Source organism: Vibrio cincinnatiensis, from assembly GCF_022113815.1.
Taxonomy (GTDB): domain Bacteria; phylum Pseudomonadota; class Gammaproteobacteria; order Enterobacterales; family Vibrionaceae; genus Vibrio; species Vibrio cincinnatiensis_A.
Genome location: NZ_SGOM01000004.1, coordinates 115,344 through 173,014, shown reverse-complemented (window position 1 = coordinate 173,014; position 57,671 = coordinate 115,344). Strand labels below are relative to the sequence as shown.

The following is a 57,671-nucleotide window of genomic DNA, read 5'->3' as shown; positions in this document are numbered from 1 at the left end:
CGCATTGAGGGGGTTGGTCGCGTGCAATCATTTGGTTCAGAGAAAGCCATGAGGATCTGGGTTGATCCTAGCAAATTAAATGCGCTAGGCTTCACGATGAATGACATAACCATGGCGATTACTCAGCAAAATGTTTCAATTGCTCCCGGAAGTGTCGGTGCTGCGCCCACGGTATCCGGTCAACGAGTGACCGTACCATTAACCGTACAGGGTCAGTTAACAAGCGCTGAACAATTTTCCAATATCATTCTTCGTGCCAACACTAACGGGGCAAAAGTGGTATTAGGGGATGTGGCACGAGTGGAGATCGGCTCTCAATCCTACGGTTTTTTAAATCGAGAAAATGGTAAAACAGCCACAGCGGCAGCAATACAACTCGCGCCAGGCGCGAATGCGATAAGAACCGCTGAAACGATACAAAAACGTTTGGGAGAATTGACTCAAAGCCTCCCCGAGGGAATGAGCTACTCGATCCCATTCAATACCGCTCCCTTTGTTAAAGTTTCAATCAGCAAAGTTATCCATACCTTAATTGAGGCCATGATACTCGTCTTTTTTGTCATGTTTCTCTTTCTGCAAAATATTCGCTATACACTCATCCCTGCCATCGTTGCGCCAATTGCGCTGCTGGGGACATTTACCATCATGTTGATCACGGGCTTTTCAATAAACGTATTAACCATGTTCGGCATGGTATTAGCGATTGGTATCATCGTTGATGATGCTATTGTGGTGGTAGAAAATGTCGAACGCTTGATGTCGGAAAAGGGCTTATCCCCAGAAGAAGCGACATCAAAAGCCATGAAAGAGATTACTGGTGCAATCATTGGTATTACTCTCGTACTCACAGCTGTGTTTATCCCGATGGCATTTTCTAGCGACTCAGTAGGTATTATCTATAAGCAATTTACCCTCTCTATGGCGGTATCCATTCTGTTCTCGGCCTTTTTGGCCTTAACATTAACGCCAGCGTTGTGTGCCACCTTGCTCAAGCCAGCTAAGGTTCTTCATCACGAAAAAAACGGATTCTTTAAATGGTTTAATCGATGTTTTACTCACATGAACAACCGATACGAAGTTCACGTGAATACGTTAGTGAAGCGTAAAGGGCGAATGATGCTGATCTTTGTTATTCTATGCGCAATATTGGTATTTGCATTTCAACAATTACCTTCCTCTTTTCTCCCTGAAGAGGATCAAGGATATTTTATGACAAATATCCAGCTCCCTGCCGATGCCACCACCGAGCGTACATTAGATGTAGTTCAAAAATTTGAACAGCACATACTCTCACGCCCTTCTATTGAATCAACAATGACGATCATAGGCTTTGGTTTTTCGGGTTCCGGCACAAACACAGCACAAAGCTTTACGACTTTGCGAAATGGGGAAACACGAAATGAAACCTCAACTCGCCAAGAGTTAGCGCTTGCTGAAAAGGCAATGGCGGATGTGCGTGAAGGAACGGTCATGCATATGTTGCCTCCCGCTATTGATGAGTTGGGAACCAGTTCGGACATAACTTTCTTCTTACAAGATCGTGGCAATCAAGGGTATAGCGCACTCAAAGCAGCCGAAGAAAAAATATTGATGTTGGCTGAAAAAAGTCCGCACTTTACCGATGTTTACTCTGATGGGCTTCCTTCAGGATCAAGTATTCATTTAGATATTGATCGTCAAAAAGCAGAAGCACTTGGCGTTTCATTTACAAGTATTAGCGAAACGCTCTCAACCGCCTTAGGGTCGTTATATGTCAACGATTTCCCCAATGCTGGCAGAATGCAACAAGTGATCATACAAGCAGATGCGCCAGCACGAATGCAACTTGATGATATTCTTCATCTTTACGTTCGTAATCTCAGCGGTGGTATGGTGCCTTTGTCTGAGTTTGTAACACCGACTTGGGACGAAACGCCTCCTCAATTCATTCGTTTTCAAGGCTACCCAGCCTTACGAATATCTGGCACGGTAGCCTCTGGGAGCTCCAGTGGAACAGCGATGCTAGACATTGAGCATATCGCTAACCAACTCCCCTCTGGGTTTACGATTGCTTGGACAGGGCAATCATTGCAAGAACGTCAATCTGCCGAACAAGCACCGATGCTGATGGCGCTATCAATGTTAGTGGTCTTTTTGGTTTTGGCTGCACTCTATGAGAGCTGGGCAATTCCTTTATCAGTAATGTTGGTGGTTCCGCTGGGTTTGCTTGGTGCGGTGGTAGCCGTAATGCTGCGTGACTTACCCAATGATGTCTTTTTCAAAGTAGGCATGATCACAGTCATAGGGCTCTCAGCCAAGAATGCAATTCTGATCGTAGAGTTCGCCAAACAATTGAGAGAGCAAGGTAACGGAATCGTTCAATCAGCCATCAATGCCGCAAAATTGCGATTACGACCCATATTAATGACATCACTTGCCTTTGGTTTGGGCGTCGTTCCTTTGATGCTCGCAAACGGTGCGAGTGCAGAAACACAACATGCCATTGGCACCGGTGTCTTTGGGGGAATGGTGAGTGCTACCGTACTTGCTATCTACTTTGTACCTATTTTTTTCGTATGTGTAACAAGCTTTCAAGAGCGTATCGCTACTTGGCGGTATTCAACGAAAAAATAACAAAAATGGCGGACAAAAGCTTAACGCTATCGATTTATTCATTGCTTATCGCCGTTTCTTTTTAATGTGCTATCGGATGTTGAAATAGCAAAATTTAGGAACAGATTGGTATAAATTTCACATCAGGCGATAAATATTATGTTTTCAAGATGGTAGAGAAACTGAACCTCATATATTCCACTTCGTACACACCATATTAGCCAAAGAGAACCTTAACGATGAAAAAATTAAATATAGCCCTCGCACAAGTTAAACAAGATGATTTAGCTGAATTCAAAATGAAATTGCAAGACACCTTTACGTCTGCTTTAGTGAAAGAATGGGGGCAATCTCATAGTAAACCCATCCCATCTGATGAAGATATCTGGAAGTCATTTAATGAACAAGGAGCCATTGTCAATCATATCTTATTGGATAACAAACAAGTCGGTGGTGTTGTACTCAATATTAATGATAAAACACAATGCAATCGTCTCGAATTGTTTTTTATTCTCCCAGAGAATCATAACCATGGTTTAGGACAAGCCACATGGAAAGCTATCGAAGCTGCATATCCAGAGACAAAAATATGGAGTACCGCTACCCCCTATTTTGAAAAAAGAAATATTCACTTCTATGTAAATAAGTGTGGCTTTCACATCGTCGAGTTTTATAACCAATATCACCCAGACACCAATACTCTAGAGCATCCAACAAACAGTGAAGTACCCATTTCAAGCGAAGAAAGTTTTTTCAGGTTTGAGAAAGTAATGACGCCATAAAAAAAGCCAGTCAGCAAAACTGACTGGCTTTTCATTTAAATATTTATTAATCGGAAAAACTATCGATTATTAAATTATTCCCACTCGAAGATCAATAAGATGAAAATATATCTACATAACAGCCAGTTAGAAAGCTAGCTTTTCTCGATACCATCATCTATACCATGCGCAGAATTTTTTTGATTTTTTGCGGCTCGTCGACGTTTTAGTTCGGCTTTGACCCAAGCAGAGGATTCTGCCATATCACGACGAAGATCTTGTTTCTCTTCAGCAGTGAGCACTCGCGGGCACGATGCAACTCTATCCATCCTATATCTCCAACTTGTCGCTGTACATTTTAGATAGCGTATCAAAACATGAGTTACCAGCAAAAAACCTTGGGGATATTTTTAGATTGTTTTTCATACACATCTTGAAAGCCATCAATACTGCCCAAAGATTATACAACGAGGAAGAACCTCATTAAATAAAAAGATCAAATCATGGGTTTGAAGCCAGGACCAAAACCAATAGCCAAGTCGACTGGTAAGCCAGATCAGCGTCGACGTGACAACAAGAAAACGCCAGGAAACACTCCAAGACTAAAGCCGAGTAAATCCTCGACCAAGTAACCCCCTACTAGTGCCGAGTCAGAGTATGTTGTACTTACACTTGTTGTAAACCTATCACATATTTTCCCCGAGGTGTGCCAGCGCCGATCTATAGCAACACACATTTGCCCCATTCGAAGTTATGCCTAGTTCAATTATTATTGGAACGTGTGGTGATTTGACATACTTTTAGTTATACCAAAAGTAGCTACTATACTCGTGGCGATTCGGTTTACGCAAAAATTCTCGAACTTGTATTCGTCTATAAGATTTATGCGCTTATCCCCAAAGGCAACTAAGTCTTGCATTTACACCCGATCAAATTGTTTTATGCCACCACAATACTCAGGGCCGGATTTTACTTGGTTAATTCTATTAACCAAAGAACAGCACTGACCTAAAATCATCGCTCCAGCCGGCCCGCTTTATCTTCAGCTTCTTACTCGATTTTGCCGGATGTTGCTGAGCCAGATTAAGTACGATGCGTCTGAACAACGCCATGCTCTCTGTTGCTTCCCGGTCACCAATCTGGTTCTGGTCTTCGCGGAATACCACATCCAACACCCAGTGTTGCTGATTCTCTGAGTACCAATACTGGCGTACGCTGCGGAAGGCGAAACGCCTAGCGAACTGATGTAAAAGTGCGTATCGATGGTTGTCTTGCTCTTGTTCCGTCTCTCTCTCGCTCGATAGCGATAAAACTCTTGGCTGACGGCTACTAATTGCCAATTCTTTAGATAGTTGCGCTGGTAGTTGAAATAAGGTGCGATGTTCCGAGCGCCTATGGCCCTTAGTTCTTTCATCGTGCTTAAGTAGATTTTCAGCCTCACCCCAGTGAGGCATGAAGGATGCTTCAATGGCCTCTCTCAGCTTGGGCTGGTTGCCTTTTACCTGGACAACATAGTCGCCCTTGCGCTGCTGAATTTGTTTCAGCGTTTCCTGGTTACAGTGCAGTGCATCGCTTTTTCTCTACCATTCTGGTTGACCGCGCCACGCAGCGTTTTACCGTCAATGGCGATCACGGGCTGGCTAGCCTGCTCCCGCAGAGTACTCACCCAACTGAACAGCGCCAGGCTTTCCACGTGCACCGTCTTAATAATGCGTGCGATGGAGTGCCGTGTTGGGATGCCATTTTAGAAATGTCGGTATTTGCGAAGCCAATTGATACGGGAACGGGTGTCTTCGATGATGCTTAGATGATCAAATAGGGACATGTAGTTTGTAGATTTAGTGTAGTGTATGGGATCAGATCGCTGTTAAATCAATAAGTTCCCTTCTTCTTAAACAAAGTATGATCCGGCCCTGCCACAATACCATGTGCAATCTAACACACAAAGAAGACCTACTATGTCCATTGATTGGTCATTTAGTTTCATTAAACTCTGCAAATAAACCTGATTTGTTGTGTGACCACTATCACCAATCAAAAATGATGCAACAAGATGATAAAAATCTGAAACGAGATGTTTTTGTTTTGCTGTTCAAAATAAATACCATGGAGGCATAAATACAAACAATGTGAAACTCAAAGGGTTTATATGAAGATGAAATATTTACATGCTGCCATCACTCTAGCATTTGCTGCAAATTCACAAGCTGCTATTAATTACAATCATGCAGATACTGACACCACTCTTAGTTTATCAGGGTTCTTAAATGGCGGATATCATTTAAATAAAGGGGATAATGTAGACTGGGATAATGTATCCGCACAACAGAAAGCGCAAAGAAATTTAGATTCCATACTAAATAGCCCATCAGCTTCAGAGGCTGATAAAGAAATTGCACGAGAAGAATTCAATAAAATTAAACAAAATAACCCATATTGGAAAGAGAAAGATACATCTGTAGATGACTCATATTTAAGACTAACAATCGCACTTAATCAAAAAATAAATGATGAACTACAGGCTTTTGCCATTTATGAAAGAGATTTTCACACAAGTGACAACGATGAAGATGATGTGCGTGATGCATATGTTGGTATAACAAGTAATTACGGAAGTATAAGAGTTGGTCGTGATGAAAACTCCCTAACTTATGTTAGAGATACTTTATATACACCTGAAGAAAAAACAGGTTATGAACGTCACTCATTCTTCGAACCTTTAACTATTTCTGGTCGTAATGACAATTCAATTATTTACGACTTTAATAATGAACGATTTGGTATAGAAGCTGGATATATCATTGGCCAAGAAGAAGACTATGAAAAACAGAGTGGCTACGCCTTGTCAGCTAAGGTAAATGTATCAAACTTTATTTTCAGTGCTGGATATGCATACGGAAAGAAAGAGCTAGACAAAAAAGGGGTATATAACCAACCTGATTTAACATCATATGGTTATTCTCCATTCAGTATATCCGAAGTTTTTTATGGATTTACAGATAACTTAAACTATAAACATGAAGAAAAACAATTTAACTTAGGCATAGCTTATAAAGCTGATTTTTTTGATGCCGCTTTTGTGTACACAAAATCTAAAAACGATTTAGATGCAAAAGGTGAAAATGTAGATGGATATAGTGGTAGTAATAACCTTTCCTATGATTTAGATGGATTTCAAACATACATCGCCAAGCAATTTGGTGATAAGTATAGAATATCATTAAACTATTCATACTTAGAGAATAAAAATGAGAAATATAATATTACTGATGCGGTAACAGTAGAAGGTAAATATTTCTTTATTAGAGATAGCTTTATTTATTTAAATGTTGGATTAGATAAATCAGATGCATCAGATATCTACTTGATTAACTCTGGAATTAGATTGTCATTCTAATAACTATAATGATTGGAGTTAACCTATGAAGGCAAAATTATCAATATGTGCAATCGCCATTGCAATGCTAGCAGCATGTAATGACTCAGGTGATACTATAGGCACAACCCAAGTCATCAATGATGACTATGATCTAGGTTTAATGAGATACCAAGAATTGTTTTTGGGACTAAAAGGGGAACGAGGAAACTCTATATATACTCCATTGTTCTCTAAAACTGTTCTTGAAGCAAATAAGTACAATAATAGTATTCATTTTGATAAAGAAGGTGAATTTTGGAGTGATTTGCCATTGCTTGGCGAGAACATGCATTCAACGCACTTCTCTATCAAAAGGCTAGGAGAAATGTCGCAGGCGTATGTTCTACCAGGTGATCTTCAATACAACAGGTCACTTTTGAATACTATCGAAACAGCTCTCAATATATTTACAGCTAAGTATTATAGAGAAGATGGCGTACCAAACGGAAACTGGTACGAGTGGCAAATAGGCATTCCACAAGAACTTATGAAGATTGTGTCCAATATAGGCACTGAATTAAACCCAGAAACGAAGGATCGTATATATGCATCAATCACAAACTACATGCCTTCTATCAATGCCCTTTATACAGGGAGAACAGGTAGTGGGTATGAAGATAAACAAACAAACGCCAATAGAGTCGATATGGCTTGGACGATGTTAGCTAAGGGGTTAATGTCAAAGAATGATGACGATATTGAGCAGTCTAAAAAAGCATTTATAACGTTTGAAAATGATAATTACAAAGATGTAACTAATGCATTGCCAATGACGGCTGGAGCATTTGAGTTATCAACATATGATGGTTTTCGTGAAGACGGAAGTTATGTTTTCCATGGTTCGGTCCCTTATTCCAATGGTTATGGCTTAGATCTAATCAACAGAGCACCAGAAATGCTTTTTGTATTAAATGGTACGGAATTTGATTTCACACAAGAAGAAAAAGACAAAATCTTAGATGATGCCTTCACCCGTTTATTTGATTCTTACTTACCATGGCTAAAAGACGGCTTAGGCTTAGATGCCACGGCAGGAAGAGCTGTCGACCGAGGCTTTGAACAAAACTATGGAAAGGGTCAATGGGCAGTACAAGGTCTTATCAAGTTTTATTCTTTAGCAGACTTAGGATCAGACACGACTGTAAATAGTGAGAGGAAAGCAAAGCTTGGTATTTTCATTAAATCTTTTTTAACAGATGAAGAAAACTATTATGGTAAATTTGGTTCATCTAGTGATTTATATAAAAATCACAAAATTGAAAACTACGCAAAACAAGCTTTAACGATAAAATATGCTGACATAATTAAAAGCTCACCATATGCCTATCGAAAAGAACCATTAATAGCTACTTATGTATTCAGTGAAATGGACAGAGTAGTTCATCGAAGAGAAGATTTTACATTCGCCATTTCTTCACATTCATATAGAACCGCGAATTTCGAAATCGTTGGATATGAAGGAGCAAAAGGATGTTACTCCGCAGATGGTATGACATACATTTATGATAACGATGTATCCCAGTACTCTGACTATTGGGTTTCATTCGATAATACCAGACCCGCTGGAGTAACTAATGACGGATTGCTACCAGATAATCCACAAGACTGTTCTTGGTCCGCTAACAACGCTTTTCAAAGAAAATCTGCTTTAACTTGGTCTGGTGGCGTTGCTGACCAAGATGACAATTTTGGCGTATTCGGTTTAGATTATAAAGATTGGCAATGGAATGGAAGCTCCCTTTTGATGGGATTTCTACAACTACGCAATCAAGAACCTAACGTTGAGGCTAAAAAATCGTGGTTTATGTTTGATGATTATGTATTGGCCTTGGGGAGCGATATCAAATGTAATCTAGATTGTTCTAACGTTGAAACCACTATAGATAATAAAAAACTGACTGGAGTTCCATCGGTTACTATAGACGGTAGTCAATGGGGAGGTTCTGAAAACATATCTACAGTCAATTACATGCACATTAAAAATAACACATCGAAAGGTTTAGGTGTAATTTTCCCTGATACTGAAAACATTAACCTTAAAAAAGAGCACAGAAGCGGTGATTGGCTATATATGTCCAATCGTGCTGCCAAATTAATGGATAGCACAAAAGTAGAACGAGAATATTTAAGAACATATATAAACCATGGGGACAATGGAAACAATAGTTATGCTTATATTCTAGCTCCTGAAGTCGATAAAAACTATTTGGACAACAATTATACGAATATCGTTGACATGTTTGATATAATTGAGAACAGCGAGAATACTCACGTAGTTGAATATCTACCTAAATCAATTTTTGCAATGAACATTTTTGATGAGCCAAGTAATGAGTTTATAACAGAATCTTCCTCTCTTATATTAAATGAGTTTGAAAGCAATAATAATGCAAATGTTCCATTATCCCAAGGTATTGCAGATCAAATACTGGCTGCCTCTGATTCTGAGTTATTCCATGGTAATTCAAATGGAATTAAAGCCACTGGTTCATCGTCTATCATGTACAAATTGGATGGTAAAGAACTCACTATTTGGGCTTCGCAACCGACACGTACAGTCATGTCAATGGTACTTGACATTTCTGCTATAGGGGTTGCCGACTCAGTTAGTTCTGGCTCTGACAATGTTAAACTTAGTGCAGATGGTAAGAAGGCTGTTGTAAAGTTTGACTTAACATACATTGGTACAGCAATGGTTGTCACTAGTCCTAAATGGCTAGCTAAAGGTAATACATATAAGTTTTCTCTAAATTTACAATAGTTTACGGGGGACCTACTTTTTTGTAAGTAGGGGGTATACCCTACCAAGCCTTGCTTGGTAGGGTTTATTCATTCTATAATAGAAAATATACAGTTTTTTTTCATGATATACACAATTAAACGGAATGATAATGATAAAGAAGTGTATATAATTTTCAATTTCATATTTGGTGATAATAAAATGTATTCGAAAAAACATATAAACTTTCTTATGCAAGAAATAGCATTTCTAGATGTTAATAATTCAGTTTTTTCAGAATTTAAATATACAGATAGTATTATTGAAAATGAAATAATTGGTACTAAACTATACAGAATATTACATAAATATGGCTATCAAAATAGATATGAAATATCAAGACTATTAGAGGTGTTTAATAAAAATGGTTTTCATAGAGCATTTTTAACAAATAGCAAAAACTTAGACGATTTACTATTAAAATTAAAACTAATTATAGAGTACAATTCAAAAGGTATTAAAATAGAAAAGAAAGAACGTAGCGAACGAGTTTTTGTATATTTTGAGTATTTAGATGATAGGAAACATTTCTACTCACCGCATGCATCACTATATATGTTATCTATCTTTATAGAAGATATTCTTAATAGTGTAAAAAACTTTGATTTTGAGTTCGGATTTTCAAAATCAGTATTAGATGAAGACAAATTCATTGAAAAAGGAATTATAAAAGAAAATGTAGGGAAAGATTACCTATCTTTTCCTAAAAAACTCTTACACTATACAAACAAAAATTACAACAATAACATTAATTCCTTCTTCGATGAACAAATTAGAATTAGATATCATAATGAAAGAAACATAAATGATCTAATGGACTACAACCCTAATGGAAACTTCGAATTAATTAATGATATAAAACAATTTGTGCTTGAATATTTTAATCTATCAGAACAATTTCCTACCATAGATTTCATTTCCGATAAGCTTAACATGAGTCGAGCTACTTTACATAGACATTTGGCTAAGAAAGAAACTAGCTATCAAATAATCCTTGATGAGATGAAAATGATAAAATCAGCACAGCTTATTAAATATTCCGACTTTAATATTTCAGATGTAAGTTATAAGCTTGGATATAGCAATACATCATCATTTATAAGAGCTTTCAAACGATGGTTTAATATGTCACCCAATCAATACAAAAGTATAAAATAAACATGAATGTAAAAGTAAAAATTGTTTTATTTACTTATTTAGCAAGTGGTTCCGCTATCGCTTGTTTGACACTACTTGTGTTCGGCTTGGCTCATTTCAATATAATGAGAATAACTGATAGCAATGATACACTAGAAAGTTTCGGTATGTCTTTATTTTTTGTTAGCATAAGTTCCATTGTATTGAATATCATTGGGGGATATTTATCCGATCAACTGAACAAAAAGTTTGGAACGAGATTTAAGTTCATATTACTTATGCAAATTATTGGCACTACATCTTTAGTGATTTTTTCTTTTTCTGAAAGCCTAATAACCTTCACTATAAGTTGGGTATTAATTAAGTGGTCATTTTCAAACATTCATTCATCTTATATTGCATTGTTACCAGTCAATTTCAATAAACTCGAAATTAATAAGATAAATAGCATATTAATGAGTTCCACACCATTATTTTTAATTATTTTTTCTTTGTTAATCTTTGGGGTGTTATCTAATGTTCATATTACATTAAAATTAATTTATCTTTGTTTAATACAATTATTTATAGGGATAATATCTATTATCTCCCTGTCAAAGCAGACAAATGTAATTCACCAACCCCGTATATTCGAGAGCAATAAATCGTTTGGTTTATCACAAACTCACATGAATAAACGAAGATTCAGAATTATTTTCTTAACAAGGCTTTTTTATCATTTGGCATGTTCTGGATTAATGATTATGCCTTTTTTATACATGAATAGATTTAACTTAAATGAAGCCAGTGTTTCTGAGATAAACGCTTACAGTACTTTAGGAGTGCTCTTGTTATGTTTTTTTGGCTATATATCTGGATTCTTAAAAAATAAAATATTACTGTCTAAAATATCGATCATTTCGATATCGTTCTATTTCCTATTAATATCCTATTCTAACGAATATTTATTTACTTTTTGGGCAACAATCATCTTCAACATTTTTAATGGAATTTTAATCGCTGTAATTAATGGATTCTCTATTAACTCCCTACCTGATGAGGAATTTTTAGCTAGAGATATATCCATAATCAATTTAACTTACCCAATCGCATCGTTAATAATGTCAGCTATCATTTCCAACTACAAAAGCATTCCGACATTTGGAAATCATGACGGCTATTTCACGTTGTTCTTCATTTGCTCCATATTGAGTATAGTTACACTTTTATTGATTTTTTCTTATGAAAATATTGTTAAGAAGTATAAAAATAACTATTCGCCCCCAAGTTAATATGTATTTTCATATCGAGTTAACAAGTCTTAATATTAGCAGGGTATTCAAAAGACTCTGTTCTAGATTAAAGCTTTTATCGTGTGCGATTTTTGTTTGTCGCTGGGAAATGTTACCTAAGGAAAGGAATAATTTTCGATACTTGAAGTAATCCGTGTTTTTCTAAATTAGCAAAATCAACTGACAAAGTTCTGGTCAGAAACGAGCTTCAAGTCTCCTTAATCAGTTTGATTTTTGTGGAAATGCGGGGCGGTGCACCATCACCGGCCCGTGTACTTTCTAACTACTTGCGTCGGCCAAACGGCCAGCGACTCATTTTGTCGATTTGATCGACCGACCCCGTCATATCCTTGTAAACACGCCCGGCCAACCTGTGTTGGAATACCTCCATTTTGTCGGCAATGGCTTTCAGCTTCGGGCCGTGTCCGGTGTTGTGTAGCCACTGCCCCAAAAAATAGAAGGCCAGCATCACAATGAACATCACTGCGAAGAAACCAAATATCTCCGCAAGGTTTTGAGGTGGAAAGCTAAACTCCATAATCAGTAATCCTTATCTAGTCAGGTAATGCGACCTTTTTTAACAAAACTGGCAACCTCTTCGTTGCGCTCCTGCTGGCGTTCCTGGGCATACGGCACATAGTCCTCAACGTCGAAGGTGTGCTTTTCCGGGTCGCGCTCTTGCCATTCTGCGTGTGCTTGGCGGGCTTCTTCCTGGTCCTCACTGGATAGTCCATCAAAGCCGCCTGTTTGATTCATCCAGCCAGTACCGCCACCGCCTAAGCTATCGTTGTCAAATGCAGGGGAAGCGTCGTCAGTCGCCCTCCTGGTCATCACTATCCCCGTAATCTTTCGTACTGTTTCTGATCGAGCTGGCTAAACGGCCTCCAGCAGTGCTGCTGATTCTATCCCCGGCCATATCACCCATTCCCTTCATCAAATTCGCACCGGTATCCGCAGCAATACGACCCGCTTTTACAGCGCTGCCTTTAAAACCGCCAGAGGATTCGCCACCGCTAGAAGATTGGCCGGAAGCTTGGGAGAAGGAGCCAGCCTCATCAGAATCGCCACTGCCACTGATTGCTCCGCCCAGGCTCGACATAACGTCAGTATTGTTCGCTACGTTCTCACCTGCTTTTGCAAATGCAGCCTGAATAGCAGACGCACCACCGGCGGTAGCCATTGCTACACCGGCAGCCATACCGCCAGTGGCAACAGCCGCTCCGGCCATCGCTCCGGCACTGATACTGCCAGCACCTGCCGCCGCGCCGCCTCCAGGAACTAGGCTGGCGACCACATTGGGAACCGAGTGAATGAGCATCACAAGAACCAGTGAAACGACAAAGATCACCAGCAGTTCACGCATAGGGGCATCATTGGATAGATCGGCATAGAAACCGTCCATGATCGACATGGCAATGCCAATGAGCAACGTCATTGTCATCAACTTCAAAGCAACGCCCAATACGCTTTTGAAGTAGTTGATTGCTATATCTGAAGTCCAACGCGAACCACCAAATCCCAGCACGAAAACACCGGCATAGATCAATATCCAAGCCGTCACCAAAGCCAACAACACATTGGCCGCCACTACCGCCATACATGCCAAAATTGCCAGCGTGATTAAGAAGATAGACAAGTTATCTATCGGGCTTGTGATGCTGTAGGACTTGCCAGCTTTCACAATAATGTCGAACGCAATACTAATAGGCTCTGACGGGGTTAGGTCTCTCGAAAGGCCACCGGCTTGAGCACCGATCGTTCTCAATGAATCGATAATTGACGTGGCAAAGTCTGGGCCGTTTCTGAGTAACCAAAGAAAGAAACCAAACGTCAAGATGAAGCGCACGAACTCGGCAAAGAACTCCCTTATATCCGCTTGTTTAAGGATTAATGTCCCGCCAGTCCAAACAAGGGATATAGTGCCCAGCGTCCAGAATAGCCAAGCGGCATAGTTTGTAATTACCGTGCCCCAAGTAGCACTGGCCGTCATGAAACGCACGGCCACTTCATCCAAGACACCATTAGGCTCAATAGCCGCTGATGCAGTTTGTGAAGTCAATAAAACAGCTAGGAGCATGAGAAGTCGAATGAATACCTTGCTCATGATTAGAACCCCTTGTTCTTGGAGCGATCAGTGGGGTCGCCCATATCCCAAAGACAGTTCCCTTCTCCCCTCTGTTCTTTCGTTAAGTTTGGGTTGTCACAGTTGATCGTTGCAGGCTTTGGCCCGTCATCTTCACCGCACCCCACCAGAACGAAAGAGGCCAACGCGCTAACGATAAAAACTCGGGTGATATTCTTCATGATTAAAACCCCCTGTTTTCTGAGCGGTCGGTTGGCTCGCCCATATCGAACAACCTTTCACGAGACGCTTGATATTGAGCTTCGCGGTCGGCATCCGCCTGCATCCGAGTACCAACAGCATTCTGCTGAGCAATCAGCAAACTGCGGATTTGCAGAAGCTGATTAGCTTGATTGCTAGCAAGCTGATTAGCGTAACCAATCGCAGCCAGTTGGCCGTCCGCGCTCTGAGCACCAGATTGCAGTCGGTTAAGTTGTCGGGCGTCGGCTTCAAGATTGTCTTGCTGCTGCTCCAGCCCCTTAAACAGCGCGTCGTTGGCCTTCTTCTGCGATTCAGACGCCAGGCGACGGTTCTCAGCCATCGCGGCTCGTTCTGCATCGCTGCACCCCGCAGCCGAGAAGCACGGAGAACTGCGGTAATAGGCTACGTCCTGGAACTTGCCTAGGTATGCATCGAGGCTTCCGAGCTGGTTTTGGTAATAGGCGAGCGTGTTGGTCGCCTGGTTCAGATCGTTGATGGTGCGCTGCGCCTGGTCCCAAATATAAGAAGCCGGGGCCATCGAGTTTTGCAGCATATTTTCGTACTGCTGCAACTGGGTTTGATACTGCTGAATTTGTTTAGCAGTCTGTGTAACAGCTTCCATTGCCGACATGATGTTCTGAACTAGATTCGTACCATCAGCAACCGGAATCCCCGCATATGCAGGATTAGAAAGGTTTAACGCCAAGGAGATGGCAAGCACGGGAATTTTAGCCGCTAAAATTTTTCGTTTTAGCATGGTTAATTACTCCTAGTTGTTATGACTAAAAGTTGCATTCACCAACCTGTAGAAACTTGATCTCTACTCCTGCCGTTACCAGCGGTGAATGTGGGCCTTTTCAGAGATAGCTCGCCACTTACTATCCCGGTGCCCGACCAGCGCGACACCGTTAAACGCGCGGTCAAATAGGGTTAAACATCGGTGTTATTACCAACCGAAGCGGTTAGGGCTTCCGTCGATTCCTTTGCCATCACATCAACGTGAGCGGCTCTTATGTTGTCGTTTCGCTTTTTTAGCTGCTTGCTCAGCTTGTAGCTTGGCTTTACGTTGCTCTAATGCTGGCATGACCACCGCTTTTTCAGTTACAGGGCCTGACTGTATAACTAAGACTTCTAACTGAGAGAGATTCTGCAAAGTGCCACGGCGTGAAGGTGGCACTTTGCCAATCGGTAACACGCCAGGCTTATCAGACCGCTTGGCCCTTTTATTCTGGGCCATTAATGCCTGACGGCGGCGTTCTAGTCCTTGATCGGCAAATTTGATAGGCAGATTGCCATCTACCGCCGCCTTGATTACTCGCGCCTTGAACTCAGGCGAACCATTCACGGTAATACGATTACCGTAACGCTCCATTGCTACTTTTAGCGCAGCTAAGACACTGGTTTGATTGGAAGCCGTCGACACTTGTAGACACTCACCATCATCACGCACAGCGCTGTTACCTACTCGATAAATAATGGTGCCTTTTTTCGTAATCGTATCGACCGTTGCTTTGGGCTCGGCCTGAACGGCATCTCCTTTGAGGGTATTGCCTTTAAGCTTTTGTGCAGCCTCTCGGCTACGTAGCGCTTTGAGGGCTTCGCCATCTCCCTGCAATGCCTGGCTCTTTAACCAATCCGCCCAGGCTTGGCGTTTATTGCTTTGATATATCGTTTGCCGTTGCTCTTGGTAACGCTTGTGAATGCGCTCAAGATCGCTTTTCAATGCATCGCTGGCCTGTTTGTACAAAAGCTTCTTAGTAAGCTTATTACTACCGGTTAACTTAATTGCTGCGCGACGGCCACGCCCTTTCCTCTTGGCGTTTTCAACTTGTCGATCTTTATCACGACGAGCCTGTTCAAGGGCTTGCGACTTACTCGCTGCGGCACGTTTCTGCTCTGCTTGATAACGGGCATATAGCTCGGTGGTATTCACCTTCAAGCGAACAGGTCGGTGTGTATATTGGCGGCTCGGCTTAACAGAATCCGATGCAGTCGCTTCAAAGGGACCAAGGCGCGCTTCGAGTTTGGGTTTAGAAAACTCACGTCCCAAGGTGCTCGCTTTGATAATCGCTTCACCGTCGGCAACGATCACTAGACCATTTCCTCTGGTTCTTAACTGCAAACCATTATCCTGCATAACCTGGTGCAACGCCTGCCAGCTATTGGCTGATTTAATCTCGTCCATGCATTCGCGCTTCACCCAACCCACTAAGCTTTCAATACCCGAATGCCGCTCCATATCCATCGCACGTGATTCGGCCCCGCGCTTGCGTGGTATGTGATTATCTGGTTGTAAACCAAAGTCTTGCTCGATGGCCTCGCACATTTCCGCTAGCTTCTTATGCGGGTAGTACGGTTCATGGATTGTGTTGCGAGTAGGGTGAATCTTGTTAATTGCGATATGGATATGTTGGTTGTCCGTATCGTTGTGCACAGCACTGACACGCTGATGTTCTCCATAACCCAAGCCTTGGGAAATGCGCTCTTCTATCGCGGCCAAAGTATGGGCTTCTAACTGTTCACCATTAGGGAAGCTCACTATGAGGTGGTAGGTTTTATCACTCTTCGCTCGGGTGTTCGTAAACTGAGTCGCCAACACCTCACTGATCGCATCGCGCACGGTTTCCGCTTCACAGTTATTTAAACGAACGTTACCAAGTCGATGCTCTTTGCTCTGGTGATCGGTGATGTAATTCACCAGGCCAGCAAAGTCAGATTTGCCCTGTGAACGCATCGGTACATGCTTGGCAATCATTGGTCCGCCCTCGGGCGAAGAATGGACTCCATCAGTGAACTCATTTGATCTTGCGTCGTCTCGATACGATTAAGCACTGCCAAGATGGTATTGGCCCCAACATGTGCCACCTTGGCATCATTGCTAAGCCATAACTTTAGCAACCCACCTAAACGCCCTAAGTCACCATTAACCCGCACTAACTCGCGTACATGCTCTGCATCAGTAATACCTTGAATACGATAACCTTGGCCGACTTCACGTAGATAAGTAGAAGTACTAAGACCTGATTGCGCGGACAGCGATTCGATCAACGCACGTTCCTCAGGCAGACAGTAAACCTTAATCGGTGGGCTGTTCTTTCTAGTGCTCTTGTTCGTATTGCTCGCCATGTTTGTCTCCTATTTCAGGCCCCGCAGGGCAGGATCAACGTTGAGTGCCGAAGGTGCGAATAAGTCATAAGTGAAGAGGCTTCGCCATGCTTGCATGGTGGGCCTACTTCACACATCCTGCCCACATTTCAACTTTGGTTTTATCGCGGAAAGTTATGCATGCCCGTGAGCATTTCTCTGCATTTAACTGTTTATTTCTGTGTAAACTATGTTTACTCGATAAATCCGACACTTATAGCGGTATGACAGCGCACTTATAGCGACTGAATAGCGCTAAAATAGCGGTCTTACAGCGATTTATGTGTGTGGGCTTTACTCAATATCACGACACCGAAAAACACAGCTTTCCTAACACTTTCCGCTCTAGGCTAAATTTAAAGCCTTCGTGTCAAACTGCCCCTCAAGTGTCAATAAACGTTTAGACGCCAAGGAAAAAATAATAAAAAGTATTTTATTTTCATTAAGTTAAAAAAACATAACTTCCAAAAAAACGATTTCATTGACAGTTTTAAGCAATTCATTTCTATCAATGTTATCCACAATATCTATTTGCTTAACTACAGGTTAATTTTTTTATATAGGTATACCTACAGGAAAGACTATAGGAGGATCTGCAACCACATGTTATTAAAAAGCTTTTTAGCCTTTCTAGAAACAGAACATGCGTACTCAGAAACAAAACATGCGCACCCGGAAACAGAATATGCGCAAAATCCCCCCTTTAAAGGGAAACAAAACATGCGTGGATAACTTTCTAAACACCCAGGCTTACTAACATCAAGAATGGTGCGTAGATACTGTTTCATCACACCTCAATATCCCATGAAACCTGTCGCTTTGTCTGACGAGGTACTTGAGGAGCACTAGGCTTCAAAAGCAACCCTTTTTCGGTTGGAGTAGCATCTAGCTCTGGCCATGCCTGCTGTACCTTTTTCAGTCCATCCTTAAATCGCTGCTTAAAGCTTTTTACATTGGCATAATTAGACCCCATTTGCTCCATCAAACCTGACCACGGAATAATTGTGGCTCGCTTTAAGTAACTCACCCGATAAGTCGCCCAACAATATATGTCTAAAGCCATAGGAGAACGCTTAATCAACCGCAACACTCTCATATCCAGAGGGACCGGTTTATCAGTAATCAGTTGAAAAAACTTAGGTGACAATTCCACCCAAGATTCCCATAATGAATCTTGATCTGGCTGCTTCGTACTCCACCAAATATGGGAAATATCAGCAACTCTGGCTCCGGTCTCATCTTCACAAATATATCCACTTTCATCATTTAGCTCTGTATAGCTAACACTGATCGTCGTTTTAAATAATCGCCGCATTTGTTCTCGAAAAGGACCAATAGTTCCATTTTCGCCTCCAGTTGAACCTAGCCCTAGCTCTTCCATAAAACGTCTTTGAGAATGTCCCAGATCAAGCTTTCGCGCTTCCTGTTCAGTAATATAACCATTGTCTAGTCTTGACTTATTTCTTACTGCTTGTGTACTGACCCAAACCAACAACAAACGTGCATAGCAACCGTAAGGCAAACCTACCGATGAGGGGGCCATCATGTGCATTGTGAAATGACCATTCTTGCGGCTCCACTCATTCGATTTGGGCTTACTATGCGGTATGGTTGCTTGAATCAGAAGCCGAGCGATAAAACCGAGTTCATTCGCTTCCTGAGCACTGCGCTCCTGGATTGCTATGATGTTGTCGATATATTTCGTGCTTAGCTCTCGCTTACCGCTGGTAACCGAGGCACATTTTTGCCGAGCAGTTACCTTAGCCTGAACATCCGTTACATATTTAATCGTCATGTGGACTCAGACTTACCAAATAAAACCAGGTCTTGCGGCTTTTAACGCAGACCTGCGCTTTTCTTCTATCCAGTTCTCCACTTCTGCCAAGTCCCAAGCAACACTTCGGCTGGTCAGAACAATACGACGAGGAAACTCACCCCGCTGTTCCAGGTTATAGATGGTTCGATCAGACAAAGGAATCATGCTGAGTAAGGTCTTGCGATTAATCAGCGTTTTGTTTGTCATTGATGGATTCATAACCCTCTCCTTTTCAACATTCTTGGGTTGATAATGCCAGGAGTTGCCTGTAGATTAGATTAATCATTGGACAAAAAAGTTGGATATGAAAATATTTGAAACTGAGGTAGATGCGTCAGAACGACTAGGTCAGTTTTATATCCCTGTATGGGAGAATTCTGACAAGTCTGTGGCAAATGCCATTCGCATTTTTAGGGAGAAATGGCATTCATACTCGGAAGAGTCTAAAAGCCACAACATCATAAACTTGATTAAACAGGTGATTGATCCCGTGGTATCGGAATACTTGAGTAGCCTTCCAAACCAGTATTTGTCCTTTTGCCCTATCTCAAGAGAAAAGTGTAACTATAGTGATCTCATCAAATTGAGAGGTTTTCGGTATACGGCCGACCAAATTCACTTTTATTTACGCAACTTTGTTGATAAGAGTTCCCACACAGAGCAAGACATACTATTCATATCGACTCAAGATATGCTCAAATCATTGTTTATGATTTGTGAAGGAAAGAAACCTAATAGATCAAAACTAGCGCCTGATATCAGTTTAAAAGCGGATAAAAAAACACGACTATGTGCCCTGTGTGGAAACCCAACAGAGTTTTCACAGTTCATGCATACATGGACGAAACACGGATATATTGAGAGAGAAAACAATGATCGTGACAATGATGAAAAAGAAGGAAAGAAAAAGAGACCGGATCTTAGTACGAATTACTGTCTAAACCATCGTCCCAAGCTTCATGATGGTTCTTGGAATTCTCTATATAAGCAAGCCAAACGCTCTGCAGAACAATTTGAGCAAGAAGTCTTGAGATTACGACGCCAAATCGCGCATCCAGACCGTCATAACGCTAAGTCCGGAGATAGATTAATTGATGAGTACTTTTATCATTTCATGCTGGACTCTTCACTGGATCCAACTAATGTGCCCGAACTACGCAACTTAGCCCGAAAGATGGTAGATTCTCGACTGACCGACAACAAAAAGCGCATGCTGGTTCTTCGTAAGCAAAACATGTCTAATAAACAGATAGGTATAGCGCTGGGTAAAATCACAGGTAAACAGTTGTCAAACCAGGCAGTGTCTAAGGCCTTGGGAACGATTCGAGAAGAATTTCAGCTACCAACGTCCAAAACTAATGAGAAACTTTAGCCGCTAAAATTCCTCAGACTCCAACTTATCGAGCAAAAAACATGAAATATCATATAATTTTCAATAAATACATATTGTTACAAAAACCACAAAGGCACTGTATATTTGTAGTTAACGCTCTTTATTTATACAGAAGTAACCCCTTAAAATGGTAACTTTTTAGACAGACTATTTATCTACTTAACATCCACAATTGTAGATTTTATCGGACATTCCTATGTGTAGCTCAAACCTATTCGAACAACTTGTTAAAACTCTTCAAAGAGTCAAGCAACGTGCAACCAGTGATTTTTCAGGAGTCGGTATTGTTGTTTATAACAACTCTAAAAATATTCCGATATTTCCTTTGAGAGCCAGTAAGTTCAAGACCAATCCAAATAACCTAGTTGACGATTTACTCAAAATATCAAGCTATCATAGTGAGTACCACGATGGTTTCCATTTCATTTCCGAAAACTTTGTACTTACTCATACTTCACAATATTTCTCACCACCTATAGTTTCTGATGCTGAAGTGGATTATTCTCATCAGTTTGGTGGTCGGTTCATGGCTGCAATGTTTGGCTCTTATTTACAAGATATATTACTGATCGGGATATTGACAAAAGACAATGGAATAACGATTTTTAATAATGGAAAAATTATATACTCTGAGCATTGGAATAAAAAATGATTAGTATTTTACCTATTGGGAAAATAATTACCTTTTCTGCCATAATTTACGCCGCTATAATGGTTGCATTTTTGTCAATATCTTATAATACAGAGAATACGATCCTAGAAAACATATTATTTTCTTTAAAAGGCTCGATGATTTTAAACATGATATTGTCATTTTCTTTTTACATCGGTTGGAGATGGATTTGGAGGCTCTTTCCTAGTCTAAATACTATTCTATTCCCTGACCTAAATGGAGAATGGGATATGACTATCCACTGGTTCTCTAGTAAATCTAAAGGAACCGCTTTAGCTAAAGCATATATAAAACAGGATATTTTAAAAATCAGTATGGAAGTTATTTCAAAAGACTCTGAATCTCACACTTTATTAGCTAAGCCTAAAAAAGATCCTGAATCTGGGCGAGCTACTCTATTCTATATCTATAGAAATATACCAAAAAGAAAAAATGGTAACCAAAATTCGCCTTATGATGGAACAGCAGTATTAAAGCTTGGATACAACGATATAAATAAGCTTACGGGAAATTACTACACTGATAGATTAACTCAGGGACACTATGAATTACAAAGAAGATAAAATTAATACTATACAGGTTTAATGCTAATAAATTCTGAGCCATCCCAAAAACCATACCAGTCAGATCGACGACCAAATATGATCAGCAATGCTGGTCTATGAGGTAACTTTTTTTTCCATTCTTGATAATCTAATGCTGATGGAGTTGGATAATCTTGAGGATGAGTATGCCAATCCCCTACATGTGACTGAGTATGATTCGAACACAACCACGAATTGTAAGCCTGCTTTTGGTGGTGGTTACTACGTCTACCAAAGTGACACCTACTTCGAAGATCTCTTTTTCCAGGCAGAGTCACTGCCACAATTCTTAAGTCATCTCCTCGATACTCCCCAATGAGTATACCTCCAGCTTCAGGATCAGATGGTTTAAGCTGCCTAAATTTTTGGACAGAAGAAAGCGCGCATTCTTCTATTAATATTCGAGAGCCATTGTTAGCCAAAAGAACTAACTCATGCATGATGGACAGTCCATTCTTTTCTTTAACTTTTTATCTTTTAACTCAATAGCTTTGTCAGATACCCTTCTCATCAGTAATGTAGGGGCTTTCTTTCCACGATTACCTAACAATTGAATCGCTAACGAAGCCGCTAACATGCTTGCCTCTGAACCAAACGGCAAATGATTTTCTCCACAAGACCTCTTAAAAGTGTTCATAACGCCTGGCGCTTTTCCATCAGAGAAAGAAGGATATAGTTCACTTTTGATAAGGTTATTTGAATAATCAAATTGGCATGCATAACAACCACTTAAGCCATTATCTAGCAAAGACTTAGCTGTATGCCCAAAACCTGATACCCAGCTATGGATTAAAAGAATATTTCCTCCATTGGAACGATATTCTGCAACTTTTGAAGATAGGTTGAGAGAAAAGGCTTGATCTCCCGTCGAATCTAATATCAAATCAAAATGAGATAAATCAGAAGTTAAGCTAAATTTACCTTCAGATATGATATTTAGATTTAGCCCTTGTTCATCTATATAATGCTTTATAGCATCACTCTTTTTTTCTCCTATATATTTAATCCCCAAAAGATGTCGCCCAACATTTCCTATTTTTAGTATGTCATTATCATAAATAAAAATGCATCCATCACCATATCCTGCTCCAATCTGACATAAACTGTGAGCTAGATATCCACCAATAGTTCCACTACCAATCAAAGCAATTCTTTTATCACTTAATATAGGTGAATTAACACTACGATTTCTATCCAAAACAAATTCAGTTGAACTAGGTATCACATCAAGAGGAAATATTTTTTCTGTAGATTTTTCAAATATACGATTTCGTAATTTTTCTCTTGTTTTCCTTCCTCTTCCTCGGCGTGATTTAGGACCATAATTGTTCACAATAGCTTTACGATTATCATTTGAAAGATTAAAAGAAACACCAAAAAATTCATTACCATAATGAAAAATAACATCAACAAAAGTACACCAACTTTTGCTCCATTTACCAAGGTTAGCTAAAGCTAGCAATAGTTTATCCAACACTAAATGCTGATTATCATATGTAAGAAGCCATTGACTAAATTCTTTTAAATTTTTCGGTGGCCAAGGGTGATTATAATGAATAAATGGAGGCTTAGGTAACTCAACAAAGACAGCAGAGTTACGATACTCAATAACTCCTATTGTATTTCTACGACTAGCCCATAGCTCTGCACGTTCTCTGTTATCAGAAACCACATACTCCGTAGATTCTTCACCATTTATAGATTTCCGTTCAAAGCTATATACAGACAAATCATTATCCTTAGCTCTAGAAGATAGCAAATATGTAGGAATCCCTCCCCAGTAAACACTAAATTCAGTTAGATAATCTTCGCTATAATCTCCAGACTCCCATAGTTCTATAATTTCTTCCAGTTTATGTAACCAGCTTGAAACTAACTGATTAATATTCATGGGATCTATAACTGACGTATCACTAAATAAACAACAATACTTCCCACATAATAAGTGAGGAAGTCTTCGACTACGCAATGTCTCAGGCAATGATTCAATTATAGGAAAAGGTGGTTTGCTAAATGAGTCTTCATCAATTTCAAATCTAACGTCATATGAACCAGAATCTTTATGAAAGCTCTTTTCGAAACAGTACTCTCCCGTACGAAATTTAGGTCTGAAAGTATATCCATGAGCTAAGAACTCTTTTGCAGCAGACTGTAACTTTCCCATTAACCAGCATCCTGATTTACAACATTGGGCTGAGGTTGAGCCTTAGCGGGTTGTGAACGTATAGCCGCAGCAACAGAACTAAATGAAATTAACAGCTCAGGTAGATTAGGGAATCGGCTACCGAATGAATTCTGTAGATAGTAAATCGCATCATATTTTGATTTTGCATTCATTGCTTTTTGGAGTGATGAAAAAAACTCATTAGCAGCTTGGTAAACTTCCTCAATTTCGGGTTCCGTCATATCTTTTTTCGGAAATAGTATTTCCTCTTTACCTTTTTCTGCATCATTAACGACACCGCTTATCAACTGCTCAGGTAAACGTTTCGCGCATTCAGTGAGAGCTTCTCCATCGGTTAATTTATCCATAGAGCGTGTACGTGACATTTCTTGAAAAGACAGAACTACACACATCATGAGCGAGACAGAAGAAGGACCTTCAGTTTTAAAAGCATAATCTCGCCAAGCCTTTAAATATCTACTTACTCGTCTACAAACATCCTCTCCACCAACTAGATCCTTGTAAAATTTAAAATTCTCCTTAAAGTAATCATTTAGTACTGCTGGATCACTAACAGTCCAAGACTCAGCGTTACGAAGAGCTAGGTTCACTTCATTCGGTTCGAGCCTAACTTTTGTTTTCACACTAGATAAAGAACTATCCATTGCATTCAAGGCCGCTTTTTCAAGCATAACGGCATGTCTTTCCTTTGGTACTGCATATAACGGAACGTCTACATGAAGCTCATCATCTATAATCAAGCGCGAACATGTATTCTTCGCATCAGAAAACGACCAACCTTTACGTTTAGCTAGGTTTGATAGAGTCTTATCTACAAAATTAAAAAATAACTCTTTCCCAATTACAGGCTTATCTTCAAACATATCTAGCGGCAAATATATACCATCGTCTAAATCCATTTGCTGAGGGGGCTGACATGGACTATTCATTGTTTTGTAGACAAATGAGCCCTGCGAAGCAAATTTAGGTTTTAATTTATTTAGCGATTTCTTCTGTTCATGGGATAAATTCTTAAGGTCCTCAGCTAAAAAACTAGTCGATACATTAGGTACATAACGCATCACTCCACCAATATCCTCAAAGCTATTTGATAATTCTGCGAATTGATCCCGTAGCTCATTTCTAATCACTTCACGAATCTTTCTTAACTTATCTATTTTCGAGGAATCAGGGGTAATCTCAACAATAAAACCATTTTGAGGGTGATTTAAGGCTTTAGTAAAATCAAAGTTCATACCTTTTCTCCAGATAGATTATAGAATTGTGGTTCCCGTGCTTGCTGAACAAAAAATGCTCGTTGTTTCGAGTCTCCCAAAATACTCTGAGCTCGATCGACGGCATATCGCTTCAACAAGTTTGCGGATGTCTCACTTGAGTCAGCTAAATCAATGGCATGTACATTTTGATCATCGATGTGTACCAAACGGTCTTCCAAATAGTGGGAAGCCATAGTTACTTGCCAATACTCTGAAACATCCATCATTAGACTCAACAAGTCTTGTCCCTTATTCCAACCATTTATATATCCCTTGCTTCCATCAGAGTTAGGATCCATTCTCGTTTTACTCCCCATAGTACCAATGCAAAGCATGTGTACCAATTTGGGGTCAAAATTAAGAAAGCGACTAGAAGTCAGTTCATGGTAAGTAATAAAACTTGGGAGGTTTGCAAATAAACCTCCATCAAGCATATAACCATCAATTGAAGGATGCGCAGGAAGGTATGTTGGAGCAGCACTCGTTGACATTGCAACATCGCTGGCTAACCTATCACCATCAAATGTAAAACTAGGATGATGCGGCGTTTTGAAGGTTTTCGGGCGTCCCGTTGTTCCATTTACAGCGGGAATTATAACTCTTGTCTTTAGATCCCTTATTCTAATATCACCAATGGAGTTCGTTACCACCTGATTTAATACTTTGGGATCAAATGCAGTTTCAAGGGCTTGTTTTTTTAATCGGGATAACTTCCCAAAAAACCCCCTTTTGGGAGCAGGAAATATGTCACAGCGTTTTGAGTCAATTAGCTCATATAGACTCCGAGCTGTCTTACCTGATGCAAGCCCTAAAGCCAATATGCCTCCTATAGATGTTCCAGATATCATATCGAAATGCTTAGCTATGCTGTAATTGGGATTTCCGTTAGAGATACGCTGTTCTAGCTCAGCTAATAATTTGATTGTATAGAGTCCACGAACTCCGCCTCCACTTAGCACCAAAGCTTGAATCTTGGGTTCTACTTCGCTTTTCAATTGATTACCTAATAAGTTAGTCTTCTAAATTCATATAACCTACCACAAGTATAGAAAACTAGATGCGCATTAGGTCTAAAATAAAGGTAACTTTCCTACTATTAACTTACTGGTCCAATGAGACATCGAACGTTTATAGAATTAACTTAACTGTCCTTACTCAGTATCCACTCATCAATCATGTCAGCCCAATCCTGCAACATGGCCGCGCGCTGTTCTCGGTACTCAGCTTTGTTGTAAACTGCCCTAACCCCTTTCTGTTCGTGCGCCAGGCATTTTTCTATCCAATCCGTGTTGTATCCAGCCTCATGCAGCAAAGTGCTCGCAGTTCGACGCAGGTCATGCGGCCCAAACTTACTTAGTGACTGACCTTCCTTTTGCGCGGCTTTGTATGTCAAATCCATGACTCGGTTCATCGTCGCACTACTCATGGGAGCATCTGAGTCATAACGGGAAGGAAGAATGTAATCAGACCCACCGGCAAATGTCTTCAAGGCAATCAGAATGTCCATAGCCTGGCGTGACAAAAATACCAGGTGAGGGTTACGCCGTTTCATCCTCTCTTTAGGAATAGTCCACAACGCTTCGCTAAAGTTAATTTCGCTCCAGGTTGCATTGGTTAATTCGCTTTTGCGTACCATAGTCAGCAATAGCAACTTTACCGCAGCACGAATCGAAGGGGTGGTTCCTACCTTTTCCATATAGCGGTACATCAAACCAATCTCAGCCGGTGTTAACGTTCGGTCTCTTGGCTCAAACCGCGCGATACTTGCGGGCCTCACCAGGTCTGCCGGGTTCTCAACTTTCTGCCCTCTCTCAATCGCCCATCGATACACCTGGAGTACAATATCACGTGTGTGTACAGCCGTTGCGGGCGCTCCACGCTCTACTATTGCGTCAGTCAGTGCTCGCAGATCTTCATGGGTAATTTCTGTAAGCTTCCAGTTACCAAATTTATCTTTAAGTTCTCGGGTATAGACTGAGCGACGCATATCTCGGGTAGAATCGGCCATCTGATAGCCACGCAGCCATTTTATAGCCCAGGCACCAAAGGTTTCAGCATCTTTGGTTCTCGCCTTAGCACGGGCTTTCTCTTTGGCCGGTGACTTTCCATCAATAACCATTCTCTTCGCTTCATTGAGACGCTCACGCGCTTCTGCTAACGTGATGCCCCCTACTCCGTAGCGGCCAAAGGTAATGGTTTCTTGTCTGCCATTGATCGAGTAGTTGTAACGAAATGAGATAGAACCCGCAGTCGTCACAGCAACGTAGAGGCCATCACGGTCATTGACTTTGTATAGTTTATCTTTGGGTTTGAGATTGCGTAGCTTGGTATCAGTCAGCATGTTTCGACCTATTATTCTTATTTAATACCATGCTGAAACACCTCTAAAAAATTAGAGATTAATACTTACAAAACAGATAGATATGAAAATCTAATACCATGTCCCATCAAAAACACTCAGCATGGTATCGGGCGTAATCCATGGCATTACCGATGAATCATACCCATCAAAATACCACGGTCAAACCGTGCTTGGCGTTGCCAGACATTGCCAAAAATGACTAAGCCAAAAACAAAAAAAGTCCGCAATTACGCGGACTTAAGTATGATTTAGTGCCTGTTAATGCCAGACCTTTCTTAAAGGAGGATTATTCCCACTCAATGGTCGCAGGTGGTTTACCAGAAATATCGTAGACCACGCGAGAAATACCATCGACTTCATTAATGATTCGATTCGACACCTTACCTAAGAAATCATAAGGTAAATGCGCCCAGTGTGCGGTCATAAAATCAATGGTTTCTACCGCTCGTAGTGAAACTACCCAGTCGTATTTACGGCCATCACCCATCACGCCGACAGAGCGTACTGGTAAAAATACGGTAAACGCTTGCGACACTTTATTGTACAAATCAGCATTGTGTAATTCTTCAATAAAGATAGCGTCAGCACGACGTAGCAAGTCACAGTACTCTTTCTTAATTTCACCCAATACTCGAACACCAAGACCAGGACCTGGGAATGGGTGACGGTAAAGCATGTTGTAAGGTAAACCAAGTTCAAGACCAATTTTACGTACTTCGTCTTTAAATAGCTCACGTAATGGCTCAACTAGCCCCATTTCCATATCGTCAGGCAGGCCACCCACGTTGTGGTGTGATTTGATGACGTGCGCTTTACCGGTTTTTGATGCCGCCGACTCGATAACATCTGGGTAGATAGTACCCTGTGCCAACCATTTCGCATTTTTCAGTTTTTTTGCTTGTTCATCAAAGACTTCAACAAATATATGACCAATGGTTTTACGCTTATCTTCAGGATCTGATTTGCCTTCTAGCGCTTTTAAGAAACGTTCTTCTGCATCCACTTTGATGATGTTTAGACCAAATTTATTGCCAAACATATCCATCACTTGCTGCCCTTCGTTAAGACGCAGCAGACCATTGTCGACAAATACACAAGTCAGTTTATCGCCAATAGCACGATGGACTAGCATCGCAACAACAGAGGAATCAACCCCGCCAGAAAGGCCGAGGATCACTTCATCATCGCCTACTTGCTCTTTGATACGAGTTATCGCATCTTCAATGATCGACTCAGAAGTCCACAGGCGTTCACACCCACAAGCGCCAAGAACAAAGTTTTCCAGCATTTTTAAACCTTGTTTTGAGTGTGTCACTTCTGGGTGAAATTGAACGCCGTAGTATTTCTTCTCTTCATTCGCCATAGCCGCATAAGGGCAAGTTTCGGTCGAACCGATTTGAACGAAGTCTGCTGGGATCTCGACCACTTTATCACCGTGGCTCATCCATACATCAAGTAAAGGGCGACCATCTTCGGCTAGTGCATCTTGCAAACCTTCAAATAGTTTAGACTCACCGGTAACTTTCACTTGCGCATAACCAAATTCACGCTCTGTTGAACCGGAAACTTTGCCGCCCAATTGTTCTGCCATCGTTTGCATTCCGTAGCAAACACCCAGCACAGGAACACCGGAATCAAATACGTATTGAGGAGCACGAGGCGAATGGCTTTCCGTAACGCTTTCTGGGCCACCAGACAAGATAATACCGTCAGGGTTAAATTCTCGGATATCGGCTTCTTCTACATCCCAGCTCCATAATTCACAGTAAACACCGATTTCCCGGACACGACGAGCAACCAGTTGAGTATATTGAGAACCGAAGTCTAAAATGAGGATTCGTTGATCATGAATGTTCTTGGTCATTATTAAGCAATCTTATCAGCTAAATTAAGAAACGGAGGCGAGTCTACTCGCCTCTCGATAGGTCATCAAGGAAAAAAGCAAACGTTTACGTTTAACCCATACGGTAATTCGGGGCTTCTTTTGAAATCTGTACGTCATGAACGTGAGACTCTTTCATGCCTGCGCCTGAAATACGGACAAACTGTGCTTGAGTTCGTAATGCTTCAATATCTGCAGAGCCCGTTAGCCCCATGCATGAGCGTAGGCCGCCCATCTGCTGGTGTACAATCTCTTTAAGATGGCCTTTATAAGCAATACGACCTTCGATACCTTCTGGTACCAATTTATCGGCAGCGTTGTCTGTTTGGAAGTAGCGATCGGAAGATCCTTTAGACATTGCACCGAGCGATCCCATTCCGCGGTAAGCTTTGTAAGAACGACCTTGATAGAGGATGACTTCACCCGGAGCTTCTTCTGTTCCGGCAAACATAGAACCAACCATCACACAAGAGGCACCAGCCGCAATTGCTTTTGAAATATCACCAGAGAAACGAATACCACCATCAGCAATAACAGGAATACCATATTCATTGGCAACGCCTGCCGCATCTGCGATAGCGGTAACCTGAGGAACTCCCACCCCTGTGACAATACGCGTGGTACAGATAGAACCTGGGCCAATACCCACTTTAACAGCGCTGACACCTGCTTCAATCAGAGCACGAGCACCATCAGCCGTTGCGATATTACCGCCAATAATGTCTAAGTTAGGGTAAGCGGCACGCGTTTCACGGATTCGTTGTAAAACACCTTCAGAGTGACCATGAGAAGAATCGATCAGTAAAACATCCACGCCCGCTTCAACCAATGCTTTTACTCGCTCTTCATTACCAGGTGCAGCACCAACAGCGGCCCCAACTCGTAGTCGGCCTTGTTCGTCTTTACAGGCATTGGGTTTGCTTTCTGCTTTGTAGAAGTCTTTTGCGGTGATCATACCGGTTAGTTGAAAGTCGTCATTCACAACAAGAACTTTTTCAACACGAGCTTTATGCATACGTTCTTGAACATCTTCGCGTGAAGCCCCTTCCTTAACCGTCGCTAAACGATCTTTAGGTGTCATCACATCCGAAACAGATTTAGAAAGGTCTGTAACAAAACGCACATCTCGACCAGTAATAATCCCAACTAATTCATTATTTTCTGAAACAACAGGGAAACCAGCAAAACCATGTTTTTCTGTTAAAGTCATGACATCCGCAATGGTTGCATCAGGACGAACCGTAACAGGGTTAGTTACCACGCCAGCTTCAAAGATTTTCACTTGGCGAACTTCTTCTGCTTGCTGTTCAATCGACATATTCTTATGGATAAAACCAAGGCCACCTTCTTGTGCAAGAGCAATTGCTAGGCGCGCTTCTGTTACTGTATCCATAGACGCTGAAATCATAGGAATGTTTAGCGTGATGTTTTTGGTAAGTCGAGTGCGAAGATCGGCTGTGTTCGGAAGAACAGTAGAGTGTGCGGGAACGAGTAAAACGTCATCGAAGGTTAGTGCTTCTTTAGCAATTCGTAGCATTTGCAATATCTCACAACATAGATGTTAAAGAGTATTAAATCCACTTCATCGTTTCGCATAATAAAGGGATTTAGATTTGATATTGCGGAGGGATTATACGCCCTGAGCAATCGATTGACCACTCATTTTTTTATTTTTAATTTGCAATCTCCCCCTTGCTATGTATTATATTGCCGCTAATTTCCATACTCACGTCTGGTTCAATTAGCGGTGCCCTCCTTGACTCATCAAAATATTTATACCGTCTCACGTCTGAATGCTGAAGTTCGCTTGTTGCTCGAAAATGAAATGGGCGTGGTATGGCTAATCGGTGAAATTTCCAATTTTTCAGCTCCGGTTTCGGGCCATTGGTATCTCAGTCTCAAAGATAGTCGAGCCCAAGTAAAATGTGCCATGTTCAAAGGCAGTAATCGCCTTGTTCGCTTCAAACCACAAAATGGTCAACAAGTCTTAGTCAAAGCCCGCCTCTCTCTTTATGAGCCTCGTGGTGATTACCAAATTATTATCGAAAGCATGCAGCCAGAAGGAGATGGGAGGCTACAACAAGAATTTGAGCAACTCAAAATGCAACTTGCTGCAGAAGGGCTATTTTCTCAACAGCTAAAGAAAACGCTTCCAGAACATCCACACTGTGTTGGCATTATTACTTCAAAAACAGGGGCCGCACTGCATGACATTTTACAGGTACTCAAACGGCGAGATCCTAGCCTACCTGTGATCATTTACCCCACCTTGGTTCAAGGAGAAGAAGCCGCATTAAACATTGCTCAAGCCATTGGTTGTGCTAACTCTCGTGCAGAATGTGATGTATTAATTGTAGGACGAGGCGGTGGTTCTCTGGAAGATTTGTGGTGCTTTAACCATGAAATTGTTGCTCGAACCATTGCTGCCAGTGAGATTCCGATTATTAGTGCTGTCGGACACGAGATTGATGTCACCATTGCCGACTTTGTCGCAGATATGCGAGCTCCGACCCCCTCTGCTGCAGCTGAAATGGTTAGTAGAGATAATAGCCATAAAAAACAAACTTTTGTTAATTATCAGCATAAACTGGCCAGTGCCATACGCTACTATTTTACTCACCAACAGGCTCATTTAAAGCAACGACAACATCAGTTGGATAAACAGCATCCTATTCATCGGTTGCAGCGCCAACAACAGCAGTTAGACGAACTCAATTTACGAGCAGAGCGAGCAATTCAACGCTATTTATCGACCGTTAATCAGCATGTTGCAAGGTCACATCATCGTTTACAATTACTTTCTCCAGAAAGACAACTACGAGAACAAAAACATCGTTTGATCTTATGTGAACGCCAACTGACGGCAGCCATGGAGCGAGCCTTACTCGCCTCTCAGCATCGTTATGCTTTGCTCATTGATAAACTGAATACGGTTAGCCCATTAGCGACACTATCGCGTGGCTATTCCATTACTCAAAATGAGCAAGGAAAAGTGATCCGCTGTACTGATGAGGTCACCACAGGGGATAAACTGATAACACGCTTTGCAAAAGGGTATATACATTCCACGGTAGATTAATCGATTTTATGAAACTCGACACGAATCCGTGATTTGGATTTCAACTCATTACACTGATTACAAAAATAGTTAGCCGCCCCACACGCCTGAAGTTTTTCTAACGTCACATGACAATCTGGGCAATAGGCTATTTTTTTATAGTGCGCCTGACATGACACACAGTAATACTGTCCATTCCACTCTAGTTGATGATCACACTGTGGGCATATTGCACTCATGGTTTCTTTCCTAGGCTATTTTTTCCTAGATAATAACGGTAACGTTTTAAGAGTACAAATCTGACCGACTCTCGCCTTGATACAGATAAGTCATCGATTCTTTCAATCACTCCTCACCTAAGAGATCACAAGCTGATCTTTTGCTTTATTTAGTATGAGCAGCGATCTCCTCTAAAAAGAACATTTATATCACCATACGCCGAAAGCATAAGTTACATATCCTGTATTTGGATTTTAAACAGGTAAAAAAACCAATGAATTTATTTTTTATGAGATTAAAAAGAATTTAATAAAAAGATCATTATTCGATCTCTTCTGAAAACAATGGAATATTCTATCCCGTCGAAGGCACTCTCTAAGGCAAAGTTTCCCCCCGAAGAGACAAAGTTGAATAAGAAATGGCGGAGTCATAGCCGACAAAGAGGTTGGAATAAAGGAGAAAATTAGATAAAGAAAAACCCAAGCATAAGGCTTGGGTTTGGGATCATAAAGTTGGTTTACTTGCGTCGATCTTTAACCATATTCATTAAGCGCTTGCGTTTACGCTCCTGAGATAAAGTCATTTTGTTCGATTTTGTTTCAAATGGGTTTTCACTGTTCTGGAACTGAATTCGAATTGGTGTTCCCATAATATCTAATGACTTACGATAATAGTTCATCAAATAACGTTTATATGAATCAGGTAAGTCATTTACTTGGTTACCATGAATCACAATAATTGGAGGGTTATAGCCACCAGCATGAGCATATTTAAGTTTGACTCGTCGCCCACGAATCAGTGGTGGCTGGTGATCATCTGTCGCCATCTTCATGATACGCGTCAACACTGAAGTTCCAACCCGAGTTGTGGCAGAACGATAAGCTTCTTGCACAGACTCAAATAGATGCCCAACGCCCGTACCATGTAAAGCAGAAATAAAGTGAATACGAGCAAAATCCACAAATCCCAAGCGACGATCCAACTCTTTCTTCACTCGCTCTTTTATGTCTGTGGTTAACCCATCCCATTTATTCACAGCAATAACAATAGAACGTCCCGCATTAAGGGCGAAGCCTAATAAACTCAAATCTTGATCGGAGATATTTTCACGCGCATCTACAACAAGTAAAACGACGTTAGCATCTTCTATCGCTTTTAAAGTTTTTACGACAGAAAATTTCTCTACCGTTTCATTGATACGCTTTCGGCGACGAACCCCTGCTGTATCAATTAATACATACTCACGTTCATCACGCTGCATTGGGATGTAAATAGAGTCACGCGTGGTGCCGGGCATGTCATACACCACGACTCGTTCTTCACCAAGAATACGGTTGGTTAGAGTTGATTTACCCACATTAGGCCGGCCAATAATGGCTAACTTAATTGGCTGATCTTGCAAACGCTGATAAATAGCTTCCGCTTCTTCCTCGGTATATTCAACTTGTTCTGGTTCACGGTCTTCAAATTGAGTTAAATCTTCTAGCTCTGCATTTTGTTGCTGCATTTGCTCAGCTAAAGGGCTTAATACACGGTCAATCAAAGCCCCCACACCACGGCCATGTGCCGCCGCGATATGGTACATTTGTTGACCCATACCTAGTTGCCAAAATTCGGCACTAGCAGAATCGGCATCAATCCCATCGACTTTATTGACAACTAAAATGGCATTTTTTTCAATACGGCGTAAATGTTGAGCGATAGCTTCATCTGCAACCGTCAACCCTGCACGTCCATCCACCATAAATAGGACAACATCAGCTTCATCAATCGCGGCTAACGATTGCTGAGCCATTTTTGTTTCAACGCCTTCTTCGCTGCCATCAATACCACCGGTATCAATCACAATAAATTCATGTTCGCCTAACTTAGCTTGACCATATTTTCGATCACGCGTTAAACCAGGGAAGTCCGCTACCAGTGCATCTCGTGTACGGGTGAGTCGGTTAAATAACGTCGATTTACCTACATTAGGACGCCCAACAAGAGCAACAACAGGTATCATAACAACCTCAATAATGATTCTTTTCTTATGTAATTATACTGAAATGACTTCGAAACTCTGTTACTAAGCTTAGCATTCACAAGTCACTTGGGTATATAAACTCAAGGTTTATGTCAACAAAACGGCTCCTAACTGTTTCCAGCCAGGAGCCAATTGTGAATTGTATCACGATTTATTATCGGATCGTCAGTTTCTTTACTTTACCATCACGAGTGATCACCAGATACCCATCATCTAAAGCTAGTGGTCCTACCGCAAAGCCACTATCGTTGATGAGTTGCTGTGCAACAAATTCACCACTGCTGCGATCAAACCAGTGTAGGTAACCTTCACTATCGCCAACCACCACATAACCATCAATGATTTTAGGAGCCGTTAACAAACGGTGTTCCAATTGCTGATTGCTCCACAACTCCGTTCCACTTCGCGCATCAACAGCAACGACGTGATCTTTATCGGTAATGAGAAATAGACGACTGCCATCACTTACCATATCGGTTGTGGATGAATAGTTGCGTTTCCATATCGCATTACCTGAACGTAAATCAATGGACATCAACTGCCCATTAAAGCCGATCGTATATAAGTTTGCACCAATGATAAGAGGAGCGGCATCCACATCGACGAGTCGATCAATTTCAGTAGCACCTTTGGGTTGGCCTACCGGTAACTGCCAAATCAACTGACCTCGGTCAATAATCGCGGCAGCTAAACGCCCACTGGGAGTTCCCCAAAAGACGCCTCCCGATGCGGTAACTGGTTGGCTATCACCCCGTAGTGTTAAACTCGGGACTTCCGTACTGATCGTCCACTTTTGTTCACCCGTCAAGCCATCTAGGGCAACTAAAATACCACGGCTGCTATTGACGATAATAAAGTTATTGTCTGCTGCAACGGGAGCAAGAACTTCACCTTCAATATTCGCCCGCCAGTTAACATCACCAGTATCAGCATCGAGCGCAATAACTTCGCCATTTTCACTGCCAATATATAACTGCCCATAAGCCGCAACAATACCACCAGAAAGACGAGCCGGAATCTCTTGACGCAAATTAACACGCCATAGCGACTGGCCATTTTCAGGGTTCAGGGCTTTCACTTCGCCATCTCGGCTAGCAACAAAAACCTTATCGTAGGCATACTCAGGAGCAAGATTTGAGAAATAGTGACCAACCCCATCTCCGACTGAACTACGCCACACCGATTGTGGCGTAAATTCACTCTTAACGAGAGGAAGTGGGGCCATAATGATATTTTCTTCTTCGCCTGAGCACCCTGCCAACAATCCTAACATTGCCGCTGACAAAAGCACTTTGTTGAACATTTTCTTCATCAACTCGTGCCCTTATCTGGCCAGATCATCCAGTTTCATTTGCAAGGTCTGACTTGCATCACTCGCCTGTTGTGCCTCGGTATAAGCAGCATAAGCCGCCTCTTTATCTCCGCTGCGTAAAGAAATATCACCACGTAGCTCTGCAACGCGGCCAGCCCAGCTCTCAGCTTTTATTGTCTTAAGCTCAGCTAACGCATTGTCATACAACCCTTGTTCGGTTTGTAACCGCGCAAGACGATAAGTTAAAAGAGGTTTCAACGCAGCATCTTGCGTCGCATTTTTAGCCCATTCAAGTTGTGCTAAGGCCTCATCTAGATTACCCGCCTCTACCTGAACTTTCGCTAGCTGCATCGCGGCTAAAACCGCATATTCTGATTTATTGTTACTATCAATAAACCCTTGTAGGTCTGATTCTGCATCAATACCTTTGGCAGCCAAACTTTGCATTGCTTGTGTATAGCTTTCTGAAGCCGCTTCTTGGCTAGTCGTTACTGATTGTTGATAATAACGCCAACCAAATAGGCCACCTAAGCCAATAACGGCCCCTAAAATGACGGCTTTACCGTTCTCTTTCCACCAATCTTTGATCGCTTCAACTTGTTGTTCTTCGGTATCGTAGAGTTCCACTTCCTGTCCTCTTAAATCAGAAATCTCAAAAATTAGCGTTTTTAGACAAGATGCACCAACTGGCTGGCTATCTCGCTTTGAGAGAAGGTGGCCTGCTCACCACCAATTAAATCTTTGAGTACAACGGTCTGCTCTGCCACTTCATTTTCGCCTAACACAAGAGCAACCGCAGCACCCACTTTATCCGCACGTTTAAACTGTTTTTTAAAGCTACCGCCACCACAATGGTTCATCACTCGTAGCCCTGGCAACTGTTCACGTAATTGTTCAGCCAGTTTCATACCAGCCATTGTTGTCCCTTCACCCGCGGTAACCATATACACATCCACAGGACGACGAACTTCAGTATTCCCTAAGGTTTCCATCATCAATACTAAGCGCTCAAGCCCCATAGCGAAGCCAACTGCTGGTGTTGATTTTCCACCTAATTGCTCGACAAGCCCATCATAGCGACCGCCGCCACATACCGTACCTTGCGCACCTAAGCTTTCGGTTATCCACTCAAAAACGGTTCGGTTATAATAGTCTAATCCACGAACTAAACGTTCATTCACGGTGTATTCGATACCCGCAGCATCAAGAAGTTCACATAAATCCGCAAAATGTTGTTTTGAATCTAAATCCAAATAATCGGAAAGTTTAGGTGCATCACCTAATACCGCTTGTACATCTGGGTTTTTCGTATCTAAAACACGTAATGGATTGGTATACATCCGGCGTTTACAGTCGTCATCTAGGACTTCTTGGTATTGCTCTAAATAATCAATCAACGCACTGCGATAGTTAGTGCGAGCTTCCAATGATCCAATGGAGTTAAGTTCTAAGCGAACATGTTCAGCAATCCCTAATTCACGCCATAAACGGGCGGTCATCATGATTAGTTCAGCATCAACATCTGGTCCATCAATACCAAAAACTTCAACACCACACTGGTGGAATTGGCGATAGCGGCCTTTTTGCGGACGTTCATGACGGAACATAGGCCCCATGTACCATAAGCGTTGCTCTTGGTTATAAAGCAAACCATTTTCAATACCAGAACGGACACACCCCGCCGTGCCTTCAGGACGAAGCGTTAAGCTATCGCCATTGCGGTCTTCAAATGTGTACATTTCTTTTTCAACCACATCGGTGACTTCACCAATCGCACGGCTAAATAGATGCGTCATCTCAACGATGGGCATACGAACTTCACTATACCCATATGCGCTGATCACGTTTTTTACTACGCCTTCCACTTTTTGCCAAAGCGGAGACTGAGTTGGGAGGCAGTCATTCATGCCTCGGATTGCTTGTATCGTCTTTGCCACAGTACTTACCGTAATATCGTTGAGATTAATCTTGTTCGAGTTGCTGAATATCAATGCGATTTTTTGCATCTAATTGAGCGGCTTTGGCGCGAATTTTGGCTTCAAGTCGAGCAACGAGATCATCGTTATCAAAACGCTCTTTCTGACGCACGCCATCTTCATAAAAAGCACTTTTCTTATTACTGCCTGCCAGCCCAAGATGCGAAACTTCAGCTTCTCCAGGACCATTCACTACACAACCAATAATGGAGACATCCATTGGCGTCAAAATATCTTCTAATCGCTGTTCCAGCGCATTGACGGTGCCAATCACATCAAATTCTTGACGAGAACAACTAGGACAAGCAATGAAGTTAATACCTCGGGAACGGATACGCAAAGATTTAAGGATATCAAACCCAACTTTGATCTCTTCAACGGGGTTCGCCGCTAAAGAAATGCGTAGCGTGTCGCCAATCCCCTCCGCGAGTAACATCCCTAAACCAACCGCTGACTTCACCGAACCGGCACGCGCACCACCGGCTTCAGTAATACCTAAATGGAGAGGTTGATCGATTTTTTTAGCAAGTAATCGATAGGAGTCTACCGCAAGGAATACGTCTGAGGCTTTAACACTGACTTTGAATTGATCGAAATTAAGGCGGTCAAGAATATCCACATGACGCATTGCCGACTCCACCAGTGCTTCAGGTGTCGGTTCGCCATATTTGATCTGAATTTCTTTTTCCAGCGATCCCCCATTCACACCAATGCGAATGGGGATACCTTTATCGCGAGCACAATCAACCACCGAGCGAATACGTTCTTCATTACCAATATTGCCGGGGTTAATGCGCAGACAATCAACACCGTACTCTGCGACTTTTAACGCAATACGATAATCGAAATGAATGTCAGCGACCAAAGGCACCGAGACTTGCTGCTTAATTTGTCTAAATGCTTCGGCAGCATCCATGGTTGGAACGGAAACCCGTACAATATCGGCTCCCACTTTTTCCAACGCTTTGATCTGAGCAACCGTAGCGATCACATCCGTTGTTCGGGTGTTGGTCATAGATTGTACGGCGATGGGTGCACCATCACCAATAGGTACATCACCCACATAAATACGTGTCGATGGGCGACGTTTGATAGGAGACTCGTATTGCATAATATTGTCTAAGGTAAGGTGAATCTAGCTACTTTGCCTGAAGTATACCCAGAAAGGTCGACAGGTTCACTCGCAAATGTGACGGAAACGCCTTCTGGCGCACCAAGAATAACTTGTAAGGGGGTTTCCCCTTGTAAATTGACGGTCTGACCCGCTTTCTTTATCCCAGTAGATAATGTTTTACCCGTAGCATCTTTTACTTGAATCCAACAATCTGAAGAAAATGTCAGGCTTAATTGATGATTGGGGGTCGCTTCTACAGCAACCACTGGTGTTTCATTGCTCTCAGCAGGGTGCGCAGCTTCACGGTCATTAGCATTAACAGAAATAGACTCCATTTCTGATTCACTTTCGGTGATCGTGGCATCTTGATCTTGGGCTTGAGTTAATTCACTCACCGTCACAAATTCAGAGGCCCCTTCGGGGCTTGGCGATGAGGCAACCTCTTCATTCGTGCTCACTGGTGGGGGGGGGCTTGGTAATAAGCTGTCTTGTTGATTATTTTGCCACCACCACAATGAAGACATACCCATAATAACCAATACAATAATCCAAGTAATCGTCATAATACGATTATCATGCTTTGCTCGTTTGGTTTTACGAGAAAAGCTCTGCATTTTTTGCTCTTGAGGCTCAGCCGCACAATTAGCTTCATAAGCTTCAATAATCTCGTTTTCAGACAGGCCAACGGCTTTAGCATAGGAACGTAAATAACCGCGAATAAAGGTAGCGACCAAATCAGAATCAAATTGGTTATCTTCTATATTACAAATAATAGCGACTCGTAAACGTAAACGATCTGCCACTTGTTTTTGGCTCAACCCTAATGCTTCACGTTTTTGTTTAAGTATGGTTCCAGGTTGTACTGTCGGCGTATTCTCGGTGATGTTGTCTTGTTCAGTGTTCATCCGCTGTATTAATCTCTTGTGTTCTTGCTCAAGTCACATGCCTTTGGCTTTGGATTTTTATATTTATTGTTAGTCGCTCTAAGCAACGGTGACTTCAACAGGGAAAATATAGTTATCCTTTTCGCTTGAAAGAAATGGCTTTAATCAAGGCTATCTTCCACACGTTTAATCTGTGGGGTCAATGTACCATTCCCTAACACTCAAGCTATTGGGATATCGTGTGTATTCTATTCGATACTAAACTCGAACGCAGTGTTAGAAATCATTCTAATGGATATTAAGCGCTAAACAACATTGATTTGGAAAAGAAATTACAACTAGGTCAATATTTTTCGTTAATTTGACATAAAAAAGTAACAAAAAACGCTGCAATAGTTGAGTTGATCTCAAAATAAGCGAGCAATGCCTCTAGATAAATACCTGAGGTGATTGAAATGATATCAATACAAAAAGGCAGAACCATGTCTGCCTTTGTAACCCATTAAATCGCTTTGATTGGGATCTGCTGTTCTTCCTGCCCTTTTAACTTCGTCCGCTTGGTTCGATCAATAACATCGCCCACCAACTGACCACAAGCAGCATCAATATCATCACCTCTCGTTTTACGAACGGTCACCGTATGCTCATACTGCATTAAGGTTTTTTGGAAACGATCAATTCTTGAGTTACTCGGCTTTTTATAAGGAGAACCAGGATAAGGGTTAAACGGAATCAAGTTGATCTTACAAGGTGTCTCTTTCATCAACTGCGCCAGCTCATGCGCATGTTCAGTACCATCATTAATATGATCAAGCAGAACATATTCTACGGTTACTTTGCCTCTATTCGCATTAGATGAAGCAATATAGCGCCGAACAGAAGCTAAAAAGCCTTGAATATCCCACCGATCATTAATCGGCATGATTTCGCTGCGCAGTTTATCATTTGGAGCATGTAGAGAAATGGCTAAGGCTACATCGATTTGTCCCGTCATTTGATCCAGCCCAGAGACAACACCTGAGGTTGATACTGTGACACGGCGTTTTGATAACCCAAACCCTAAATCATCTAACATAATTTCCAAAGCTGGAATGAGGTTTTTCATGTTCAGCAAGGGTTCTCCCATTCCCATCATTACTACATTCGTGATAGGACGGCGACCCGTTTCTTTTTCTAAACCGATTTCACGAGCAGCACGCCAAACCTGACCAATGATTTCAGACACGCGAAGATTTCGGTTAAAACCTTGCTGAGCGGTTGAGCAAAACTTACACTCCAAAGCACACCCCACTTGGGATGAAACGCACAAAGTCGCACGATCTTCCTCAGGAATATACACGGTTTCAACATCCTGATCTCCCACACGCATAGCCCACTTAATGGTTCCATCGCTGGAATGCTGCGCCTGAGAAACGTAGGGAGCACGTATTTCACAATGCGCTTGCAGTTTTTCACGCAATTGCTTGTTGATATTGGTCATTTTTTCGAAGTCATCACAACCAAAATGATAGATCCACTTCATGACTTGATCGGCACGAAATGCTTTTTCACCTAACTCTTCGGCAAAGTAGGTACGTAAGCCTTTACGATCAAAATCGAGTAGATTGACTTTTTCAATGGTCATGTGGCCTCTCAGCGATGGAACGGGAATTAAGGGCGCGAATTGTACAGCCTTTATGCAGCGGCGACAAGAGTCGAAAAACCTTGCGATTACTGGGTTGTGAACAAGTTATTGATTAAAAAACACCCACAATAATTATGGCTGTTATTTTTATCGCGTTGTAAATAAAAACGTTAAACCTTAATCAAAAAGCTCTCAATACTGATGAGAGCTTTCGATTGAACGAGCAGTGATGTAAATCATGCTTCTGTTCGTGGGCAAATTTCACTTTCAGGAAAGAAAAACTCTATTTCACGTGCTGCTGATTCTGAGCTATCACTCCCATGTACAGAGTTATAACGCATATTCAAGGCATAATCAGCACGCAGTGTTCCACATGCAGCTTCTTCCGGATTCGTTTTCCCCATTAATTCACGGTAACGAGCAATCGCATTCTCCCCCTCAAGTACTTGGACCATAATCGGACCGGAGGTCATACAAGCTCGTAATGCTGGGAAAAAGGCTTTACCTTCATGCTCAGCATAAAAGCCACTGGCCTGTTCTTCCGTTAACTGGAGCATTTTTGCCGCAATAATACGCAACCCCGCTTGCTCAATACGGTGATAAATTTCACCAATTAAATTACGTTTCACTGCGTCAGGCTTGATTATAGAAAATGTTCTTTCAAGAGCCATTAGATGTCCTTCTATTTATTTTATTCGTGAGGAGCCTTTTGCTTCAGCTCCTCTATCCTCAGTAATTCAGCGAGGATTCCTTGATTATTTCGCTTGTTCTAACAAAATACGAGCGAGCGTTTTTACGCCCATCGCGGTTGCGCCCGCAGCCCATTTATCACTGGCAGATTTACGGTAGGTTCCCGCACAGTCAAAATGTAGCCAACCTTGTTGGTAATTTTCGACAAAATAAGACAAAAATGCCGCTGCCGTACTTGCGCCTGGAGAATAATCACCAGATGAGATATTGGATAAATCAGCAAAGTTTGAGGGTAACATCTCTCGGTGAAACTCCGCTAAAGGCAGAGGCCACAAACCTTCATGCTCATCCTTAGCAGCATTGAGAGCTTGATAAGATAATGATTCATCAAAACTGAGCATTGCGTGGTAATCATTGCCTAAGGCATTTTTTGCAGCTCCAGTAAGCGTAGCGCAGTCAATGATCAACGTAGGGTTTTGCTCTGAAGCATAAATGAGTCCATCCGCCAAAACCAATCGCCCTTCGGCATCGGTATTCATGATTTCGACCGTTTTCCCATTTTTATACGTAATCACATCGCCTAATTTAAGTGCACGACCCGATACCATATTTTCAGCACAGCATAAGATAAGCTTAATTCGTTGATTTAAGCCTCGCATGATCGCTAGCCCAAGCGCGCCCGTGATCGTCCCTGCTCCCCCCATATCGGCTTTCATCGCAGACATGAAGTTTGAAGGCTTCAAGCTGTAACCACCCGAGTCAAACGTGATGCCTTTACCGACAAGGCAAGCAAAAACAGGAGCATTCTCATCACCCGTAGGGTTGAAGTCCAACTGTAACATTGCAGAAGTTCGTTCAGAACCACGACCGACGGCAAAAATACCTTCCCAGCCTTCTGTTAACAAATCTTTATCTTTAACAATACGATAAGATACCTGCTCAGGCGCTAATGATTTGATAAACTCCGCGGCCATCGTCGCCAGTTGACGAGGAGCGACTTCTTCTGCACTTTTGTTAATGATGTCACGAGTCCAATCTGCAACTTTTATCCGAGCTTCAAGCTCTGTTTGCGCCGCGTTTTCTAAGGCATTCCATTCCAACGAATTCTTTTTCTTAGGATCACGATAACCTTGATAAAATGCCCAAATGGTTTCAAGCGTCCATCCCTCACCTTGTAAAAATAAGTGACGTAACCCTTGGCTATCAAATTTACGTGCCGCACGTTGAATGGTATCTAAATCATCCGCAGCAGTAAGGTGGATCACCGCCCCTTGCTCGGAAAATGAAATCAACGCCTTTTCTCCCCACTGAGGCTGGGCGGGTTCTAAACTAATCAATACCAACATTGGTGTAGACATGGTTTCTCCTTGTCTTTCTATATGGTGTTATCCCTAGGTCTCTCAATGCTCTTTCTTGAGCTAACCGATGGGAAGTGTTATCGACCATATCAAATCATTCACATTCGAATGTAGCTTTTTCTTTAATAAACATGGCGAGTTGATAAAAAAACGGACCATCAGGCCCGCTTTTTAATATGGTCACTCAACTCAAATTTTGAGCGGGAATGTTAATCTCTCTCATCCATCCAACACAAGATGATGGCTTCAAGAATCTTTTCATTTGAGCGGTTAGGCTCATCATCAAAATCTTCTAAATCCAAAATCCATTGGTGTAGATCGGTAAAACGTACATTTTGAGGATCTACTTCAGGATATTGTTCGCACAATTCAATGGCGATATCCCGTGAGTCTGTCCATTTCATAACAAGCTCCCTAGTGTAATTCATCCCCTTTCGATAAAAAATGAGGGGCTGAACATAAATTAATGATCTTCTTTCGCGTGATTAAGCGAATATTTAGGAATTTCAATCACCAGATCGTCATCTGCCACTTTTGCTTGGCAGCTCAAACGAGATTCAGGCTCTAATCCCCAAGCTTTATCTAGCATATCGTCTTCGAGTTCATCACTCTCATCTAAAGAATCAAATCCTTCACGAATAACCACATGACACGTTGTGCACGCACAAGACTTTTCACAAGCATGCTCAATATGAATGCCATTTTTCAAGGCAACATCAAGCACACTTTCACCGCTATTTGCCTCTAAAACAGCCCCTTCAGGGCATAAAGTATCATGAGGTAATACGATAATTTTCGGCATATTTTCTCTCTCAAATTTCGTCAACAGAGTGGCCTGCTAATGCCGCTCGAATGGATTTATCCATACGACGGGAAGCAAACGCTTGGCTCGCTTTGTCCGTCTCTTTAATTCCTTGCTCTATGGCATCGGCATCATCACCATTGCGAAGTTCAATTAATGACTCAATCGCGGATAATAATGTTGCGCGTTCTTGCTCTGTCAAAAGGTCATCACCATCTGCTTGCATCGCAGCAATCAAACCTTCAATTACGCGGTCCGCTTCAACTTTTTGCTCAACTAAAGCTCGGGTTTGCATATCTTGCTTGGCATAAGCCATCGAGTCTTTCAGCATGTCGGCAACTTCGCTATCACTCAAACCATAAGAAGGCTTGACTTGAATCTCAGCTTGAATGCCGGTGCTTTTTTCCATCGCCGTCACAGAAAGTAAACCATCCGCATCGACTTGATACGTCACTCGAATATGAGCAGCCCCTGCCGCCATTGGTGGAATGCCTTTCAATGAAAATCGAGCTAATGAACGACAGTCAGCCACCAGTTCACGCTCTCCCTGCACCACATGGACGCTCATGGCGGTTTGCCCATCTTTAAACGTGGTAAACTCTTGAGCACGAGCAACGGGAATCGTGGTGTTACGCGGAATGATCTTTTCCACCAACCCTCCCATGGTTTCAATCCCTAATGAGAGCGGAATGACATCCAACAGCAACATTTCGGAGTCAGGCTTATTTCCCACCAAAATGTCCGCTTGAATCGCCGCACCAATCGAAACCACTTCATCGGGATTAATCTCCGTTAAAGGCGTTCGACCAAAAAATTCACCTACCCGTTCTCGTACTAATGGCGTACGGGTTGAACCACCCACCATGACAACTTGTAGAACCTCTTCTGCACTGACCTGTGCATCTTTCAGTGCGCGACGACAAGAGAGAAGCGTTTTTTGGATGAGTGGTTGAATAAGCTCGTTCAGCTTGATGCGAGTAAGGCTGCCTTGCCAACCAAAAATCTCGATCTGTGTTTCTTTTTGCTCGGTTAACGCCTCTTTTGCTTGTGTTGCCACATCCAGCAATGCTCGACGTTTATCTGCGCTCAGTTGTCCTGTCAACCCGATTTCGGCTTGTAAGTATTCGGCAATCAGATGATCAAAGTCATCCCCTCCCAAAGCGGAATCCCCGCCAGTCGCCAACACTTCAAAAACCCCTTTTGATAAACGTAAAATCGAAATATCAAAGGTTCCGCCCCCCAAGTCATAAACCACAATGACGCCCTCTTGACCAGAATCAAGACCATATGCAATCGCAGCCGCAGTCGGTTCGTTCAATAACCGCAACACATGCAAACCGGCTAAATTAGCGGCATCTTTGGTTCCCGCTCGCTGCGCATCATCAAAATAGGCTGGCACCGTAATCACCACCCCAGCCAGTTCCCCACCTAAATGATTCTGTGCTCGCTCAGCCAGCTTTTTTAATATTTCGGCAGAGACTTGGATTGGGTTTTTATCCCCTTGTGGGGTTTGAATTACGGGCAACCCTTTCTCGCTAGGTTTAAAATGATAAGGCAGTTGGTTGTAGCGGGTTTCAATATCTTGCAGTGAACGACCAATCAGGCGTTTAACTGAAATGATGGTGTTCTCAGGATCATGCTCTGCGTGCTCACGCGCTACATCGCCAACCAAAGTCTGTTCATGAGAGTAATGCACAACCGAAGGTAAAATTTTTCGACCTTGTTCATCAGCGAAAGGAACAGCTACGCCGCTTCGAACAGAAGCCACTAGAGAGTTGGTTGTCCCCAAGTCGATCCCCGCGGCCAATTTATGCTGGTGAGGGGCCGAACTTTGACCGGGTTCTGCTATTTGAAGTAATGCCATGGATCGGTCCTTTTATTTGAATTAGCCGAGTAGTTTCTCTTCGACTCGTTCTATTTCAGTTTTTAATTTGGCAATAAATTTTAATTTACGAACAGTATCGGCAGCCAGAGGCCACTGTTTACTATTCAGCTCATGCTCAACCTGTTGTAAATGCATTTGATAAGATTGTGTGACTTTGTTTTCAAAAGCCCATAGCGCATCTTCAACGGGAGCTTGTGCCAATAATTCGAGCTCTTCTCTCAGTTCCATTTGTTCCATCAAAAAGAGCGGATCTTGCAAGGTCTGCTGCTCTCCCGCTAAGGCGATGTCGTGCTGTACTAATAGGTATTCAGCACGAGAAACGGGATTTTTCAATACTCGATAAGCGTCGTTAATCTCTGTTGCTTTTTGCACTGCCATAAGACGATCGCGCTCAGAAGCGGTTGCAAAATTATCCGGATGGAAACGTTTTTGCAACTCACGGAACTGAGAAGAAAGAAGGCTACCATCCAGTTGAAACTGAGTTGGTAGCCCAAATAATTCGAAGTAATTCATTATGTTTTGGTTCCTCTTCCGGCGTTAATACTAAATCAATGGATGCCAATAGCACGAATGTCCAATAAGCATCCTATTACTGATCGATGAGTAAACTACCGGTGTCTACCATTAAACGTTGAAGCTTTCTCCACAACCACATTCACTTTTTGCATTAGGGTTGTTGAATTCAAAGCCTTCGTTCAAGCCTTCTTTTTTATAATCGAGTTCAGTACCATCAAGATAAACTAAACTTTTCGCATCGATGATCACTTTAACACCGTGATCTTCAAAAACTTGATCGTCTTCATTTAATTCATCGACAAATTCAAGCACATACGCCATACCTGAGCATCCCGTGGTTTTCACGCCTAAGCGTAAACCGAGCCCTTTGCCTCGGCTATCTAGAAACGATTGAACTCGGTTTGCTGCGGTTTCTGTTAACGTTATGGCCATACTACAACCTTGCTTGTCAATGAATGAAAGAGTAGGAGCAGAAGCCCTGCCCCTAAAATAAATTACTGTTGGTGTTTTTTCTTATAATCGGCAACGGCCGCTTTAATCGCATCTTCAGCTAAAATAGAACAATGCACTTTTACAGGTGGCAGTTCTAACTCTTCTGCGATTTCGGCGTTTTTGATTGATGCCGCTTCATCAATGGATTTGCCCTTAACCCACTCAGTGACTAAAGAGCTAGAAGCGATAGCACTGCCGCATCCGTAAGTTTTAAATTTTGCGTCTTCAATAATGCCCTCAGGAGACACTTTGATTTGTAGGCGCATAACATCCCCACAAGCGGGTGCGCCAACCATGCCACTACCTACTGAAGGATCTTCTTTATCGAAAGAACCAACGTTACGTGGGTTCTCATAGTGATCGATGACTTTTTCGCTGTATGCCATGATAGTTACCTCTCATCCTCTATACTGGTGGAATTATTAGTGGTGAGCCCACTCAACACTGTTTAAATCCACTCCCTCTTTATACATATCCCATAGAGGAGACATGTCGCGTAATTTATTAACCGCGACACGAATTAATTCGATCGCGTAGTCTATCTCTTCTTCCGTCGTAAAACGACCGAATGAGAAGCGAATAGAGCTATGTGCTAGTTCATCATCTAAGCCCAAAGCACGTAAAACGTAGGAAGGTTCTAGGCTAGCAGAAGTACAAGCACTACCAGATGATACTGCTAGATCTTTCAATGCCATCAGCAATGATTCGCCTTCGACAAACGCAAAACTGATATTAAGATTATGAGGTACTCGCTGTTCAAGATCACCATTAATGGTTACCGCTTCCATCGCCTTCACACCATTAAGTAGTCGCTCACGAAGCTTTTTAGCATGTTCATAATCTTGTTGCATTTCTTGTTTTGCAATGCGGAACGCTTCGCCCATTCCAACAATTTGATGGGTCGGTAAAGTTCCGGATCGGAAACCACGTTCATGGCCACCACCATGCATTTGAGCTTCAAGTCGAATACGAGGTTTACGGCGAATATACAATGCGCCAATCCCTTTAGGGCCATAAATTTTATGTGCTGATAATGAAATCAAATCGACTTTCATGCTCTGCACATCGATATCGATTTTACCTGCAGACTGAGCCGCATCGACATGGAAAATAATTTTTCGTGAACGGCATAACTCACCGATTGCAGCAATATCTTGAATCACACCAATCTCATTGTTTACATGCATAATCGACACCAGTACCGTATCATCACGCATGGCCGCTTCTAGCTTAGCCAAATCAATTAAACCATTGCTTTCTGGCTCAAGGTAAGTGACATCAAACCCTTCACGCTCAAGCTGGCGAGTGGTATCAAGTACCGCCTTATGCTCAGTTTTGCAGGTAATGATGTGTTTACCTTGTTTAGCATAAAAGTGCGCTGCACCTTTAATGGCTAAGTTATCAGATTCCGTTGCACCTGATGTGAAAACTATTTCACGTGGATCGGCATTTAGTAGATCAGCAATTTGCTCACGAGCCGTATCGACCGCTTCTTCTGCCTGCCAGCCATAACGGTGCGATCGTGAAGCTGGATTACCAAACGTTCCATCCATCGTCATGTACTGAACCATCTTTTCAGCAACCCGCGGATCAACCGGGCAAGTTGCTGAATAGTCTAAATAAATAGGCAGTTTCATTTTCTACTCCAATGTAAAACATTGCCGCTATGAGCGAACGTTAAGACCAACGGGTGCCGCACCAATGGTGACTGATTTAGAATTCTTATGGCCGAACCCTTGGTTAACCGAAAGGTCCATACCTTGTCGGTCGGAAATTTGTAAGACTTCATTATCTACCATCAACTCACCAAGAGTGATGTTATTTAAGAAATCACTGATGCGTGAACTTAAATCACGCCATAAAGTATGGGTAAGACAGCGCGTTCCACCTTGGCAATCGCCTTTACCACTGCATTTCGTTGCATCAACGGATTCATCTACCGCCGCAATCACAGTACCAATCGAAATGGTATTAGCATCGGCACCTAAACGGTAACCACCGCCAGGCCCTCGTACACTAGCAACCAGACCTGCTTTGCGCAGCTTTGAAAATAATTGCTCTAAATATGAGAGCGATATACCTTGCCGTTCAGAAATATCGGCTAACGGTACTGGGGTTTGCTGCGAATGTAGAGCCACATCTAACATGGCTGTCACCGCATATCTTCCTTTAGATGTAAGTCTCATATCACACCGTATCCACATTGATTATGTGGTTAGAATTCTTTCATACCTGACTAAATTAATCAAGTATTAAGTTGACTAATTTAGTCAGGTATTCACCCCTAGCAATTAAGTGGATAATTATCCTTCTCTTTTGCCTGATAGTGACTTTTCTACTGCGGTCAAAACCCCTCTTAATATATTAATTTCTTGAGATTCAGGCCGAGTTCGACTAAACAACCGACGTAACTTATTCATAACCTGTCCAGGCTGTTGATAAGAGATAAAATCGGTTAATAGCAACACTTTTTCCAAATGTTGATAAAACATTTCGAGTTCTTTATGTCGGGGATAATCTAGCTCACTTGCTGGTGAATACTGTGTTTGCTGTAGAGTTAAATAAGCAACACGAATTTCATAACAAATAGTTTGTACGGCCATGGCTAAATTCAATGAGCTATACTCTGGGTTTGCAGGTATGCAGACATGGTAATGACAACGTTGTAGCTCTTCATTGGTTAACCCCGTTCGCTCACGCCCAAATACAACGGCAACAGGGTGTTTTTGCCCTTCGAGAGCAAATTTTTCACCACATTGACGAGGCTCCAGCATCGGCCATTCTAAGGTTCGGGAGCGGGCGCTACTGCCCACGACAAGAGCACAATCAGCAACCGCTTCACTCAACGTTTGCACAATTTTTGCGTTGAGAGCGATATCACTCGCCCCAGCAGCTAAAGCTATCGCCTGAGCATCCACTTCGCATTGTGGATCGACGAGAACCATTTGACTTAACCCCATCACTTTCATTGCTCTGGCAGCAGAGCCAATATTTCCAGAGTGAGAGGTTCCAACTAAAACGACTTTTACATTGTCTAACATAAGGTGAACACGGCCTGTTTGATATACCTAAACGACCTTCTAAAGAAGGTATAAAGTCGCTTAGGTTTAATCGCCATAGCGTAACATAAACTTGACTAAAATGGTCAGGCCCTTTCTCTCTTTATACATCAAACGAGCAAAAAATAACCACTTCCTTTTTACCGTAGTTTTGCTATACTGCGCTCCGCTTTTTCGTTCTTTAACATCCGTTGGGAAACTCGTATGCATCCTATGCTAAACATTGCTATTCGCGCTGCGCGAAAAGCCGGCAATCATATTGCTAAATCTCTAGAAAATGCTGAAAAAATTGAATCTATTCAAAAAGGCATGAATGACTTTGTCACAAACGTAGACAAAGAAGCGGAAGCAATGATCATTGCAACCATTAAAAGCTCTTATCCTGAGCACTGCATTGTGGCTGAAGAAGGCGGTCTTATCGAAGGTAAAGATAAAGACGTACAATGGATCATCGACCCACTGGATGGCACCACCAATTTTGTCAAAGGCTTACCACACTTTGCTGTTTCTATTGCCGTACGAATGAAAGGCAGAACGGAAGTTGCTTGTGTTTATGACCCAATGCTGAATGAGTTATTTACCGCTCAACGTGGTTCTGGCGCTCAATTAAACAATGCTCGTATTCGAGTTAAACCTCTTAAAGATCTTCAAGGTGCCGTGCTGGCGACCGGTTTCCCATTTAAACAAAAACAGCACTCTGAATCTTATCTCAAAATTATTTCTTCACTTTTTGTCGAATGTGCTGACTTCCGTCGTACTGGTTCTGCTGCTTTAGATCTTTGCTATTTAGCCTCTAACCGTGTTGATGGTTATTTTGAGCTAGGCTTAAAACCTTGGGATATGGCAGCCGGAGAATTGATTGCTCGTGAAGCTGGAGCAATTTTGACAGACTTTGCTGGTGGTACAAACTACATGCAGTCTGGCAATATTGTTGGCTCAAGCCCTCGAGGAGTCAAAGCACTTCTTCAACACATCCGTGAAAATGGCAACAGTGCGATTTTAAAATAAATTCACTAAAATGTTATTCATAAAAAAACCGCTGCACAAGTCAGCGGTTTTTCTTTATCTATCCCAAAATCGTATAAATAACGCAGGGCTACTTTTCTGACAATTTATGGTAACTCATCTAATTCCGCACCTTCTTTCTCAATTTGTTGAGGTAAAAGGTGTTCACGAGTTATGCCCAATTTCAGCGAAAGAGCTGAAGCGACATAGATAGAAGAGTAGGTGCCCACGGTAATGCCGAGCAATAATGCTGTTGCAAAACCATGAATATTTGCTCCACCTTGCACAAATAAAGCAATGACCACAAACAAGGTCGTACCTGAAGTAATCAGCGTTCGGCTCAGTGTCTGAGTGATAGAGCTATTAATCACCTCGGCGGACTCACCTTTACGTAGCTTGCGGAAATTTTCCCTAATCCGGTCAAAGACCACGATGGTATCATTTAATGAGTAGCCAACGACGGTCAGTAAAGCCGCCACAATGGTCAAATCGATTTCAATTTGAAGGAATGAGAAAATGCCTAGCGTGATAATGACGTCATGTGCCAGTGACAGTACCGCACCAGAAGCAAGACGCCATTCGAAACGCATGGAAACATAAAGCAAGATACAGATCAGCGAAGCCAATATCGCCAATCCTCCCGCTTCTGCCAACTCATCTCCTACATTCGGTCCCACGAATTCAATGCGGCGCATGTCCACATTTTCACCCGTTCCTTGTTTAATCGCATTCAGGATTTGATTACCAAGCGTTTCACCAGCAATGCCTTCTCGTGGACGTAAACGCACCATGACATCGCGCGCTGAACCAAAGTTCTGCACCGTCGCATCGCCAAAACCTTGTGCTTCTAGCGCATCCCTGATTTGATCCAAATGTGCAGGCTGCTCAAAACCCACTTCAATCAGAGTCCCCCCCGTGAAGTCTAACCCCCAATTTAACCCTTTCGCAGCTAAGGTAAAAACCGAGGCACCAATCATTAATAGCGATAAGAGAAACGTCACTTTCGACCAACGCATAAAGTCGATCGTTTTCTCTGCTTTAAGAATTTGAAACATAATGATTCCTAGCCTTAGATCGACAATTTGTTGATGCGTTTACCACCATACAACAAGTTGACAATACAACGAGTGCCGATGATTGCAGTAAACATAGACGTTAAAATACCAATAGAAAGCGTAACCGCAAACCCTTTAATCGCCCCCGTTCCTACCGCAAACAAGATGATTGCTGTGATTAAAGTTGTGATGTTGGCATCTGCAATAGTACTAAACGCATTGGCATAACCTTGATGAATAGCTTGCTGAGGATTTCGCCCTTCACGTAGCTCTTCACGAATACGTTCAAAGATAAGAACGTTTGCATCGACGGCCATACCTACTGTTAATACGATACCAGCGATGCCGGGTAAGGTCATGGTCGCCCCCGGAATCATAGACATAATACCGATGATCAACACAAGGTTTGAAATTAAAGCGACGTTAGCGATTAAACCAAACTTACGATAATAAAGGGCGGTGAAGATCATCACGGCTAATAAACCCCAGACACAAGCCTGAATCCCCATATCGATGTTTTGCTGCCCCATAGAAGGACCAATGGTACGCTCTTCCACAATAGAGATAGGAGCAATCAGAGCACCGGCACGCAGTAGCAGCGCTAAGTTATGCGCTTCTGCGACAGAATTAATTCCCGTGATCCGGAAATTTCGACCTAATGCAGACTGAATGGTAGCTTGGTTAATCACTTCTTCATGTTTTTCAAGAATGACTTTACCGTCAACATTACGTTCTCCGCTATCTTTATATTCTGCAAATACCGTGGCCATCAACTTGCCAATATTATTTCTTGAGAAGGCGGCCATTTTGCTGCCTCCTTCACTATCAAGAGAAATATTCACCTGTGGGCGGCCGTATTCATCTGTGCTAGAACTTGCATCCGTGATACTGGAACCACCTAAAATCACTCGTCTTTTTAAAACAACAGGGCGACCATCACGATCCGATTTCACTTCACTACCAGCCGGAACTCGCCCTGCTGCGGCCGCGGCAAGGTCAGCACTCGAATCCACTTCACGGAATTCCAGTGTTGCCGTTGCTCCTAAAATTTCTTTAGCACGAGCCGTATCTTGTACACCAGGAAGTTCAACCACAATTCGAGTCGCACCTTGACGTTGAACCAAGGGTTCTGCAACCCCCAATTCATTCACACGGTTACGTAAAATAGTGATGTTTTGTTCAACAGCGTAATTACGAATTTCTTGCAATCGAGCATCGGTAAATTTAGCCACCAGCATAAAACGGCCATCACCGTCTGATGGGATGAACACCATATCACGGTGGTTTGCTTCCAGTACTCGGCGTGTTTGATTCAGTTGTTCAGCATCTCGTAAGATCAATTCAACGGAATCGGCTTGCGCACGAATGGCACGATAACGAATTTTTTCATCACGAAGTTCGCTTCGAAAGGCTTCTTCTTGTTGGTTCACCAGCTTATCCATCGCCGCATCCATGTCCACTTCCATAAGGAAATGTACACCACCACGGAGATCGAGCCCCAATTTCATGGGAGCGGCGCCAATAGACTCTAACCAATTTGGTGTAGAAGGCGCGAGGTTTAATGCAACAATCGTATCGCTGCCAAGGGCTTCATTAATCATATCGCGTGCGCTGATTTGCGTATCGGTATCATTAAATCGAACAAGAATAGAACCATTTTCGAGAGCAATGGATTTATGAGAGAGCTGCGCTTTATCGAGCGCTTGAGTGACAGCATCCAGCGTTGACATATCTACAGAGGCGCCACGCGCCCCTGTAACTTGAATAGCCGGATCTTCACCGTAAATATTAGGAAGCGCATACAAAGCAGAAATGGCAATGGCAAACACCACCATTAAATACTTCCATAACGGATAACGGTTTAACACAGCGAGGATCCTCTAGCTGTTTTACAGAGATTTAAGCGTACCTTTAGGTAACACTGCAGTAACGAAGTCTTTTTTGATCACAACTTCATTGGCGTGATTTAATTCAATCGAAATAAAATCATTGTCATCAGCAATTTTAGTAATTTTTCCTACTAAACCACCGCTAGTCAGTACTTCATCCCCTTTCGCCATGGAAGCCATCAGGCTTTTATGCTCTTTAACACGCTTAGATTGTGGGCGGTAAATCATAAAATAGAAAATAACCGCAAACATGCCAAGCATGATCAGCATTTCGAAACCACCACCTTGTGGTGCACCTTCACCTGCTGCGTGAGCGACAGAAATTAGACTCATTGAGAAACGTCCTCTAAGTTATTGTTTGTAATGTTGTTGGTATTGGGATGCACCAAGACAAATTCAAGCCATCACTGGGATAAATTGGTCTCGGCGCACACAATTATCATGCTTGCTCAGTTTGTAGTGGCGGCACATCGCGTTCACGACGCGCATAAAAATCGACCACAAATTGTTCAAAGCGATCTTCATCAATCGCACTGCGAATACTAGCCATCAACCGCTGATAATAACGTAAGTTATGAATAGTATTGAGTCGCGCACCTAGGATTTCGTTACAACGATCCAAATGGTGTAAATACGATTTAGAATAATTTTTGCAAGTGTAACAGTCACAATGCGGATCGAGAGGTGTTGTATCGGTTTTATGTGCCGCATTACGGATCTTGATCACACCACCAGTCACAAATAAGTGTCCATTACGAGCATTTCGGGTTGGCATCACACAGTCAAACATATCAATACCGCGACGGACCCCTTCCACTAAATCTTCCGGTTTACCAACGCCCATTAAATAGCGAGGCTTATCTTCTGGAAGTTGTGGGCAGGTATGTTCTAGGATTCGATGCATATCTTGCTTAGGTTCCCCTACAGCTAACCCCCCCACCGCATAGCCATCAAAGCCAATCTCCGTTAACCCTTTCACGGAAACATCACGCAAATCTTCGTAAACGCCCCCTTGAACAATCCCAAATAATGAATTGGGATTTTCTAATTTATCAAAATGATCACGAGAACGCTGTGCCCAACGCAATGACATTTCCATGGACTTTTTCGCTTCATCGTGAGTAGCAGGGTAAGGAGTGCACTCATCAAAAATCATGACGATATCAGACCCTAAATCTTTTTGAATTTCCATGGATTTTTCTGCGTCCATAAAAATTTTCGAGCCATTTACCGGGTTACGGAAATGAACCCCTTCTTCGGTGATCTTACGAATATCCCCAAGGCTAAAAACTTGAAAGCCGCCAGAATCGGTCAAGATAGGCCCTTTCCAGTTCATAAAATCATGCAAGTCACCATGCATTTTCATTACTTCTTGCCCTGGACGCAGCCATAGGTGGAATGTGTTTCCCAATAAAATTTCTGCGCCAGTATCTGCAACTTCTTCCGGTGTCATGCCTTTAACCGTACCGTAAGTTCCCACAGGCATAAAAGCCGGAGTTTGTACGGTGCCACGTTCAAAGGTCAGTTGACCTCGACGGGCATTACCATTTTTCTTTTTTAGCTCAAACGTTAATTTCACAAAGCCTCCAATGTCAGAGAAACAGTCTGACGGTCTAAAAGTTCAGGACAATAACAAAGTTAGTCCAATTTTTTTTCAATAAACATGGCATCGCCATAGCTAAAGAAGCGATATTGCTGCTCTACAGCATGTTGATAGGCGGCCATGGTATGTTCATAGCCAGCAAAGGCGCTGACTAACATAATCAAGGTGGATTCTGGTAAGTGGAAATTGGTGATCAAGCAATCCACAAGCTGATACTGATAGCCGGGGAAGATAAATATTTCGGTATCACCAAAGAAAGGAACCAATTCCGTACCTTTTTTCACAGCATCTTGCGCAGCACTTTCCAATGAGCGCACCGAGGTGGTTCCCACCGCAATCACTCGCCCACCACGCGCTTTTGTCGCCACAATAGCATCCACAACCTCTTGTGGCACTTCGACATATTCAGCATGCATATGATGATCATGAATATTTTCAACTCGTACCGGTTGGAAAGTTCCCGCACCAACATGCAAGGTTACATAGGCAAACTCCACCCCTTTGGCCTGAATTTGCTCTAATAACGTTTCATCAAAATGCAAGCCTGCAGTTGGCGCAGCTACCGCACCTGGCTTTTGGTTATAAACCGTTTGATAACGCTCTTTATCCGCATCTTCATCTGGGCGATCGATATAAGGCGGCAACGGCATATGCCCGATATGGTTAAGGATCTCCAAAACCGGAGTTGGCGCACTAAACTGAATTTCAAACAACGCATCATGACGAGCAACCATCGTGGCGTGGTACTCATCCTGTTCTCCGAGATAAAGTTCGGCTCCTGGTTTCGGCGGTTTGGAACTACGCACATGGGCCAAAATAGAATGTTCATCCAGCATTCGCTCAACCAACACCTCGAGTTTTCCACCCGTAGCTTTACGACCAAACATCCGAGCCGGAATAACACGCGTATTATTAAATACCAGTAAATCACCCGGTGCGACATACTGAAGAACATCAGTGAATGTACCATCAACGAGTGATCCTGAATTACCGTCTAAGCGCAAAAGGCGACTCGCGGTTCTTTGCTCCTTTGGGTAACGAGCGATCAACTCATCAGGGAGGTCAAAATGAAAATCTGAAACTTGCATGACTCTTTCTTGGTTAGTTAAGTTAGCGATGGTTTATTTCGCGGCGCGACAGTATATACCCAAGCAACGTCAAGATACAGGGTTGTACATTATCTAACCAAGTTAAGCCTTCAACGACGAGAATGAATAGTGACGCCCCTCTCTATCTATGCTGATTCCCAATAAAAACCGACTGAACTCTCAGATATTTCTCGGTAGAAAAACTATAGTTTAGATTAATAAGAATAAACCGCTCAATAAACCACAACTTCGAGGTTTTATTGGGTAAAACAATAAAGAGATAAACGAAGAAGGAGTTGGTTATGATCAAGGTTGAAGACATGATGACTCGCAACCCACATACCTTGTTGCGTACACACACTCTGGCCGACGCCCGACACATGATGGAAGCATTGGATATTCGCCATATCCCTATTGTGGATGCCAATCGAAAACTGCTC

General features: G+C 42.2%; 54 protein-coding genes (2 of these 54 cut by a window edge). 13 read left to right on the top strand and 41 right to left on the bottom strand.

The genetic code is table 11. The annotated features are described in order from the left end of the window. Nucleotides 1–2,613, top strand: partial view of an efflux RND transporter permease subunit gene (locus EXA13_RS07165; RefSeq protein WP_238132565.1) — the 3' portion only. The gene continues 501 nt to the left of window position 1, outside the view; 2,613 of the gene's 3,114 nt are visible here — the last part of the coding sequence; its start codon lies off the left edge, out of view; the stop codon is at nt 2,611–2,613. A 218-nt stretch (nt 2,614–2,831) separates the two neighbouring features. Beyond that, nucleotides 2,832–3,374, top strand: coding sequence for a GNAT family N-acetyltransferase (locus tag EXA13_RS07160; protein WP_238132564.1), 543 nt, complete (start codon nt 2,832–2,834; stop codon nt 3,372–3,374). A 134-nt stretch (nt 3,375–3,508) separates the two neighbouring features. Here the strand turns inward: EXA13_RS07160 and EXA13_RS07155 are convergent, their stop codons facing one another. Then, a complete protein-coding gene (locus tag EXA13_RS07155; protein WP_238132563.1) occupies nt 3,509–3,682 on the bottom strand; it encodes a hypothetical protein in 174 nt (57 codons plus the stop codon). A 657-nt stretch (nt 3,683–4,339) separates the two neighbouring features. Further along, a complete protein-coding gene (locus tag EXA13_RS07150) occupies nt 4,340–4,888 on the bottom strand; it encodes an ISAs1 family transposase (RefSeq protein WP_238132673.1) in 549 nt (182 codons plus the stop codon). Between EXA13_RS07150 and EXA13_RS07145 the strand changes: the two genes are divergently transcribed. The 5 genes from EXA13_RS07145 (at nt 4,813) to EXA13_RS16965 (ending at nt 11,958) form a co-directional block, all read left to right on the top strand. Then, a complete protein-coding gene (locus EXA13_RS07145; protein ID WP_238132562.1) occupies nt 4,813–5,160 on the top strand; it encodes a hypothetical protein in 348 nt (115 codons plus the stop codon). The two genes, EXA13_RS07150 and EXA13_RS07145, sit on opposite strands and share 76 nt — an antisense overlap. A 348-nt stretch (nt 5,161–5,508) precedes the next feature. Continuing rightward, nucleotides 5,509–6,750: a porin gene (locus EXA13_RS07140; RefSeq protein ID WP_238132561.1), complete on the top strand. Its 1,242-nt coding sequence runs from the start codon at nt 5,509–5,511 to the stop codon at nt 6,748–6,750. A gap of 25 nt (nt 6,751–6,775) precedes the next feature. Then, nucleotides 6,776–9,532, top strand: coding sequence for a polysaccharide lyase family 8 super-sandwich domain-containing protein (locus EXA13_RS07135; protein ID WP_238132560.1), 2,757 nt, complete (start codon nt 6,776–6,778; stop codon nt 9,530–9,532). 210 nt (nt 9,533–9,742) lie between these two features. Next, nucleotides 9,743–10,708: a helix-turn-helix transcriptional regulator gene (locus tag EXA13_RS07130; RefSeq protein WP_238132559.1), complete on the top strand. Its 966-nt coding sequence runs from the start codon at nt 9,743–9,745 to the stop codon at nt 10,706–10,708. A gap of 2 nt (nt 10,709–10,710) precedes the next feature. Beyond that, a complete protein-coding gene (locus tag EXA13_RS16965; RefSeq protein WP_430794472.1) occupies nt 10,711–11,958 on the top strand; it encodes an MFS transporter in 1,248 nt (415 codons plus the stop codon). A gap of 283 nt (nt 11,959–12,241) precedes the next feature. Here the strand turns inward: EXA13_RS16965 and EXA13_RS07125 are convergent, their stop codons facing one another. The 8 genes from EXA13_RS07125 to EXA13_RS07090 all read right to left on the bottom strand — a co-directional run bounded on the left by EXA13_RS07125 (nt 12,242) and on the right by EXA13_RS07090 (nt 19,460). Beyond that, complete coding sequence (locus EXA13_RS07125; RefSeq protein ID WP_238132558.1) at nt 12,242–12,496, bottom strand: hypothetical protein; 255 nt, start codon at nt 12,494–12,496, stop codon at nt 12,242–12,244. A 20-nt stretch (nt 12,497–12,516) separates the two neighbouring features. Further along, on the bottom strand, nt 12,517–12,714 hold the full coding sequence (locus tag EXA13_RS07120; RefSeq protein ID WP_238132557.1) for a conjugal transfer protein TrbL: 198 nt from the start codon (nt 12,712–12,714) through the stop codon (nt 12,517–12,519). A gap of 55 nt (nt 12,715–12,769) precedes the next feature. Next, the gene (gene trbL / locus EXA13_RS07115; RefSeq protein ID WP_238132556.1) at nt 12,770–14,062 is read right to left on the bottom strand and encodes a P-type conjugative transfer protein TrbL; all 1,293 of its coding nucleotides are present in this window, start codon (nt 14,060–14,062) and stop codon (nt 12,770–12,772) included. 202 nt (nt 14,063–14,264) lie between these two features. After that, nucleotides 14,265–15,038: a P-type conjugative transfer protein TrbJ gene (trbJ, locus tag EXA13_RS07110; protein ID WP_238132555.1), complete on the bottom strand. Its 774-nt coding sequence runs from the start codon at nt 15,036–15,038 to the stop codon at nt 14,265–14,267. 237 nt (nt 15,039–15,275) lie between these two features. Then, nucleotides 15,276–17,036: a TraI/MobA(P) family conjugative relaxase gene (gene traI / locus EXA13_RS07105; RefSeq protein WP_238132554.1), complete on the bottom strand. Its 1,761-nt coding sequence runs from the start codon at nt 17,034–17,036 to the stop codon at nt 15,276–15,278. Then, on the bottom strand, nt 17,033–17,407 hold the full coding sequence (traJ, locus tag EXA13_RS07100; protein WP_238132553.1) for a conjugal transfer transcriptional regulator TraJ: 375 nt from the start codon (nt 17,405–17,407) through the stop codon (nt 17,033–17,035). Before traJ ends, traI begins: the two co-directional genes overlap by 4 nt. An 805-nt stretch (nt 17,408–18,212) precedes the next feature. Beyond that, a complete protein-coding gene (locus EXA13_RS07095; protein ID WP_238132552.1) occupies nt 18,213–19,220 on the bottom strand; it encodes a replication protein RepA in 1,008 nt (335 codons plus the stop codon). Nucleotides 19,221–19,232: 12 nt separating this feature from the next. Continuing rightward, entirely contained in the window at nt 19,233–19,460 is a 228-nt protein-coding gene (locus tag EXA13_RS07090; protein ID WP_001069954.1) for a helix-turn-helix transcriptional regulator, read from the bottom strand. 85 nt (nt 19,461–19,545) lie between these two features. Here EXA13_RS07090 and EXA13_RS07085 point away from each other — a divergent pair, with 85 nt between their 5' ends. The 3 genes from EXA13_RS07085 (at nt 19,546) to EXA13_RS07075 (ending at nt 21,870) form a co-directional block, all read left to right on the top strand. Continuing rightward, nucleotides 19,546–20,613, top strand: coding sequence for a transcriptional regulator (locus EXA13_RS07085; RefSeq protein WP_238132551.1), 1,068 nt, complete (start codon nt 19,546–19,548; stop codon nt 20,611–20,613). 217 nt (nt 20,614–20,830) lie between these two features. Further along, complete coding sequence (locus EXA13_RS07080; RefSeq protein WP_238132550.1) at nt 20,831–21,286, top strand: diadenylate cyclase; 456 nt, start codon at nt 20,831–20,833, stop codon at nt 21,284–21,286. Further along, nucleotides 21,283–21,870, top strand: a complete 588-nt coding sequence (locus EXA13_RS07075; protein ID WP_238132549.1) for a hypothetical protein — start codon at nt 21,283–21,285, stop codon at nt 21,868–21,870. Before EXA13_RS07080 ends, EXA13_RS07075 begins: the two co-directional genes overlap by 4 nt. 8 nt (nt 21,871–21,878) lie before the next feature. On the opposite strand, the gene EXA13_RS07070 is transcribed toward EXA13_RS07075, so the two are convergent. The 7 genes from EXA13_RS07070 to guaB form a co-directional block, all read right to left on the bottom strand. Further along, nucleotides 21,879–22,331 carry a Mov34/MPN/PAD-1 family protein gene (locus EXA13_RS07070; RefSeq protein WP_238132548.1) on the bottom strand — a complete coding sequence of 151 codons (453 nt, stop codon included), beginning with the start codon at nt 22,329–22,331 and terminating at the stop codon, nt 21,879–21,881. Beyond that, nucleotides 22,319–24,055, bottom strand: a complete 1,737-nt coding sequence (locus EXA13_RS07065; protein ID WP_238132547.1) for a ThiF family adenylyltransferase — start codon at nt 24,053–24,055, stop codon at nt 22,319–22,321. The genes EXA13_RS07070 and EXA13_RS07065 overlap by 13 nt, the downstream gene beginning before the upstream one ends. Further along, a complete protein-coding gene (locus tag EXA13_RS07060; RefSeq protein WP_051241280.1) occupies nt 24,055–25,311 on the bottom strand; it encodes a CBASS cGAMP synthase in 1,257 nt (418 codons plus the stop codon). Before EXA13_RS07060 ends, EXA13_RS07065 begins: the two co-directional genes overlap by 1 nt. Then, a complete protein-coding gene (locus EXA13_RS07055; RefSeq protein WP_051241279.1) occupies nt 25,308–26,327 on the bottom strand; it encodes a CBASS cGAMP-activated phospholipase in 1,020 nt (339 codons plus the stop codon). Before EXA13_RS07055 ends, EXA13_RS07060 begins: the two co-directional genes overlap by 4 nt. 146 nt (nt 26,328–26,473) lie before the next feature. Next, a complete protein-coding gene (locus EXA13_RS07050; RefSeq protein ID WP_027696787.1) occupies nt 26,474–27,673 on the bottom strand; it encodes a tyrosine-type recombinase/integrase in 1,200 nt (399 codons plus the stop codon). Nucleotides 27,674–27,980: 307 nt separating this feature from the next. After that, on the bottom strand, nt 27,981–29,558 hold the full coding sequence (guaA, locus tag EXA13_RS07045) for a glutamine-hydrolyzing GMP synthase (RefSeq protein ID WP_238132546.1): 1,578 nt from the start codon (nt 29,556–29,558) through the stop codon (nt 27,981–27,983). A 91-nt stretch (nt 29,559–29,649) separates the two neighbouring features. Next, nucleotides 29,650–31,113 carry an IMP dehydrogenase gene (gene guaB, locus EXA13_RS07040; protein WP_238132545.1) on the bottom strand — a complete coding sequence of 488 codons (1,464 nt, stop codon included), beginning with the start codon at nt 31,111–31,113 and terminating at the stop codon, nt 29,650–29,652. 210 nt (nt 31,114–31,323) lie between these two features. Here guaB and xseA point away from each other — a divergent pair, with 210 nt between their 5' ends. Beyond that, a complete protein-coding gene (gene xseA, locus EXA13_RS07035; RefSeq protein ID WP_238132544.1) occupies nt 31,324–32,655 on the top strand; it encodes an exodeoxyribonuclease VII large subunit in 1,332 nt (443 codons plus the stop codon). Here xseA and EXA13_RS07030 read toward each other — a convergent pair. From EXA13_RS07030 to trmJ, 19 genes are all read right to left on the bottom strand, one after another. Then, the gene (locus tag EXA13_RS07030; RefSeq protein ID WP_238132543.1) at nt 32,652–32,873 is read right to left on the bottom strand and encodes a zinc ribbon domain-containing protein; all 222 of its coding nucleotides are present in this window, start codon (nt 32,871–32,873) and stop codon (nt 32,652–32,654) included. The genes xseA and EXA13_RS07030 overlap by 4 nt on opposite strands. 497 nt (nt 32,874–33,370) lie before the next feature. Continuing rightward, nucleotides 33,371–34,858, bottom strand: coding sequence for a ribosome biogenesis GTPase Der (gene der, locus EXA13_RS07025; RefSeq protein ID WP_238132542.1), 1,488 nt, complete (start codon nt 34,856–34,858; stop codon nt 33,371–33,373). 175 nt (nt 34,859–35,033) lie between these two features. Next, nucleotides 35,034–36,191: an outer membrane protein assembly factor BamB gene (gene bamB, locus EXA13_RS07020; RefSeq protein ID WP_238132541.1), complete on the bottom strand. Its 1,158-nt coding sequence runs from the start codon at nt 36,189–36,191 to the stop codon at nt 35,034–35,036. Between the two features lie 12 nt (nt 36,192–36,203). Beyond that, nucleotides 36,204–36,818, bottom strand: a complete 615-nt coding sequence (locus tag EXA13_RS07015) for a YfgM family protein (protein ID WP_238132540.1) — start codon at nt 36,816–36,818, stop codon at nt 36,204–36,206. A gap of 41 nt (nt 36,819–36,859) precedes the next feature. Next, complete coding sequence (gene hisS, locus EXA13_RS07010) at nt 36,860–38,128, bottom strand: histidine--tRNA ligase (protein ID WP_238132539.1); 1,269 nt, start codon at nt 38,126–38,128, stop codon at nt 36,860–36,862. Nucleotides 38,129–38,153: 25 nt separating this feature from the next. After that, nucleotides 38,154–39,278, bottom strand: a complete 1,125-nt coding sequence (gene ispG / locus EXA13_RS07005; protein ID WP_238132538.1) for a flavodoxin-dependent (E)-4-hydroxy-3-methylbut-2-enyl-diphosphate synthase — start codon at nt 39,276–39,278, stop codon at nt 38,154–38,156. A gap of 8 nt (nt 39,279–39,286) precedes the next feature. Then, on the bottom strand, nt 39,287–40,186 hold the full coding sequence (locus EXA13_RS07000) for a RodZ domain-containing protein (protein WP_238132537.1): 900 nt from the start codon (nt 40,184–40,186) through the stop codon (nt 39,287–39,289). Between the two features lie 481 nt (nt 40,187–40,667). Next, the gene (locus tag EXA13_RS06995) at nt 40,668–41,789 is read right to left on the bottom strand and encodes a bifunctional tRNA (adenosine(37)-C2)-methyltransferase TrmG/ribosomal RNA large subunit methyltransferase RlmN (RefSeq protein WP_238132536.1); all 1,122 of its coding nucleotides are present in this window, start codon (nt 41,787–41,789) and stop codon (nt 40,668–40,670) included. 236 nt (nt 41,790–42,025) lie between these two features. Next, a complete protein-coding gene (gene ndk / locus EXA13_RS06990) occupies nt 42,026–42,460 on the bottom strand; it encodes a nucleoside-diphosphate kinase (protein ID WP_238132535.1) in 435 nt (144 codons plus the stop codon). 84 nt (nt 42,461–42,544) lie between these two features. Then, nucleotides 42,545–43,837, bottom strand: coding sequence for an aminopeptidase PepB (gene pepB, locus EXA13_RS06985; RefSeq protein ID WP_238132534.1), 1,293 nt, complete (start codon nt 43,835–43,837; stop codon nt 42,545–42,547). 209 nt (nt 43,838–44,046) lie between these two features. Further along, nucleotides 44,047–44,241: a Fe-S cluster assembly protein IscX gene (gene iscX, locus EXA13_RS06980; protein WP_238132533.1), complete on the bottom strand. Its 195-nt coding sequence runs from the start codon at nt 44,239–44,241 to the stop codon at nt 44,047–44,049. 59 nt (nt 44,242–44,300) lie between these two features. Beyond that, nucleotides 44,301–44,639: an ISC system 2Fe-2S type ferredoxin gene (gene fdx, locus EXA13_RS06975; protein WP_238132532.1), complete on the bottom strand. Its 339-nt coding sequence runs from the start codon at nt 44,637–44,639 to the stop codon at nt 44,301–44,303. Nucleotides 44,640–44,649: 10 nt separating this feature from the next. Then, nucleotides 44,650–46,503 (bottom strand): Fe-S protein assembly chaperone HscA, encoded by a 1,854-nt coding sequence (gene hscA, locus EXA13_RS06970; RefSeq protein ID WP_238132531.1) that lies wholly within the window; start codon nt 46,501–46,503, stop codon nt 44,650–44,652. 21 nt (nt 46,504–46,524) lie between these two features. Next, nucleotides 46,525–47,037 carry a co-chaperone HscB gene (gene hscB, locus EXA13_RS06965; RefSeq protein ID WP_238132530.1) on the bottom strand — a complete coding sequence of 171 codons (513 nt, stop codon included), beginning with the start codon at nt 47,035–47,037 and terminating at the stop codon, nt 46,525–46,527. Between the two features lie 111 nt (nt 47,038–47,148). Continuing rightward, on the bottom strand, nt 47,149–47,472 hold the full coding sequence (gene iscA, locus EXA13_RS06960) for an iron-sulfur cluster assembly protein IscA (RefSeq protein WP_099611900.1): 324 nt from the start codon (nt 47,470–47,472) through the stop codon (nt 47,149–47,151). 62 nt (nt 47,473–47,534) lie between these two features. Beyond that, the gene (gene iscU, locus EXA13_RS06955) at nt 47,535–47,918 is read right to left on the bottom strand and encodes a Fe-S cluster assembly scaffold IscU (RefSeq protein ID WP_078925687.1); all 384 of its coding nucleotides are present in this window, start codon (nt 47,916–47,918) and stop codon (nt 47,535–47,537) included. A 36-nt stretch (nt 47,919–47,954) separates the two neighbouring features. Then, a complete protein-coding gene (locus EXA13_RS06950) occupies nt 47,955–49,169 on the bottom strand; it encodes an IscS subfamily cysteine desulfurase (RefSeq protein WP_238132529.1) in 1,215 nt (404 codons plus the stop codon). 27 nt (nt 49,170–49,196) lie between these two features. Beyond that, the gene (iscR, locus tag EXA13_RS06945) at nt 49,197–49,718 is read right to left on the bottom strand and encodes a Fe-S cluster assembly transcriptional regulator IscR (protein WP_238132528.1); all 522 of its coding nucleotides are present in this window, start codon (nt 49,716–49,718) and stop codon (nt 49,197–49,199) included. A 117-nt stretch (nt 49,719–49,835) separates the two neighbouring features. Then, on the bottom strand, nt 49,836–50,573 hold the full coding sequence (gene trmJ, locus EXA13_RS06940; RefSeq protein ID WP_238132527.1) for a tRNA (cytosine(32)/uridine(32)-2'-O)-methyltransferase TrmJ: 738 nt from the start codon (nt 50,571–50,573) through the stop codon (nt 49,836–49,838). Nucleotides 50,574–50,795: 222 nt separating this feature from the next. Between trmJ and suhB the strand changes: the two genes are divergently transcribed. Continuing rightward, a complete protein-coding gene (gene suhB / locus EXA13_RS06935) occupies nt 50,796–51,599 on the top strand; it encodes an inositol-1-monophosphatase (protein ID WP_238132526.1) in 804 nt (267 codons plus the stop codon). Nucleotides 51,600–51,703: 104 nt separating this feature from the next. On the opposite strand, the gene secF is transcribed toward suhB, so the two are convergent. From secF to queA, 5 genes are all read right to left on the bottom strand, one after another. Beyond that, nucleotides 51,704–52,651 (bottom strand): protein translocase subunit SecF, encoded by a 948-nt coding sequence (secF, locus tag EXA13_RS06930; RefSeq protein WP_238132525.1) that lies wholly within the window; start codon nt 52,649–52,651, stop codon nt 51,704–51,706. Nucleotides 52,652–52,665: 14 nt separating this feature from the next. After that, on the bottom strand, nt 52,666–54,519 hold the full coding sequence (gene secD / locus EXA13_RS06925) for a protein translocase subunit SecD (protein WP_346346945.1): 1,854 nt from the start codon (nt 54,517–54,519) through the stop codon (nt 52,666–52,668). 21 nt (nt 54,520–54,540) lie between these two features. Then, a complete protein-coding gene (gene yajC, locus EXA13_RS06920) occupies nt 54,541–54,873 on the bottom strand; it encodes a preprotein translocase subunit YajC (protein WP_238132524.1) in 333 nt (110 codons plus the stop codon). A gap of 106 nt (nt 54,874–54,979) precedes the next feature. After that, nucleotides 54,980–56,119 carry a tRNA guanosine(34) transglycosylase Tgt gene (gene tgt / locus EXA13_RS06915; protein WP_238132523.1) on the bottom strand — a complete coding sequence of 380 codons (1,140 nt, stop codon included), beginning with the start codon at nt 56,117–56,119 and terminating at the stop codon, nt 54,980–54,982. A 59-nt stretch (nt 56,120–56,178) separates the two neighbouring features. Continuing rightward, nucleotides 56,179–57,231, bottom strand: coding sequence for a tRNA preQ1(34) S-adenosylmethionine ribosyltransferase-isomerase QueA (gene queA, locus EXA13_RS06910; RefSeq protein WP_238132522.1), 1,053 nt, complete (start codon nt 57,229–57,231; stop codon nt 56,179–56,181). A gap of 302 nt (nt 57,232–57,533) precedes the next feature. Between queA and EXA13_RS06905 the strand changes: the two genes are divergently transcribed. Beyond that, nucleotides 57,534–57,671 carry the 5' end (the start) of a CBS domain-containing protein gene (locus EXA13_RS06905; RefSeq protein ID WP_238132521.1) on the top strand. Its footprint extends 333 nt past the window's final position, so only the first 138 of its 471 coding nucleotides appear in the window; its start codon is at nt 57,534–57,536; the stop codon falls past the right edge of the window.

Bases quoted from the DNA above. Each gene is read 5' to 3' on its own strand.
- EXA13_RS07070 (WP_238132548.1), bottom strand. From the start codon at position 22,331: ATGCATGAGTTAGTTCTTTTGGCTAACAATGGCTCTCGAATATTAATA.
- EXA13_RS07125 (WP_238132558.1), bottom strand. From the start codon at position 12,496: ATGGAGTTTAGCTTTCCACCTCAAAACCTTGCGGAGATATTTGGTTTC.
- pepB (WP_238132534.1), bottom strand. From the start codon at position 43,837: ATGTCTACACCAATGTTGGTATTGATTAGTTTAGAACCCGCCCAGCCT.
- EXA13_RS07135 (WP_238132560.1), top strand. From the start codon at position 6,776: ATGAAGGCAAAATTATCAATATGTGCAATCGCCATTGCAATGCTAGCA.
- EXA13_RS07050 (WP_027696787.1), bottom strand. From the start codon at position 27,673: ATGCTGACTGATACCAAGCTACGCAATCTCAAACCCAAAGATAAACTA.
- hscA (WP_238132531.1), bottom strand. From the start codon at position 46,503: ATGGCATTACTTCAAATAGCAGAACCCGGTCAAAGTTCGGCCCCTCAC.
- EXA13_RS07075 (WP_238132549.1), top strand. From the start codon at position 21,283: ATGATTAGTATTTTACCTATTGGGAAAATAATTACCTTTTCTGCCATA.
- EXA13_RS07155 (WP_238132563.1), bottom strand. From the start codon at position 3,682: ATGGATAGAGTTGCATCGTGCCCGCGAGTGCTCACTGCTGAAGAGAAA.
- trbJ (WP_238132555.1), bottom strand. From the start codon at position 15,038: ATGCTAAAACGAAAAATTTTAGCGGCTAAAATTCCCGTGCTTGCCATC.
- hscB (WP_238132530.1), bottom strand. From the start codon at position 47,037: ATGAATTACTTCGAATTATTTGGGCTACCAACTCAGTTTCAACTGGAT.
- EXA13_RS07120 (WP_238132557.1), bottom strand. From the start codon at position 12,714: ATGAATCAAACAGGCGGCTTTGATGGACTATCCAGTGAGGACCAGGAA.
- bamB (WP_238132541.1), bottom strand. From the start codon at position 36,191: ATGAAGAAAATGTTCAACAAAGTGCTTTTGTCAGCGGCAATGTTAGGA.
- iscX (WP_238132533.1), bottom strand. From the start codon at position 44,241: ATGAAATGGACAGACTCACGGGATATCGCCATTGAATTGTGCGAACAA.
- yajC (WP_238132524.1), bottom strand. From the start codon at position 54,873: ATGAGTCTAATTTCTGTCGCTCACGCAGCAGGTGAAGGTGCACCACAA.
- guaB (WP_238132545.1), bottom strand. From the start codon at position 31,113: ATGCTACGAATTGCTAAAGAAGCACTAACCTTCGATGACGTTTTACTC.
- EXA13_RS07000 (WP_238132537.1), bottom strand. From the start codon at position 40,186: ATGAACACTGAACAAGACAACATCACCGAGAATACGCCGACAGTACAA.
- EXA13_RS07140 (WP_238132561.1), top strand. From the start codon at position 5,509: ATGAAATATTTACATGCTGCCATCACTCTAGCATTTGCTGCAAATTCA.
- EXA13_RS16965 (WP_430794472.1), top strand. From the start codon at position 10,711: ATGAATGTAAAAGTAAAAATTGTTTTATTTACTTATTTAGCAAGTGGT.
- der (WP_238132542.1), bottom strand. From the start codon at position 34,858: ATGATACCTGTTGTTGCTCTTGTTGGGCGTCCTAATGTAGGTAAATCG.
- trbL (WP_238132556.1), bottom strand. From the start codon at position 14,062: ATGAGCAAGGTATTCATTCGACTTCTCATGCTCCTAGCTGTTTTATTG.
- EXA13_RS07065 (WP_238132547.1), bottom strand. From the start codon at position 24,055: ATGGGAAAGTTACAGTCTGCTGCAAAAGAGTTCTTAGCTCATGGATAT.
- EXA13_RS07090 (WP_001069954.1), bottom strand. From the start codon at position 19,460: ATGAATCCATCAATGACAAACAAAACGCTGATTAATCGCAAGACCTTA.
- ispG (WP_238132538.1), bottom strand. From the start codon at position 39,278: ATGCAATACGAGTCTCCTATCAAACGTCGCCCATCGACACGTATTTAT.
- EXA13_RS06995 (WP_238132536.1), bottom strand. From the start codon at position 41,789: ATGACCATTGAAAAAGTCAATCTACTCGATTTTGATCGTAAAGGCTTA.
- EXA13_RS07130 (WP_238132559.1), top strand. From the start codon at position 9,743: ATGCAAGAAATAGCATTTCTAGATGTTAATAATTCAGTTTTTTCAGAA.
- EXA13_RS07080 (WP_238132550.1), top strand. From the start codon at position 20,831: ATGTGTAGCTCAAACCTATTCGAACAACTTGTTAAAACTCTTCAAAGA.
- trmJ (WP_238132527.1), bottom strand. From the start codon at position 50,573: ATGTTAGACAATGTAAAAGTCGTTTTAGTTGGAACCTCTCACTCTGGA.
- EXA13_RS06950 (WP_238132529.1), bottom strand. From the start codon at position 49,169: ATGAAACTGCCTATTTATTTAGACTATTCAGCAACTTGCCCGGTTGAT.
- traJ (WP_238132553.1), bottom strand. From the start codon at position 17,407: ATGGCGAGCAATACGAACAAGAGCACTAGAAAGAACAGCCCACCGATT.
- ndk (WP_238132535.1), bottom strand. From the start codon at position 42,460: ATGGCTCTTGAAAGAACATTTTCTATAATCAAGCCTGACGCAGTGAAA.
- EXA13_RS07160 (WP_238132564.1), top strand. From the start codon at position 2,832: ATGAAAAAATTAAATATAGCCCTCGCACAAGTTAAACAAGATGATTTA.
- EXA13_RS07095 (WP_238132552.1), bottom strand. From the start codon at position 19,220: ATGACGATTAAATATGTAACGGATGTTCAGGCTAAGGTAACTGCTCGG.
- iscA (WP_099611900.1), bottom strand. From the start codon at position 47,472: ATGGCCATAACGTTAACAGAAACCGCAGCAAACCGAGTTCAATCGTTT.
- EXA13_RS07060 (WP_051241280.1), bottom strand. From the start codon at position 25,311: ATGAACTTTGATTTTACTAAAGCCTTAAATCACCCTCAAAATGGTTTT.
- traI (WP_238132554.1), bottom strand. From the start codon at position 17,036: ATGATTGCCAAGCATGTACCGATGCGTTCACAGGGCAAATCTGACTTT.
- fdx (WP_238132532.1), bottom strand. From the start codon at position 44,639: ATGCCGAAAATTATCGTATTACCTCATGATACTTTATGCCCTGAAGGG.
- iscR (WP_238132528.1), bottom strand. From the start codon at position 49,718: ATGAGACTTACATCTAAAGGAAGATATGCGGTGACAGCCATGTTAGAT.
- EXA13_RS07145 (WP_238132562.1), top strand. From the start codon at position 4,813: ATGCTTCAATGGCCTCTCTCAGCTTGGGCTGGTTGCCTTTTACCTGGA.
- suhB (WP_238132526.1), top strand. From the start codon at position 50,796: ATGCATCCTATGCTAAACATTGCTATTCGCGCTGCGCGAAAAGCCGGC.
- secF (WP_238132525.1), bottom strand. From the start codon at position 52,651: ATGTTTCAAATTCTTAAAGCAGAGAAAACGATCGACTTTATGCGTTGG.
- queA (WP_238132522.1), bottom strand. From the start codon at position 57,231: ATGCAAGTTTCAGATTTTCATTTTGACCTCCCTGATGAGTTGATCGCT.
- iscU (WP_078925687.1), bottom strand. From the start codon at position 47,918: ATGGCATACAGCGAAAAAGTCATCGATCACTATGAGAACCCACGTAAC.
- EXA13_RS07030 (WP_238132543.1), bottom strand. From the start codon at position 32,873: ATGAGTGCAATATGCCCACAGTGTGATCATCAACTAGAGTGGAATGGA.
- guaA (WP_238132546.1), bottom strand. From the start codon at position 29,558: ATGACCAAGAACATTCATGATCAACGAATCCTCATTTTAGACTTCGGT.
- EXA13_RS07085 (WP_238132551.1), top strand. From the start codon at position 19,546: ATGAAAATATTTGAAACTGAGGTAGATGCGTCAGAACGACTAGGTCAG.